This window comes from Streptomyces malaysiense, from assembly GCF_000980885.2.
Lineage (GTDB): Bacteria > Actinomycetota > Actinomycetes > Streptomycetales > Streptomycetaceae > Streptomyces > Streptomyces malaysiense.
In genome coordinates this window covers 170,801-227,623 of record NZ_LBDA02000007.1, presented here as the reverse complement: position 1 = coordinate 227,623, position 56,823 = coordinate 170,801, and the positions used below count along the sequence as shown (strand labels likewise).

General features: G+C 73.2%; 51 protein-coding genes and 1 pseudogene (1 of these 52 running past the window's edge). 34 read left to right on the top strand and 18 right to left on the bottom strand.

Annotated features, from left to right (window positions below):
• The 4 genes from pheT to VT52_RS04720 all read left to right on the top strand — a co-directional run.
• Positions 1 to 1,012, top strand: the 3' end of a protein-coding gene (gene pheT / locus VT52_RS04735; protein ID WP_046423586.1) for a phenylalanine--tRNA ligase subunit beta. Its footprint begins 1,505 nt before the window's first position; only the last 1,012 of its 2,517 coding nucleotides appear in the window; its start codon lies off the left edge, out of view; the stop codon is at positions 1,010 to 1,012.
• Between the two features lie 247 nt (positions 1,013 to 1,259).
• Positions 1,260 to 2,309, top strand: a complete 1,050-nt coding sequence (locus VT52_RS04730) for a PP2C family protein-serine/threonine phosphatase (protein WP_046423585.1) — start codon at positions 1,260 to 1,262, stop codon at positions 2,307 to 2,309.
• 195 nt (positions 2,310 to 2,504) lie between these two features.
• A complete protein-coding gene (locus VT52_RS04725; protein ID WP_046423584.1) occupies positions 2,505 to 3,845 on the top strand; it encodes an NsdA family TPR-like regulatory protein in 1,341 nt (446 codons plus the stop codon).
• A 65-nt stretch (positions 3,846 to 3,910) separates the two neighbouring features.
• Positions 3,911 to 4,447 carry an NUDIX hydrolase gene (locus VT52_RS04720; protein WP_046423581.1) on the top strand — a complete coding sequence of 179 codons (537 nt, stop codon included), beginning with the start codon at positions 3,911 to 3,913 and terminating at the stop codon, positions 4,445 to 4,447.
• Here VT52_RS04720 and VT52_RS04715 read toward each other — a convergent pair.
• Positions 4,444 to 4,704 carry a hypothetical protein gene (locus tag VT52_RS04715; RefSeq protein WP_046423579.1) on the bottom strand — a complete coding sequence of 87 codons (261 nt, stop codon included), beginning with the start codon at positions 4,702 to 4,704 and terminating at the stop codon, positions 4,444 to 4,446. The genes VT52_RS04720 and VT52_RS04715 overlap by 4 nt on opposite strands.
• Before the next feature lie 195 nt (positions 4,705 to 4,899).
• Positions 4,900 to 5,760: a 3-hydroxybutyryl-CoA dehydrogenase gene (locus VT52_RS04710; RefSeq protein ID WP_046423577.1), complete on the bottom strand. Its 861-nt coding sequence runs from the start codon at positions 5,758 to 5,760 to the stop codon at positions 4,900 to 4,902.
• A 170-nt stretch (positions 5,761 to 5,930) separates the two neighbouring features.
• Between VT52_RS04710 and VT52_RS04705 the strand changes: the two genes are divergently transcribed.
• The gene (locus VT52_RS04705; protein WP_046423576.1) at positions 5,931 to 7,241 is read left to right on the top strand and encodes a glycoside hydrolase family 10-like protein; all 1,311 of its coding nucleotides are present in this window, start codon (positions 5,931 to 5,933) and stop codon (positions 7,239 to 7,241) included.
• A 17-nt stretch (positions 7,242 to 7,258) separates the two neighbouring features.
• Here VT52_RS04705 and VT52_RS04700 read toward each other — a convergent pair whose 3' ends face one another.
• Both VT52_RS04700 and VT52_RS04695 read right to left on the bottom strand, forming a co-directional pair.
• Positions 7,259 to 7,456 (bottom strand): DUF1918 domain-containing protein, encoded by a 198-nt coding sequence (locus tag VT52_RS04700; protein ID WP_046423604.1) that lies wholly within the window; start codon positions 7,454 to 7,456, stop codon positions 7,259 to 7,261.
• Between the two features lie 20 nt (positions 7,457 to 7,476).
• Positions 7,477 to 8,391, bottom strand: coding sequence for a DMT family transporter (locus VT52_RS04695; RefSeq protein ID WP_079174828.1), 915 nt, complete (start codon positions 8,389 to 8,391; stop codon positions 7,477 to 7,479).
• On the opposite strand from VT52_RS04695, the gene VT52_RS04690 reads away from it, so the two are divergent.
• From VT52_RS04690 to VT52_RS04670, 5 genes are all read left to right on the top strand, one after another.
• Positions 8,390 to 9,823, top strand: a complete 1,434-nt coding sequence (locus tag VT52_RS04690) for an aminotransferase-like domain-containing protein (RefSeq protein WP_206306433.1) — start codon at positions 8,390 to 8,392, stop codon at positions 9,821 to 9,823. The two genes, VT52_RS04695 and VT52_RS04690, sit on opposite strands and share 2 nt — an antisense overlap.
• A gap of 255 nt (positions 9,824 to 10,078) precedes the next feature.
• Positions 10,079 to 10,672, top strand: a complete 594-nt coding sequence (locus tag VT52_RS04685; protein ID WP_046423572.1) for a histidine phosphatase family protein — start codon at positions 10,079 to 10,081, stop codon at positions 10,670 to 10,672.
• Between the two features lie 218 nt (positions 10,673 to 10,890).
• Positions 10,891 to 13,458: a YfhO family protein gene (locus VT52_RS04680; protein ID WP_046423570.1), complete on the top strand. Its 2,568-nt coding sequence runs from the start codon at positions 10,891 to 10,893 to the stop codon at positions 13,456 to 13,458.
• Between the two features lie 44 nt (positions 13,459 to 13,502).
• On the top strand, positions 13,503 to 14,453 hold the full coding sequence (locus VT52_RS04675; protein WP_046423568.1) for a glycosyltransferase family 2 protein: 951 nt from the start codon (positions 13,503 to 13,505) through the stop codon (positions 14,451 to 14,453).
• A complete protein-coding gene (locus tag VT52_RS04670; RefSeq protein ID WP_046423566.1) occupies positions 14,450 to 14,836 on the top strand; it encodes a GtrA family protein in 387 nt (128 codons plus the stop codon). The genes VT52_RS04675 and VT52_RS04670 overlap by 4 nt, the downstream gene beginning before the upstream one ends.
• Positions 14,837 to 14,859: 23 nt before the next feature.
• Here the strand turns inward: VT52_RS04670 and VT52_RS04665 are convergent, their stop codons facing one another.
• Both VT52_RS04665 and VT52_RS04660 read right to left on the bottom strand, forming a co-directional pair.
• On the bottom strand, positions 14,860 to 15,600 hold the full coding sequence (locus VT52_RS04665) for a VOC family protein (protein ID WP_046423564.1): 741 nt from the start codon (positions 15,598 to 15,600) through the stop codon (positions 14,860 to 14,862).
• 66 nt (positions 15,601 to 15,666) lie between these two features.
• A complete protein-coding gene (locus VT52_RS04660) occupies positions 15,667 to 16,347 on the bottom strand; it encodes a DUF4232 domain-containing protein (RefSeq protein WP_046423562.1) in 681 nt (226 codons plus the stop codon).
• Positions 16,348 to 16,570: 223 nt separating this feature from the next.
• Between VT52_RS04660 and argC the strand changes: the two genes are divergently transcribed.
• From argC to VT52_RS04625, 7 genes are all read left to right on the top strand, one after another.
• Complete coding sequence (argC, locus tag VT52_RS04655) at positions 16,571 to 17,599, top strand: N-acetyl-gamma-glutamyl-phosphate reductase (RefSeq protein ID WP_046423560.1); 1,029 nt, start codon at positions 16,571 to 16,573, stop codon at positions 17,597 to 17,599.
• Positions 17,596 to 18,747: a bifunctional glutamate N-acetyltransferase/amino-acid acetyltransferase ArgJ gene (gene argJ, locus VT52_RS04650; protein ID WP_046423559.1), complete on the top strand. Its 1,152-nt coding sequence runs from the start codon at positions 17,596 to 17,598 to the stop codon at positions 18,745 to 18,747. Before argC ends, argJ begins: the two co-directional genes overlap by 4 nt.
• Entirely contained in the window at positions 18,744 to 19,652 is a 909-nt protein-coding gene (gene argB, locus VT52_RS04645; protein ID WP_046423558.1) for an acetylglutamate kinase, read from the top strand. Before argJ ends, argB begins: the two co-directional genes overlap by 4 nt.
• The gene (locus VT52_RS04640) at positions 19,649 to 20,857 is read left to right on the top strand and encodes an acetylornithine transaminase (protein ID WP_079174827.1); all 1,209 of its coding nucleotides are present in this window, start codon (positions 19,649 to 19,651) and stop codon (positions 20,855 to 20,857) included. Before argB ends, VT52_RS04640 begins: the two co-directional genes overlap by 4 nt.
• Before the next feature lie 7 nt (positions 20,858 to 20,864).
• On the top strand, positions 20,865 to 21,410 hold the full coding sequence (locus tag VT52_RS04635) for an arginine repressor (protein ID WP_046423557.1): 546 nt from the start codon (positions 20,865 to 20,867) through the stop codon (positions 21,408 to 21,410).
• Between the two features lie 142 nt (positions 21,411 to 21,552).
• Positions 21,553 to 22,140: an RNA polymerase sigma factor gene (locus VT52_RS04630; RefSeq protein WP_046423556.1), complete on the top strand. Its 588-nt coding sequence runs from the start codon at positions 21,553 to 21,555 to the stop codon at positions 22,138 to 22,140.
• Positions 22,130 to 22,915, top strand: coding sequence for a zf-HC2 domain-containing protein (locus VT52_RS04625; protein WP_046423555.1), 786 nt, complete (start codon positions 22,130 to 22,132; stop codon positions 22,913 to 22,915). Before VT52_RS04630 ends, VT52_RS04625 begins: the two co-directional genes overlap by 11 nt.
• Positions 22,916 to 22,939: 24 nt before the next feature.
• On the opposite strand, the gene VT52_RS04620 is transcribed toward VT52_RS04625, so the two are convergent.
• The 5 genes from VT52_RS04620 to VT52_RS04600 all read right to left on the bottom strand — a co-directional run bounded on the left by VT52_RS04620 (position 22,940) and on the right by VT52_RS04600 (position 27,792).
• Positions 22,940 to 24,784, bottom strand: a complete 1,845-nt coding sequence (locus VT52_RS04620) for an ABC transporter ATP-binding protein (RefSeq protein WP_046423554.1) — start codon at positions 24,782 to 24,784, stop codon at positions 22,940 to 22,942.
• Between the two features lie 75 nt (positions 24,785 to 24,859).
• Entirely contained in the window at positions 24,860 to 25,054 is a 195-nt protein-coding gene (locus tag VT52_RS04615) for a hypothetical protein (RefSeq protein WP_046423552.1), read from the bottom strand.
• 96 nt (positions 25,055 to 25,150) lie between these two features.
• Positions 25,151 to 25,891: an FAD:protein FMN transferase gene (locus VT52_RS04610; protein WP_079174832.1), complete on the bottom strand. Its 741-nt coding sequence runs from the start codon at positions 25,889 to 25,891 to the stop codon at positions 25,151 to 25,153.
• Between the two features lie 25 nt (positions 25,892 to 25,916).
• Positions 25,917 to 26,426 (bottom strand): FMN-binding protein, encoded by a 510-nt coding sequence (locus VT52_RS04605; protein ID WP_046423548.1) that lies wholly within the window; start codon positions 26,424 to 26,426, stop codon positions 25,917 to 25,919.
• A 10-nt stretch (positions 26,427 to 26,436) separates the two neighbouring features.
• On the bottom strand, positions 26,437 to 27,792 hold the full coding sequence (locus tag VT52_RS04600; protein WP_046423546.1) for a ferredoxin reductase family protein: 1,356 nt from the start codon (positions 27,790 to 27,792) through the stop codon (positions 26,437 to 26,439).
• A 249-nt stretch (positions 27,793 to 28,041) separates the two neighbouring features.
• On the opposite strand from VT52_RS04600, the gene VT52_RS04595 reads away from it, so the two are divergent.
• Together VT52_RS04595 and VT52_RS04590 are read left to right on the top strand one after the other, a co-directional pair.
• Complete coding sequence (locus VT52_RS04595) at positions 28,042 to 28,788, top strand: response regulator transcription factor (RefSeq protein ID WP_046423544.1); 747 nt, start codon at positions 28,042 to 28,044, stop codon at positions 28,786 to 28,788.
• Positions 28,785 to 30,260: a sensor histidine kinase gene (locus VT52_RS04590; RefSeq protein ID WP_079174826.1), complete on the top strand. Its 1,476-nt coding sequence runs from the start codon at positions 28,785 to 28,787 to the stop codon at positions 30,258 to 30,260. The genes VT52_RS04595 and VT52_RS04590 overlap by 4 nt, the downstream gene beginning before the upstream one ends.
• A 32-nt stretch (positions 30,261 to 30,292) precedes the next feature.
• On the opposite strand, the gene VT52_RS04585 is transcribed toward VT52_RS04590, so the two are convergent.
• Together VT52_RS04585 and VT52_RS04580 are read right to left on the bottom strand one after the other, a co-directional pair.
• Positions 30,293 to 31,006, bottom strand: coding sequence for a L,D-transpeptidase family protein (locus VT52_RS04585; RefSeq protein ID WP_046423542.1), 714 nt, complete (start codon positions 31,004 to 31,006; stop codon positions 30,293 to 30,295).
• Between the two features lie 2 nt (positions 31,007 to 31,008).
• Positions 31,009 to 31,346: pseudogene (locus tag VT52_RS04580) on the bottom strand (pyridoxamine 5'-phosphate oxidase family protein); the annotation flags it as partial.
• Positions 31,347 to 31,474: 128 nt separating this feature from the next.
• On the opposite strand from VT52_RS04580, the gene VT52_RS04575 reads away from it, so the two are divergent.
• The 5 genes from VT52_RS04575 to VT52_RS04555 all read left to right on the top strand — a co-directional run bounded on the left by VT52_RS04575 (position 31,475) and on the right by VT52_RS04555 (position 37,603).
• Positions 31,475 to 32,677 carry an argininosuccinate synthase gene (locus VT52_RS04575; protein ID WP_046423540.1) on the top strand — a complete coding sequence of 401 codons (1,203 nt, stop codon included), beginning with the start codon at positions 31,475 to 31,477 and terminating at the stop codon, positions 32,675 to 32,677.
• Between the two features lie 118 nt (positions 32,678 to 32,795).
• On the top strand, positions 32,796 to 34,223 hold the full coding sequence (gene argH, locus VT52_RS04570) for an argininosuccinate lyase (protein ID WP_046423538.1): 1,428 nt from the start codon (positions 32,796 to 32,798) through the stop codon (positions 34,221 to 34,223).
• A 178-nt stretch (positions 34,224 to 34,401) separates the two neighbouring features.
• Positions 34,402 to 35,373, top strand: coding sequence for an aldo/keto reductase (locus tag VT52_RS04565; RefSeq protein WP_046423537.1), 972 nt, complete (start codon positions 34,402 to 34,404; stop codon positions 35,371 to 35,373).
• 158 nt (positions 35,374 to 35,531) lie between these two features.
• A complete protein-coding gene (locus VT52_RS04560) occupies positions 35,532 to 36,083 on the top strand; it encodes a TetR/AcrR family transcriptional regulator (RefSeq protein ID WP_046423536.1) in 552 nt (183 codons plus the stop codon).
• On the top strand, positions 36,080 to 37,603 hold the full coding sequence (locus tag VT52_RS04555) for an MFS transporter (RefSeq protein ID WP_046423535.1): 1,524 nt from the start codon (positions 36,080 to 36,082) through the stop codon (positions 37,601 to 37,603). The genes VT52_RS04560 and VT52_RS04555 overlap by 4 nt, the downstream gene beginning before the upstream one ends.
• A gap of 22 nt (positions 37,604 to 37,625) precedes the next feature.
• Here VT52_RS04555 and VT52_RS04550 read toward each other — a convergent pair whose 3' ends face one another.
• Positions 37,626 to 39,293: a multicopper oxidase family protein gene (locus VT52_RS04550; RefSeq protein WP_046423534.1), complete on the bottom strand. Its 1,668-nt coding sequence runs from the start codon at positions 39,291 to 39,293 to the stop codon at positions 37,626 to 37,628.
• Between the two features lie 147 nt (positions 39,294 to 39,440).
• Positions 39,441 to 40,061 (bottom strand): lysophospholipid acyltransferase family protein, encoded by a 621-nt coding sequence (locus VT52_RS04545; RefSeq protein WP_420856257.1) that lies wholly within the window; start codon positions 40,059 to 40,061, stop codon positions 39,441 to 39,443.
• Between the two features lie 428 nt (positions 40,062 to 40,489).
• Between VT52_RS04545 and VT52_RS04540 the strand changes: the two genes are divergently transcribed.
• Positions 40,490 to 41,671, top strand: coding sequence for a glycerophosphodiester phosphodiesterase (locus tag VT52_RS04540; protein ID WP_046423533.1), 1,182 nt, complete (start codon positions 40,490 to 40,492; stop codon positions 41,669 to 41,671).
• A gap of 180 nt (positions 41,672 to 41,851) precedes the next feature.
• Positions 41,852 to 42,349 carry a GNAT family N-acetyltransferase gene (locus VT52_RS04535; protein ID WP_046423532.1) on the top strand — a complete coding sequence of 166 codons (498 nt, stop codon included), beginning with the start codon at positions 41,852 to 41,854 and terminating at the stop codon, positions 42,347 to 42,349.
• A 12-nt stretch (positions 42,350 to 42,361) separates the two neighbouring features.
• Here the strand turns inward: VT52_RS04535 and VT52_RS04530 are convergent, their stop codons facing one another.
• On the bottom strand, positions 42,362 to 42,793 hold the full coding sequence (locus tag VT52_RS04530) for a hypothetical protein (RefSeq protein WP_046423529.1): 432 nt from the start codon (positions 42,791 to 42,793) through the stop codon (positions 42,362 to 42,364).
• 2 nt (positions 42,794 to 42,795) lie between these two features.
• Complete coding sequence (locus VT52_RS04525) at positions 42,796 to 43,155, bottom strand: hypothetical protein (protein WP_046423528.1); 360 nt, start codon at positions 43,153 to 43,155, stop codon at positions 42,796 to 42,798.
• Between the two features lie 635 nt (positions 43,156 to 43,790).
• On the opposite strand from VT52_RS04525, the gene VT52_RS04520 reads away from it, so the two are divergent.
• The 8 genes from VT52_RS04520 (at position 43,791) to VT52_RS04485 (ending at position 55,267) form a co-directional block, all read left to right on the top strand.
• Positions 43,791 to 44,825, top strand: a complete 1,035-nt coding sequence (locus tag VT52_RS04520; protein WP_046423527.1) for a methionine ABC transporter ATP-binding protein — start codon at positions 43,791 to 43,793, stop codon at positions 44,823 to 44,825.
• Positions 44,822 to 45,568, top strand: a complete 747-nt coding sequence (locus VT52_RS04515) for a methionine ABC transporter permease (RefSeq protein WP_046423526.1) — start codon at positions 44,822 to 44,824, stop codon at positions 45,566 to 45,568. The genes VT52_RS04520 and VT52_RS04515 overlap by 4 nt, the downstream gene beginning before the upstream one ends.
• Before the next feature lie 167 nt (positions 45,569 to 45,735).
• Entirely contained in the window at positions 45,736 to 46,566 is an 831-nt protein-coding gene (locus tag VT52_RS04510; protein ID WP_046423525.1) for a MetQ/NlpA family ABC transporter substrate-binding protein, read from the top strand.
• Positions 46,567 to 46,733: 167 nt separating this feature from the next.
• On the top strand, positions 46,734 to 47,372 hold the full coding sequence (locus VT52_RS04505; RefSeq protein ID WP_046423524.1) for a GNAT family N-acetyltransferase: 639 nt from the start codon (positions 46,734 to 46,736) through the stop codon (positions 47,370 to 47,372).
• A 113-nt stretch (positions 47,373 to 47,485) separates the two neighbouring features.
• Entirely contained in the window at positions 47,486 to 48,709 is a 1,224-nt protein-coding gene (gene cbiE, locus VT52_RS04500) for a precorrin-6y C5,15-methyltransferase (decarboxylating) subunit CbiE (RefSeq protein WP_046423522.1), read from the top strand.
• A 335-nt stretch (positions 48,710 to 49,044) separates the two neighbouring features.
• Positions 49,045 to 52,974 (top strand): nicotinate-nucleotide--dimethylbenzimidazole phosphoribosyltransferase, encoded by a 3,930-nt coding sequence (gene cobT, locus VT52_RS04495; RefSeq protein WP_046423521.1) that lies wholly within the window; start codon positions 49,045 to 49,047, stop codon positions 52,972 to 52,974.
• 153 nt (positions 52,975 to 53,127) lie between these two features.
• A complete protein-coding gene (cobA, locus tag VT52_RS04490; protein WP_046429175.1) occupies positions 53,128 to 54,375 on the top strand; it encodes a uroporphyrinogen-III C-methyltransferase in 1,248 nt (415 codons plus the stop codon).
• 73 nt (positions 54,376 to 54,448) lie between these two features.
• Positions 54,449 to 55,267 (top strand): TrmH family RNA methyltransferase, encoded by an 819-nt coding sequence (locus VT52_RS04485; RefSeq protein ID WP_046429178.1) that lies wholly within the window; start codon positions 54,449 to 54,451, stop codon positions 55,265 to 55,267.
• Here the strand turns inward: VT52_RS04485 and VT52_RS04480 are convergent.
• Positions 55,234 to 56,688 carry a serine/threonine-protein kinase gene (locus VT52_RS04480; RefSeq protein WP_079174824.1) on the bottom strand — a complete coding sequence of 485 codons (1,455 nt, stop codon included), beginning with the start codon at positions 56,686 to 56,688 and terminating at the stop codon, positions 55,234 to 55,236. The two genes, VT52_RS04485 and VT52_RS04480, sit on opposite strands and share 34 nt — an antisense overlap.
• Positions 56,689 to 56,823: the final 135 nt, after the last annotated feature.

The window sequence follows — 56,823 nt, the reverse complement described above, 5'->3', positions numbered from 1 at the left end:
CCGCCAGCGGCTGCACCGCCGCATCGGCCGCGCGCTGGCCGGCGCCGGCTACGTCGAGGCGCTGAACTACCCGTTCCTCGGCGAGCAGGTCTTCGACCAGCTCGGCCTGGACGCGGACGACCCGGCCCGCCGGGTCGTCAAGCTGGTCAACCCGCTCAGCGACGAGGAGCCCGCGCTCCGTACGACGCTGCTGCCGGGCCTGCTGGGCGCGCTGCGGCGCAACACCGGCCGCGGCGGGCACGACCTGGCCCTGTTCGAGACCGGTCTGGTCTTCCACCCGCGCGAGGAGCGCCAGGCCGCCGGGCACCTGCCGGTGGACCGGCGTCCCACCGAGGAGGAGATCGCGGCGCTGAACGCCGCGCTGCCCGAGCAGCCGCGGCACGCCGCCGTCGTCCTCACGGGCGCCCGTGAGCAGGCCGGCTGGTGGGGCAAGGGCCGTCCGGCCGACTGGGCCGACGCCGTCGAGGCCGCGCGCACCGTGGCCCGTGAGGCCGGTGCCGAACTCGTCGTGCGCAAGGGCCGGTACGGCCCCTGGCACCCGGGCCGCTGCGCCGAGTTGCTCGTCGTGGCGGACGGCGCCGAGCGGGTCGTGGGTCACGCGGGCGAGCTGCACCCCCGCGTCGTCAAGGCGCTGGGCCTGCCCGAGCGCACCTGCGCGATGGAGCTGGACCTGGACGCCCTGGAGGAGGCCGGCGACGGCGTCCCGATGGCGCCGGGCATCTCCTCCTTCCCGGTCGCCACGCAGGACGTCGCCCTCGTGGTCGACAAGCCGGTGCCGGCGGCCGAGGTCGAGGCCGCGCTGCGCGCCGGTGCCGGTGAACTGCTGGAGGCCATCCGGCTGTTCGACGTCTACGAGAACGCCGAGCAGCTGGGCGAGGGCCGTAAGTCGCTGGCGTACGCGCTGCGCTTCCGCGCCCCCGACCGGACGCTGACGGTGGACGAGGCGTCGGCGGCCCGGGACGCGGCCGTCGCCCTGGCCGGCGAGCGCACCGGAGCCGTGCTGCGCGGCTGACCGTCGTAACGCGGGGCGCGCCCGGCCACGGACCTCCGTGGCCGGGCGCGCCCGTGTCCGGCCACCCGCGTCGTCGGGCATGGCGTGCGCTGGTGCATAAATGCACTCCCACCTGCGCTTTCTCACTCGTTCGAGTGGTCATCGGAGGTGATCCAGTCCTCCCGGGCCATGGCGTCGACAGAATCGGACCGGCCTTTCGGGGTCGGTCCGTCCGCTCTGTCAGGGACTCTCCATGGGGGACAGAGGCATGATCCGCATCAAGGCACGGGCACCCACCGCACGAGGCGCCGTGCTTCCCACTCTCTGGGGCGCGCTCGCCGTCGCCTACAAGTTCGGCTGCCCGCTCGCCACACAGGAGCGGCTCGGCGCCCGCATCGCCGCCAGCGTCGTGTTCTTCGGCGTGGGCATCGGACTGCTGGTCCATGTGCGGCGCGCCCTGCTGCGGGAGCTACGGCTGGCCCGGCGGGCGGCGCGGGTGGCGCAGGGCGTCGTACTGCGGCCGCCGCCCCCGCGGCTCGACGGACTCGGCGTCGCCGCCGCCCAGTTGTCCGCGGACCGGGGCGCGAGCGTCGGGGGCGATCTGTACGAGGTCATCGCCACCGAGCACGGGGTGCGGGTGGTGATGGGGGACGTACGCGGGCACGGTCTGGACGCCCTCGGTACCGTCGCCGCCCTCCTCGGCAGCTTCCGCGAGGCCGCCCACGACGAGGCCCGGCTCGACGGCGTGCTGCGCAGACTGGAGCGGGCGCTCGCCCGGCATCTGCGGGAACGGGCCCGCGCCGAACACCCCTCGACCGGCGGTACCGCGGACCCCGACCACCCCGTGGCCGAGGAGTTCGTCACCGTCCTGCTGCTGGAGATCGGCCGGGACGGCGCGCTCGGCGCCCTCAACTGCGGGCACCCCTGGCCCTACCGGCTCACCGGCACCGCCGTCGAACCCCTGACCCGCGCCGAACCGCTGCCCCCGCTGGGCCCGTTCCCGCTCCCGGCCGACCTCGCCCCGCACCGCTGCCGGCCGTTGCTGCCCGCCGAGTCGCTGGTGCTGTTCACCGACGGCGCGGAGGACGCCCGGGACGCCAGGGGCCGGTTCTTCGCCCTGCCCGACGCGCTGCGCACCGCCGTACGGGACCAACCGGCCTCGCCCCAGCGGGTGCTGCGGACCCTCTTCACCGCGCTGCTGCGGCACACCGGTGGCACCCCCACCGACGACGTGGCCCTGCTGGTGCTGCGCAACGAGCGGGGACCGGCGGCGAAGGCGCGGGAGCCGGCCCGGCCGGCCACCACCACGCACGGCTGATGGTTCCCGCCAGACCACCGCTGTCGGAGGGGGAGCCGGTGGCCTGGCGGGCCTCCCGAGGAGGACCACCAGTGAACCGGCCCGGCCACGCTCCGCGACAGCGCGCGCACGCCCCGGATGCGGGCATTCGGTTCACACCCCGTGTGAAGGCACAGCCACTACGCTGACGGAACCAGGTACTCGGGGGTCGACTCCATGCAGCCCAACACTCTCCTTGACGCCATCCTGGACGAGGCGGGGATCTCGCACGCCGGTCTCGCCGCCCATGTGAACCAGGCAGGGCGCCGACGGAGCCTCGCGCTCCGCTACGAACACACCGCCGTGGCGCGGTGGTTGAAGGGCCAGCGGCCGCGCGGCCAGGTGCCCGACCTGATCTGCGAGGTACTGGCCGCCCGGCTGCACCGCCCCGTCACCCTGGACGACATCGGCCTCGGCGTGCCCGGCCGTCCCGGCACCGCGTCCGCCGGCACCCTGTCCGGCTTCGTGGAGCGGGCCACCGCCCTGTGGCGCTCCGACGAACAGCAGCGCCCCCATGTACTGGGCGCCCCGGCCGTCACGGGCACCCCCGCCGTGATGCCGGTATGGGAGTGGGAGAACCCGCCGGAGGACACCGATGTCTCCCGGGGCGGCAGACACCGGGTCACGGCGGCCGACATCGAGACGCTGCGCGCGGCCCGCGCCCACTACGAGCAGATGTACCGCAAGGCCGGCGGCATCGCGACCCGCACCCGCATCGTCGGCTTCCTCAACGCCGAGGCGGCACCCCTGCTGCGCGGCAGCTACACCGACGCCACCGGCCGCCAACTGCACCGCGCCACCGGCGGGTTGGTGGCCGTCGCCGGGATCTGCGCGTACGACTCGGACGCGCACGGACTCGCCCAGCGCTACTTCCACCAGGCGCTGCGGCTGGCGAAGGCCAGCGGCGACCGGGGACTCGGCGCCTACGTCATAGCGCTGCTGGTCAACCAGTCCCTGTTCATGCGGGAGTTCCGGCAGGCGGTGGCCTTCGCGGAGGCCGCGCTGCGCGCCGCGGGACGGCACATCACCCCCGCGCTCGCCTCCGACCTGTACGCGATGCAGGCCAAGGCGTACGCGCATCTGGGCGACGCGGGCAGTGCCCTCGCCTGCATCCGGCGCGCGGAGAGCGCCGCCGAACGCATCCGGCGCGGCCATGAACCCGACGAGACCGGCTATGTGCAGCCCGGTCTGGTCAATGTGCAGGTCGCCGAGGCGCTGCTCAGCCTGGGTGAACTCGCCGCCGCCCGGGAGCACGCGGCGGCCGCCGTGGACAACCCCGCCCACGACCGGGGCCGGGTGCACCGGCTGGCCATGCTCAGCACCATCGAACTGCGCCAGGGCAACGCGGAGAAGGCCGTGGTCACCGCCGTGCAGATGGCCGAGCAGGCGCGCGGCATGGAGTCCCAGCGGCTGCGCGACCGGCTGCGCGCGGTGCGCGAACACCTGGCGCGCTGTGGCTCGCCCGGCACCACCGAGGCCGCCGAACTCATCGACGGGGCGCTGCGCGTGCCCCTGTAGACGCCCTGTGGGCGCATGGCCACTGCTGCGATATTGCCACCTACCCCCCGAAAGGTGGCAGAACCATGCAGTGGACGAAACAGAACGAGCAAAAGGTGTATGAAAACCGCTGGTTCAGCGTCAATCTCGCAGATGTCGAGCTGCCCGACGGCCGGCATCTGGACCACTTCCTCATCCGGATGCGTCCGGTGGCCGTCGCCACGGTCGTCAACGAGGCCAACGAGGTCCTGCTGCTCTGGCGGCACCGCTTCATCACCGACAGCTGGGGCTGGGAACTGCCCGCGGGTGTCGTCGAGGACGGCGAGGACATCGCGGGCGCGGCCGCCCGGGAACTGGAGGAGGAGACCGGCTGGCGGCCGGGGCCCCTGCACCACCTGATGACGGTGGAGCCGTCCAACGGACTCACCGACGCCCGGCACCACATCTACTGGTCCGACCGGGGCGAGTACCTCGGGCACCCCGTGGACGACTTCGAGTCGGACCGCCGGGAGTGGGTGCCCCTCAAGCTCGTCCCCGATCTGATCGCCCGTGGAGAGGTCCCGGCCGCCAACATGGCGGCCGCGTTGCTGCTGCTGCACCACCTCAGGCTCGCCGAGGGCTAATGGGCGCGCAGCGCTCCCCAGATGGTCACCACGAGCGCGCCGAGCGCGGTCAGCGCGGCGAGCGAGGGCAGCGGCCAGCGCGCGTGTTCCAGCGAGACCATGCGGGAGTTCAGCTCGTCCAGCTCCTTGGCGGTCTCCTCGGTGCGATGGCCGAGCAGTGCGAGTCCGCCCTCGACCCGGGCGTAGGCCACGTCCAGTCGGCGCCGTAACTCTGCGAGTTCTCCATGGACCACGGGATGCTCCGGATCGCCGGTCAAGGGTCCACTCCTTTCCGTAGTCGAACGGGGGGTTCCGCGCCCCCTTGCATGCGCATGAAGAGTGAACTCGCCTGGTGGTCGCGTGGGGAGCGTGTGCGACGGGCGTCCGCGGGCCCGGCGCGCACACGGTGTGCGAAATGGATGTGCCCGGCACCGAATCCGGTGCCGGGCACGTCTTTTCGTAGCTGAGCGTGATCAGCCGTAGGTGTAGAACCCCGAGCCGGTCTTGCGGCCGAGCCGGCCCGCCTCGACCATGCGCTGGAGCAGCGGGGGAGCGGCGTACAGCGGCTCCTTGTACTCGGCGTACATCGAGTTGGCGATGGAGACGATGGTGTCCAGGCCGATCAGGTCGGACAGCTTCAGCGGGCCCATCGGGTGGGCGCAGCCCATCTCCATGCCGTTGTCGATGTCCTCGCGGCTGGCGATGCCCGACTCGAACATCCGGATCGCGGAGAGCAGGTACGGCACGAGCAGCGCGTTCACCACGAAGCCGGAGCGGTCCTGGGCGCGGATCGCGTGCTTGCCGAGCGTCTTCTCGGCGAAGACCTGGGCGCGGCTGATGGTGCCCTCGCTGGTGGTGAGCGCGGGGATCAGCTCGACCAGCATCTGCACCGGGGCCGGGTTGAAGAAGTGGATGCCCACGACATGGTCCGGGCGCGAGGTGGCGACCGCGAGCTTCACCAGCGGGATGGAGGAGGTGTTGGAGGCCAGGATCGCGTCCGGCCGGGTCACCACCTGGTCGAGGACCTGGAAGATCTCCGTCTTGACGGCCTCGCTCTCCACGACCGCCTCGATCACGAGGTCCCGGTCGGCGAACTCGCCGAGGTCCGTGGTGAAGCTGAGCCGAGCCTGGGTGGCGTCCCGCTCCTCCTCGGAGATCTTGCCGCGCTCGGCCGCCTTGGACAGGGAGTTGTACAGCCGGGTACGGCCGATCTCCAGGGCCTCGCCGGTGGTCTCGGCGACCTTCACGTCCAGGCCCGCGCGGGCGCACACCTCGGCGATGCCCGCGCCCATCTGGCCGCAGCCCACGACTCCGACGCGCTCGATGTCGGTCACATCGTCCCCTTCGCTTCTCCGGCTTGCTGGCAGACCTCCGGGTTTCGGCGCCTGCTCCGATCGTGCACGTTACCGCGAAGTATCGATGATCGATCGTCTGGGTGCGGGCATTCTTGGCCACGGAGACCATCCGTGACCGAGCGGATCCGGAACGTGGAGGAAAGTGACCGATGGGACCCATCTCACGCCGGGCTTTCACCCTGTCCGCGCTCTCGGCGCTGACCACCGCCGGATGCGGTGCGGCGACCGGGCCGCATCCGGCGCCCGAGGCGCGGACGGCCTCCCCGGCAGGACACGGGACGGCCGGTGCCGAGGGCGCCACCGGTGCTCCCGGCACCCGCGCGGCCACCGAGATGCGGGGCGTGTGGATGGCGACCGTCGAGAACCGGGACTGGCCCTCGCGCCCCGGCCTGACCGCCGCCGCGCAGGAGAAGGAGCTGATCGCGCATTTCGACCGGGCGGTGCGCGAGCGGCTGAACACGGTGCTGCTCCAGGTGCGGCCCACCGCCGACGCCCTGTGGCCCTCGCCGTACGAGCCGTGGTCCCGGTACCTCACCGGCACCCAGGGCCGCGACCCCGGCTGGGACCCGCTGGGCACCGCCGTGCGCGAGGCGCACGCCCGGGGGCTCCAGCTGCACGCCTGGTTCAACCCGTACCGGATCGCGAACCACACCGACCCGGGCCTCCTCGCCGCCACCCACCCGGCGCGGGTCCACCCCGACTGGGCGGTGCCGTACGGGGGCAAGCTCTACTACAACCCCGGCCTGCCCGACGTGCGCGCCTTCGTCCAGCGGGCGATGCTCGACGCGGTCGCCCGCTACCCCGTCGACGCGGTCCACTTCGACGACTACTTCTACCCCTATCCCGAGGACGGGGAGACCTTCGCGGACGACGACGCCTACGAGCGCCACCGCGGAGCGTTCACCAGCCGGGCCGACTGGCGCAGGGACAACATCGACCGGCTGGTCAAGGAGATGGCGGCGGGCATCGAGCGGGTCCGGCCCGGCACCCGGTTCGGGATCAGCCCCTTCGGGGTGTGGCGCAACGCGTCGACCGACCCGCTCGGCTCCGACACGGACGCGGGCGCCCAGACGTACGACGACCTGTACGCCGACACCCGTACCTGGGTCCGGGAGAACTGGATCGACTACGTGGCGCCCCAGCTGTACTGGGAGATCGGCGCCGACGGCGCGGACTACGCGACCCTGCTGGACTGGTGGGCGCGGGTCGCCGAGGGCACCGGGACGCGGCTCTACATCGGCGAGGCCCTCTACCGGGCCGGGGCGGCCGGCGCCGACGGCCGGCCGGCGGCCTGGCAGGACCCGGCGGAGCTGTCCCGGCACCTCACCCTCGCCGCCCGCCGTCCGCAGGTGGGCGGGCACATCTTCTTCGCCGCCCAGGACGTGGCGAGCGATCCGATCGGGGCGATGCGCCGCGTGGTCGCGGACCACTACGCGCGGCCGGCCAGCCCGCCCCGGTGACCCGGTGAACCGCCGGGCTACCGCTGCCGGTCCTCCTTGTGCTTGACCTGGCAGTCGGGCCCCGGCGACATGATGGCCTCGTGCCCGTCGGTGAAACGGACCCGGTAGGGCGGACTGCCTTCCTGACCCATCACTTCGACGACTTCGGACTCCTGGTCGTGTTGGCCGACCACCCTGCCGTGCTGGACAAGCCGGTCGCCCTTGGATGCGCGCATCTGCAGGCCCTCCTCAACGATCACGACCGCTGGGTGACGGCGATGCACACGAGCACGGCGACGGCGGTAAGGGGAGCGGCCGCCGTGTAGTGCTCGCCCAGCAACAACGCCGACCACACCAGTGTGAGCAGGGGCTGAGCCAACTGCAACTGGCTCGCCCTGGGGACCCCGATGGCCGCCATCCCCCGGTACCAGACGACCAGCCCGAGGAACTGCGACCCCAGGGCCACCCACAGCAGTCCGGCGATGCCGTGCGCGGTCACCCGGAACGGCTCGTACGACAGCGCCAGCGCGGCGGCCGGCAGCGTGAGCGGCAGGCACAGCACCAGTGCCCAGCCGATGACCTGCCAGCCGGGCATCACCCGGGCCAGCAGCCCGCCCTCGGTGTACCCGGCGGCGCACACCAGCAGGGCCGCGAACAGACAGCCGTCGGCCGCGGTGAGCGCGCCCCCGCTCTGCACGGCCGTGAACGCCAGCACCGCCAGCGCGCCGGCCACCGCCGCGAGCCAGAACCGGCGCGAGGGACGATGGCCGGTGCGCAGCGCCGAGCAGACGGCCGTGGTCAGCGGCAGCAGGCCCACCACGACGGCCGCGTGCGCGGTGCTGGAGGTGCGCAGCGCGAGCGTGGTCAGCGTGGGGAAGCCGAGCACCACACCGAGCGCGACGACGGCGAGTCCGCGCAGCTCGCGCCGCTCGGGCGGCCGCACCCGCAGGGCCAGCAGGGCGCCGCCCGCGACCAGTGCGGCCAGGACGCTGCGCACGGTCACCAGCGTCCAGGGGCCGAAGCCCTCCAGGCCCCAGGCGGTGGCCGGGAAGGTGAGGGAGAAGGCGGCGACGCCGAGGGCGGCGAGTGCGGTGCCCAGCGTCCGGCGCTCCGGTCGGGGAGCGGTGACCGCTATCGGGCCGGATCCAGTAGCGCTACTCTGTGTCTTCATGCAAGAGCGTAGCAGTGTGAGTGAACTGGCGGAACAGCTGCGAAGGGAGTTGGATCGCTACTCACTAGGTGGAAAGCTGCCGTCCAGCCGGGCTCTGGTCGAGCGGTTCCGGGTGAGCCCGGTGACCGTCTCGCGGGCGCTCGCCCGGCTGGCCGCCGAGGGGCTGGTCGTCACCCGGCCCGGCGCGGGCGCCTTCCGGGCCCGGCCGCGCACCCCCGAGGCGCCGGCCGGGGACACCTCCTGGCAGGAGGTCGCGCTGAGCGCCGACGGCGCCGCCGACCTCGTACCGCGCACGGTGGACGCCACCGGGGTCACCGTCTCGCTCGCCGCCCCGCCGCCCGGGGTGCTGGAGTTCAACGGCGGCTATCCGCATCCCTCGCTCCAGCCCGAGCGGGCCATGGCGGCGGCGCTCGCCCGCGCGGGGCGGCGGCCCGGCGCCTGGGGGCGGCCGCCGCTGGAGGGGCTGCCGGAGCTGCGCGAGTGGTTCGCGCGCGAGATCGGCGGCGCGGTCACCGCGGCCGAGGTGCTGATCGCGGCGGGCGGCCAGTCCGCGCTGTCCACCGCCCTGCGCGCGCTCGCCCCGCCCGGCGCCCCGGTGCTGGTCGAGTCGCCCACCTACCCCGGCATGCTGGCCCTCGCCCGCGCGGGCGGGCTGCGCCCGGTCCCGGTGCCGGTGGACCGCGACGGCGTACGGCCCGAACTGCTCGCGGACGCCTTCCGGGCCACCGGCGCCCGGGTGTTCGTCTGCCAGCCCCTCTTCCAGAACCCGACCGGCGCGGTCCTCGCCCCCGGCCGGCGTGCCGAGGTGCTGGGCATCGCCCGCGCGGCCGGCGCCTTCGTCGTGGAGGACGACTTCGTACGCCGCCTCGTGCACGCCGACGCCGGCCCGCTGCCCCGCCCGCTGGCCGCCGACGACCCCGACGGCGTGGTGGTGCACGTCGGCTCGCTGACCAAGGCGACCTCGCCCAGCTTCCGGGTGAGCGCGCTCGCCGCGCACGGCCCGGTCCTCGAACGGCTGCGCGCCATCCAGGTGGTGGACTCCTTCTTCGTGTCCCGCCCGCTCCAGGAGGCCGCTCTCGAACTCGTCGGCTCACCGGCCTGGCCCCGCCATCTGCGTTCCCTGTCAGCGGAGTTGAAAGAGCGCCGGGACGCCATGACGAGCGCGCTCGCGCTGCGGCTGCCCGAACTCGCCCTGACGTACGTCCCGTCCGGTGGCTACCACCTGTGGGCGCGGCTGCCCGACGGCACCGACGACGACGCGTTCGGCGCCGCCGCCCTGCGCGCGGGCGTGGCCCTCACCCCGGGCCGCCCCTATTTCAGTGCCGAGCCCCCGGCGCCCCACGTCCGGCTGAGCTTCGCGGCGGTCGCGGGCCTCGGGGAGATCACGGAGGGGGTACGGCGGCTGCGCGCGGCCTGCGACGAGGTGCTGTAGGGGGCGGTACGGCGGGTCACCGGGCGCCGTGGGGGCGCCGGGGGGGCGATCGATCAACTCCGGGGTCCACGACACGACACCGCCTCCGGCGCGCAGGTCGCCTACGCGCACTGGGTCCGCGAGAGGCTGGGCTCACGCCGCTGGAACACCCCGGGACATGAATGATCCGCCGCTTCGGACGAGCGGCGGCTCGGCGCCGGCATCTCACAGGTGGAAAGCCTTGACCAGCGCCCCGGACGGCCCCACCATCACCGCATGCCACTGAGGGTGACGTTCGTCGCCGCCGCGCGCAGCGCGCCGCTGCTCGCGGAGCGGTTCGAGGACGACCGGCCGCTGGACCAGGCCGACTGGGACGAGGTGCGGCGCGCCGCTGGCGAGCTGCTGCCGCTGGCCGCCGCCGAACTGCGCTACTGCTCCCCGACCCGGCGCAGCCGTGCCACCGGCGACGCCCTCGGCTTCGCCCCGCTGGCCCAGCTCGCGCTGCGCGACTGCGACATGGGGCGCTGGCGCGGGCTGACGCTCGGCGAGGCGATGGCCCGGGAACCGGCGGCGGTGGACGCCTGGCTCGCCGACCCCCGGGCCACCCCGCACGGCGGTGAGTCCCTGCTCGCCTTCATCTCCCGGGTCGGCGGCTGGCTCGACACCCGCCCGGCCGACGACGGCGTCCGCGTCGTCGCGGTCGCCGAGCCCGCGGTGATCCGCGCCGCCCTCGTCTACGCCCTGAAGGCCCCGCCGGCCACCTACTGGAACCTCGGCATCCGCCCGCTGTCGACCGCCACCCTCCTGGGCGGCGGGGGTCACTGGAACCTTCGCTTCGAGAGCCCGGCGGTGCGGGCGAACCGGCCCTGAACGGCACGCTTTTCGCAGGTAGTGGAACGTCACCTGGAAAACACCGGTGAACAACGTTCAGGAAAGGTCGTGTTTCCCGGCCGGACATCAAATCCATGAATTCCAGATGTTGTTCGGTGTAAAACGCATCAACTCCTCCCGGAAGCACAACCGATCGGAATGCTGTCCCGTCTAGGTTGGCGAAATCCAAGGTGAATTCACTGGGGGTCTGCCGACCGATGGACCAATCGACCGTGCCGGGCGCGGGACGCCGGGCCGCCGCGGCGCTCGCCGCCCTGGTGGCGGCCGTGGCGCTGTGCGCCGGTGATCTGCTGGCCGGCGACCGGCCCTTCGGCCCCCGCACCCGCAGCGTCAATGACCTGGGCAATCAGTACGTGCCCCTGCACGCCCACCTCTGGGACCTGCTGCACGACAGGGCGGACGGCGGACTGCTGGTCAACTGGCAGTCCGGGTACGGTGCCGGCTTCCTGCCGGACTTCGGCACCTACCTCGCCAGCCCGTTCGCGCCGCTCGTCGCGCTCTTCCCGCGCGACCGGATCGACCTCGCGGTGTACGTGATCACCGTCCTGAAGATCGCGAGCGCCGCGGCCGCCATGGCCTGGCTGCTGCTCCGGCTGCGGCCCGGCCGCTGGTGGGCGGCGGCACTGCTCGGGGTGTCGTACGCGCTGTGCGGCTGGACGCTCGCCGCGGACCACAACACGATGTGGCTCGACGGGCTGATCGCGCTGCCACTGCTCTGCCTGGCCGGCGAGTGGGCCCTCGCCGGACGGCGCCGGGTCCTCGGGGTGCTGATCGTGACGCTCGCCTGGACCGCCGACTTCTACACCGCCTACATGGCCACCCTCGGCGCCGGACTCGTGCTGCTGGTATGGCTGCTGCTCGCCGCCCCACCGCGCCGGCAGGCCCTGGCCGCCGCCGGCCGCGCCGTACTCGCCGTCGCCCTCGGCACGGGCCTCGCCGCCCCGCTGCTCGCGGTCGTCTACCGCGGCACCGAGCACGCCTACCCGGGCCGCCTCGCGCGCTTCCACCCGGTGCCGGCCGAGAACCTGCTGGCCCGGCTGTTGCCGGCGACGTACGACTTCAGCTCCCCGGCGCTCTACGTCGGCACCACCACCCTGCTCCTCGCCCTCGCCCTGCCCTTCCACCGGGCCGTCCCCGGCCGCGTCCGCGCCGGCTGGAGCGCGCTGGTGCTCGTGGTGGCCCTCTCCCTGCAATGGGCGCCCACCAGCCTGGCCTGGCACGCCTTCGCGATCCCGCAGGGCAGCTCCTACCGGCAGAGCTTCGTGCTGTGCGGGCTGCTGGTCATCGCCGCCTGGCACGCGCTGTCGTACGGCCCGCCGGGGCTGCCCGCCCTCGGGGCGGCCGCTGCCCTGTTCGCTCTGGTCGCCGTCGTCGCGAGCGGCACGGATCTGGTCCACGCGCACACCTGGCCCGTGCTGCTACTCGGCGCCGCCGGGGCCCTCACCGGGCTCGTCCTGCTGCGCCGCGCCGGGGAGCGGGGACGGCTCGCGCTCCTGGCCGCGCTCGTGCTGCTCGGCGCGCAGGCGGGGGAGAGCGCCGCCAGTGCCGCCGTGGCGAGCGGGCTGCGCCTCAAGCACCTGGACGACTACGCGCCCTGGGGCGAGCGGCAGCGGCTCCAGGCCGCCGCGATCGCCCGCGCCGACGGCTGGCCCCGCTACCGCACCGACCCCGGCCGTGAACAGACCGTCGCCAACGACCCGTTGGCGGTCGGCGGACAGGGCGCCGCCTACTACAGCAGCCTCACCTCCGACGTCCTCACCCGCACCCTCACCGCCCTGGGCGGCGGCTGGACCTCGGGCGGCCGGGGCGTGCAGAGCCTCGACAACGCCGTCACGGACGTGCTCTTCTCCGTCGGCGCCCGGGTGCACAGCCCGCCCGACCCGCACCGGACCCACCTGCCCGAGGACACCGCCGCGCCGACCGTCACCCGGCGGGACGTGCCGCCCCTGGTGACCGTGCGGTCCGACCCCGACGAGGCGGCCTTCGGCCCGTCGCCGTACCGCAACCAGGAACTGCTGCTCGGCAGCCGCGTCTACACCGTGCCCCGCGTCACCGTGCGGGGCGACGACGGAACACCCGCGCCCGGCCGCCGGGTCGGCTCCGGGAACGCGCTGACCGGGCCGACGGTCGGCGCCCGCTGCCCGGCGGGCACCCAGGTGTACCTGGCCGCCCCGCACTTCTCCGGCACCGCACGGCTCGCCCGGGGCGCGGACGGCACCGCCCGGTTCCACTACGACCGCGGACGCGCCCTCGCCGCCATGGAGCCGCTCGGCCGCGTCCCCGCCTCCGGGCGGGTACGGATCGATCTGGTCCCGGACCGGCCCGGCCGCATCCCGTCCGGCGCCGTCGGCTGCCTGGACACCGCCCGTCTGGCCACCGCCGCCGCCCGTCTCAGGGCCACCGGCGCCACCTCGGTCACCGTCTCCGACGGCACCGTGCGTGCCCGACTCCCCTCGGGGAGCAGGGGAATCGCCGTCCTCGCCGTCCCCCGCACCGCCGGCTGGCGCTGCGCCGCGGGGGACGGCCCGGCCCGCCCCGCCCGGCAGTACCACGGACTGATCGCCGTCCCCCTGGACGGCACCGGGACCAACCTCACCTGCACCTTCCACCCACCCGGCCTCCGGCTGGGCACGGCCGTCGGCCTCGCCTCGCTCGCAACGCTCCTCCTGCTCACCGCGGTGGCCGCCGTCCGCCGCCGACGCGTCCCGACACCCGCCCCGACCGCACCGCCGGCACCGCGCGAGCGCGTGACCGCCGCGCCCTGACCGAGATCCGACCGCGCCCGACCGCGCCCCTGGGGACATCCGCCATGCTGATATCGATCGTCACGCCCTGCTACGACGAGGAAGCCGTCCTGGAACGCTTCCACGAAGCCGTCCAGAAGGTCTCCGACGAACTGCTGCCGCTCGGCCACGACATGGAGTTCGTGTACGTCGACGACGGCAGCCGCGACCGTACCCTCTCCGTCCTCGAACGCCTCGCCGCCCGCGACCAGCGGGTGCGCTACGTCTCGTTCAGCCGCAACTTCGGCAAGGAGGCCGCCCTGCTGGCCGGGCTGCGGCACGCCGGCGGCGACTGTGTCGTGGTCATGGACGCCGACCTCCAGCACCCGCCCGAGCTGATCGCCCGCATGGTCCGGCTGCGCGAACAGGGCTACGACCAGGTCATCGCCCGCCGCACCCGCATCGGCGACCGCCTCACCCGCACCCTCGCCGCCCGTCTCTACTACCGTCTCGTCAACCGCCTGGTCGACGTCGAACTCATGGACGGAGTGGGGGACTTCAGGCTGCTGTCCCGCCGGGTGGTGGACGCGGTGCTCGGGCTGACCGAGTACAACCGCTTCTCCAAGGGCCTGTTCGCCTGGGTCGGCTTCCCCAGCACCACCTTCGCGTACGAGAACGCCGTGCGCGAGGCCGGCCGCAGCTCCTGGAACCTGCGAGGACTGCTCGAATACGGCCTGGACGGCGTCCTGTCCTTCAACAACCGTCCGCTGCGCGCCGCCCTCTGGCTCGGCGTCAGCCTGCTGCTGTGCGCCGGTCTCTACACCGCCTGGATCGTGATCGCCGCGCTGCTGCACGGGGTGCGGACGCCCGGATATGTCACCATCATCACCGCGGTCACGGCCCTCGCCGGTGTCCAGATGGTCATGCTGGGAGTGATCGGGGAGTACACCGGCCGCATCTACTACGAGGTGAAGGGCCGCCCGCACTTCCTGGTGAAGGCGACCAACGTGGAACGGACGAAGGACCTCATTCCTTGATAGCGCGACAGATCATCACCTTCGCCGTGGTCGGCGTGCTCAACACGGCCGTCTACTACGGCCTCTACCTGCTCTTCCTCACCTGGCTGCCCTATCTCGCGGCGCATGTTCTGGCATTCGCGCTGAGCATGGTCGGTTCCTTTTTCCTCAACGCGCGGTTCACCTACCGAATCCGTCCGACGTGGCGGAAATTCCTGCTGTTCCCGCTGACCAACGCCGCGAATTTCGTGATCACCACGGTGGGCGTGTACGTGATCGTGGACGTCCTGCGCGCCGGCAGCCGCCTCGCCCCGCTGCTCGCCTCGGCGGCGGCGATCCCGATCACCTTCGTGGTGTCCCGCTGGATCATGCTGCCGGGGGCGTCCCCGCGGGCGGCGGACTGACCGCGGGTGGACGAAGACGCGGGTCAGGACGGGGCGAGCACGCAGAACTCGTGGCCCTCCGGGTCCGTCAGACAGGTCCACGGGACGTCGCCCTGGCCGAGGTCGAGACCGGTGGCGCCGAGGGACTGCAGCCGGGCCACCTCCGCCTCCTTCTCGTCACCGGGGCGGGGGAGCAGGTCGAGGTGGACGCGGTCCGGCGCGGTCCTCCCGTCGGGCGTGCGGAGGAATTCGAGGTAGGGGCCGGTGTCCTCGGGGGAGCGGAGCACCGCGAGGCCGTCGGTCACCTCGCGCGCCGTCCAGTCCGTCGCCGCGCCCCAGAACCGGGCCATGGCGCGCGGATCCGCGCAGTCGACCACCACCGCGGCGATCGGCCCGGTGTCCCGGTAGACCTCGCGGGGCTCCAGCACGCAGAACTCATTGCCCTCCGGGTCGGCGAGGCACCGCCAGGGGACATCGCCCTGCCCCACGTCGACGGGCGTCGCGCCGAGTTCCGTCAGACGTGCGACCAGCTCCGACTGGTGGTCCGGGGAGGTGGTGGCGAGATCGAGGTGCGTACGGTTCTTCACCCCCGGCTTGGCTTCCGGGACGGGCACGACGTCGATGCCGAGGAGTACCGGGTCCGGCCAGAGGAGACCGCCGCCGGGCCCGACATAGGTGGTCACGCCCGGGTGGTACGCCCGCCACCCGAGCGCCGCGGCCCAGAACCCGCCCACGGCCCGGGGGTCGAGGGCCTTGATGTTCACCTGGACGGGTCGCAGTGCCATGCCGGCGATCCTATGCGGCCCCGTCCGACGGCGTCCGGCGTCGGACGGGGCGGCCGGCCGCCACTCCTACTCGGTCGTGTGCGTCGGGTAGACCTGGACGTCGGTGTAGGCGCCCTTGACCGCCCCCGCGCCCGCGGGCCACTTCAGGCTCACCGTGTGGGTCTCGTTCGGGGGCGTCACCAGGATGCCGGTCGGGGACGTGAGGCTCTTGCCGCTGCTGTCGATGTCGTAGGCGAGGTCGAAGACGGCCGCGTCGCCGGGCTTCAGGACGGTGACCCGCGGCTGGGCGTGGCCCCGCTCGATGGGGCTGGAGGTGTGGTCGGCGTCCTTGATGTCGACGCCCGGGAAGCCCGTCGCCGAGCAGGTGGCGGAACCCCGGTTGACCATGGTGATGTCGATCCTGCCGGAGGTCTTGTCGGGCGCGGCGTTCGTGGCGTCGATGGCCAGGTCCGCCGTCCTGCAGAACGTGATCTTGCCTCCGGTCGCCGTCCCGCCGCCGGACTTGCCGCCGGAGCCGGAGGACGACGCCGGCCGACCGGCCCCCGAGCCGCCCTGCGCCTGCGAGCCGTCGCCGGAGGGCGGGGAAGTCGAGGACGCGGCCGGGGAGGAGTCCGTGGGCGCGGAGGGGGCCGAGGACGAGGAGCCCTTGGAGGACGTGCCCTTCCCGGAGTCGTTGCCGCAGGCGGTGAGCGAGAGGGTGGCGGCGATACCGACGGCGGCGAGTGCGGTGATACGAGCGGTCTTCACGGTGTTTCCCCCAGAAACGGCGCAATGCGCGTGGTCGGAGATATTTGTATCCCGCAGCCAGCTACAGGCGGTTCTCCGCGCTGTCCGCGTTCTGTCACGGACCCGGAGCGGCCCTCGGCCCGGCCCGGAGCGGGGGCCGCTCCGGGCGCCCTCGCTCTCCCGCATACTCATTGCATAAACGTGCATTGATGCGTATAGTCATGCCATCCAGAGGAGGGTGGACATGGCGGTACGTGCGGCGGTTGCCGGGGCGAGCGGGTACGCGGGCGGAGAGGTCCTGCGGCTGCTCCTCGCGCACCCCGAGGTCGAGATCGGGGCCCTGACCGGGAACTCCAACGCCGGGCAGCGACTCGGGACGCTCCAGCCGCACCTGTGGCCGCTGGCCGGGCGGGTGCTGGCCGAGACCACGGCCGACAGTCTCGCGGGGCACGACGTGGTCTTCCTCGCGCTGCCCCACGGGCAGTCCGCCGCCGTCGCCGAACAGCTCGGCCCGGACGTGCTCGTGATCGACATGGGCGCCGACTTCCGGCTGAGGGACGCGGCCGACTGGGAGAAGTTCTACGGCTCCGCGCACGCCGGCACCTGGCCCTACGGCCTGCCCGAGCTGCCCGGTGCCCGCACCGCGCTCACCGGGACCAGGCGGATCGCCGTACCCGGCTGCTACCCCACCGCCGCGACCCTCGCCCTCCTCCCGGCCTACGCGGCACGGATCGTCGAGCCCGAGGCCGTGATCGTCGCCGCCTCCGGCACCTCCGGCGCGGGCAAGGCGCCCAAGCCGCACCTGCTGGGCAGCGAGGTCATGGGCAGCATGTCGCCGTACGGCGTCGGCGGCGGTCACCGGCACACCCCCGAGATGATGCAGAACCTCGGCGCGGTCGCGGGGCGGCCGGTCACCGTCTCCTTCACCCCGACCCTCGCCCCGATGCCCCGCGGCATCCTCGCCACGTGCAGCGCGAAGGCCGTCGCCGGAGTGAGTGCCCAGGCCGTGCGCGCCGCCTACGAGAAGGCGTACGCCGACGAGCCCTTCGTCCACCTGCTGCCCGAGGGCCAGTGGCCCGCGACGGCCGCCGTGCACGGTTCCAACGCCGTCCAGGTGCAGGTCGCGTACGACGAGGCCGCGGGCCGCGTCATCGCGATCAGCGCCATCGACAACCTGACCAAGGGCACCGCCGGCGGTGCCGTCCAGAGCATGAACCTCGCCCTGGGTCTCGCCGAGACCACCGGGCTTTCCACGATCGGAGTCGCACCGTGAGCGTCACGGCAGCCAAGGGATTCCGGGCGGCCGGTATCGCCGCCGGGATCAAGCAGAACGGCAACCCCGACCTGGCCCTCGTGGTCAACGACGGGCCCCGCCGTGCCGCCGCCGGCGTCTTCACCGCCAACCGTGTCAAGGCCGCGCCGGTCCTGTGGTCCGAGCAGGTCGTCAAGAGCGGCCAGGTCTCCGCCGTGGTCCTCAACTCCGGCGGCGCCAACGCCTGTACGGGACCCAAGGGCTTCCAGGACACCCACGCGACGGCCGAGAAGGCGGGTGAGGCCCTCGGCCGCGGCGCCATCGAGGTCGCCGTCTGCTCCACCGGCCTCATCGGCGTCCTGCTGCCGATGGACAAGCTGCTCCCCGGCATCGGCACCGCCGCCGCCCAGCTGTCCGAGCACGGCGGCGAGAAGGCCGCCATCGCCATCAAGACCACCGACACCGTGCACAAGACCTCGGTCGCCACCGGGGCCGGCTGGACGGTCGGCGGCATGGCCAAGGGCGCCGGCATGCTCGCCCCCGGCCTCGCCACCATGCTGGTCGTCATCACCACCGACGCGGACGTGGACGACGCCACCCTGGACAAGGCCCTGCGTGCCGCCACCAGGGTCACCTTCGACCGCGTCGACTCCGACGGCTGCATGTCCACCAACGACACCGTGCTGCTGCTCTCCTCCGGCGCCTCCGGCGTCACCCCTGGGTACGACGCCTTCGCCGAGGCCGTACGGCAGGTCTGCGACGACCTCGGCCGTCAGCTCATCGGCGACGCCGAGGGCGCCAGCAAGGACATCAGGGTCGAGGTCGTGGGCGCGGCCAGCGAGGCGGACGCCGTCGAGGTCGGCCGCTCCATCGCCCGCAACAACCTCCTCAAGTGCGCCATCCACGGCGAGGACCCCAACTGGGGCCGTGTCCTGTCCGCGATCGGCACCACGGGCGCCGCCTTCGAGCCGGACCAGCTCAACGTCGCCATCAACGGTGTCTGGGTGTGCAGGAACGGCTCCGTCGGCGAGGACCGCGACCTGGTCGACATGCGTTACCGCGAGGTCCACATCGTGGCCGACCTCGCCGCGGGCACCGAGACCGCGACGATCTGGACCAACGACCTGACCGCCGACTACGTCCACGAGAACAGCGCCTACTCCTCATGACCACGACCCGTAAGCACACGGCCCTGCCCAAGGCGCAGACCCTCATCGAGGCGCTGCCCTGGCTGACCCGGCACCACGGAAAGATCGTCGTCATCAAGTTCGGCGGCAACGCCATGGTGGACGAGGAACTGAAGGCCGCCTTCGCCCAGGACGTCGTCTTCCTGCGGCACGCCGGACTCAGGCCGGTCGTGGTGCACGGCGGCGGCCCCCAGATCAGCGCCGCCCTCGACCGGCACGGCATCGTGAGCGAGTTCAAGGCGGGCCTGCGGGTCACCACCGCGGACGCCATGGACGTCGTACGGATGGTGCTCGCCGGACAGGTGCAGCGCGAGCTGGTCGGCCTGCTCAACCAGCACGGCCCGCTCGCCGTCGGTCTCACCGGCGAGGACGCGCACACCATCACCGCCACCAAGCACCTGCCCCGGATCGACGGGGAGCCGGTCGACATCGGGCGGGTCGGCGAGATCACCGCGATCGACACCGGCGCCATCGAGGCCCTGCTCGCCGACGGCCGCATCCCGGTCGTCTCCTCCATCGCCCGCAGTCAGGACGACGGTCATGTCTACAACGTCAATGCTGATACGGCGGCTGCGGCACTCGCTGCGGCCCTTGGCGCCGAAACTCTCATGGTCCTCACCGATGTCGAGGGCCTCTACGAGGACTGGCCGCACTCCGACGAGGTGATCAGCCGCCTCACCGCGACCCAACTGGAGAAGCTGCTCCCGGAGTTGAGCTCCGGCATGGTGCCCAAGATGCAGGGCTGCCTGCACGCGGTGCGCGGCGGCGTGCACACCGCCCGCGTCATCGACGGCCGGGTGCAGCACTCCATCCTGCTGGAGATCTTCACCGACGAGGGCATCGGCACCATGGTCGTGCCCGACGAGCCCGAAGGGGACGCACAGTGACGGGGCACCAGAGCGGCAACCAGGACCTGGCCCAGCGCTGGCAGGGCGCGCTCATGAACAACTACGGCACCCCCCGCCTGCCGTTGGTGCGCGGCGCGGGCGCCACCGTGTGGGACGCCGAGGGCCGCGCGTACACCGACTTCGTCGGCGGCATCGCCACCAACGCGCTCGGCCACGCCCACCCGGCGGTCGTGGACGCCGTCAGCAGGCAGATCGCCTCCCTGGGCCATGTCTCCAACCTGTTCATGGCCGAGCCGCCCGTCGCGCTCGCCGAACGGCTGCTCCAGCTCTTCGGCCGCGAGGGCCGGGTGTTCTTCTGCAACTCCGGCGCCGAGGCCAACGAGGCCGCCTTCAAGATCGGGCGGCTCACCGGGCGCACCCATGTCGTCGCCACCGAGGGCGGATTCCACGGCCGTACGATGGGCGCCCTCGCGCTCACCGGGCAGCCCGCCAAGCAGGACCCCTTCCGGCCGCTGCCCGGCGATGTCACCCACGTCCCCTACGGCGACGCCCAGGCCCTGGCCGCGGCCGTCACCGAGCAGACCGCCCTGGTGATCGTCGAGCCGATCCAGGGCGAGAACGGCGTCGTCGTGCCCCCGGCCGGCTATCTCAAGGCCGCTCGTGCCATCACCGCCGCCACCGGCGCACTGCTGGTCCTGGACGAGGTGCAGACCGGCGTCGGCCGCACCGGCACCTGGTTCGCCTACCAGGCCCATGAGGGCGTGCTGCCCGACGTGGTCACCCTCGCCAAGCAACTCGGCGGCGGACTGCCGCTCGGCGCCACCGTCGCCTTCGGCCGCGCCGCCGAACTGCTCCGGCCCGGCCAGCACGGTACGACCTTCGGTGGCAACCCGGTCGCCTGCGCCGCGGGCCTCGCCGTCATCGGCGCCATCGAGGACGAGGGACTGCTGGAGAACGTGAAGCGGCAGGGCGAGCGGCTGCGCGCGGGCATCGAGGCCCTGGGCCACCCGCTGGTCGACCATGTCCGGGGCGCGGGCCTGCTCCTGGGTATCGTGCTCACCGGGCCGCGCGCGCACCAGGTGCAGCAGGCGGCCCAGGAGGCCGGGTTCCTGGTGAACGCCCCCGCCCCCGACGTCGTACGGCTCATGCCCCCGCTGAACCTGCGCGACGACGAGGCGGGCGCCTTGCTCCAGGCGCTGCCCGGCATCCTCGACGCCAGCGGGGACGGACGATCCGGAGAATGAGACGACGATGAGCCAGGCGCAGGAGCAGGAGCAGCAGACAGGTGCCGGGCCCGCCGTGCCGCAGACGCGCACCGCGCGGCACCGCCGGATCGTGGACATCCTCAACCGGGAGCCGGTGCGCTCGCAGAGCCAGCTGGCCAAGCTGCTCGCCGACGACGGGCTCACCGTCACCCAGGCGACGCTGAGCCGGGACCTCGACGAGCTGAACGCGGTCAAGATCCGCAACAACGACGGCGACCTCATCTACGCCGTGCCCAGCGAGGGCGGCTTCCGCACCCCGCGCGCCCCGCTCGGCGAGTCCGCCAAGGAGGAGCGGATGCGGCGCCTGTCCCAGGAGCTGCTGATCTCCGCGGAGGCCTCGGCCAACCTGGTCGTGCTGCGCACCCCGCCCGGGGCCGCCCAGTTCCTCGCCTCGGCCATCGACCAGGCCGAACTCCACGACATCCTCGGCACCATCGCGGGCGACGACACGCTGCTGCTGATCAGCCGCGAGCCGACCGGTGGCCAGGCCCTCGCGGACCATCTGCTCAAGCTCGCGCAGAACGGCCACTGAGCCGCGCGCCGACCGGCATGCGGGTCGCCGCCCCGCGGCGGACAATGGGCAGGTCATCCTCCGCGACGGCGGACCGGGGGCGCCCGGGACGGCAGCGCCCCGGCGGCCAATCCCCCGGGGGCCGTCGGCCGTATAAAGAGGTGTGTCGGGTTTGCGGTTCCCAGTGGGGCGCCTCCCGGACGAGGCTCTGCTGTCCGGGCTGGCCACCGGAGACCAGGAGCTGGCCGTCGTCTTCGTACGACGTTTCCAGCACCGGGTCTTCGGTGTCGCCATGGCCGTCACCCGGGACCGTCAGCTCGCCGAGGACGTCGCCCAGCAGACGTTCGAACGCGCGTGGCGGCACGCGCAGATCTACGACTCGCGCCGTGGATCGGTCACCACCTGGCTGACCACCATCGCGCACAACCTGGCCATCGACGCCGTACGCGCCCGGCGCACCGAGCCGGTGGCCCCCGAGGACCTCGACGCCCTCCTCGGCACCGTCACCGAGACCCCCGAGCGCTGGGCGCTGGCCGACGAGGCCTCCGCCCGGCTGCGGGCCGCCGTCTCCCGGCTGCCCCGCGAACAGGCACGGGCCCTGATGATGGCCGGCATCTACGGAATGACCGCCCAGCAGGTCGCCGACGCGGAACAGATCCCGCTGGGCACCGCCAAGACCCGCATCAGAGCGGCGATGGGCAAACTGCGCACCACACTGTCGGCTCCGGATCGAGGCGGTCATGTCCAGTGACGCGAACTGCGAGAAGCTGCGCGATATCGGCGCCGAGCTGGCGCTGGACGTGCTGCCCGGACGCGAGCGCGCGGACGCGATCGCCCATCTGGACAGCTGCGCGGACTGCCGGGAGTTCGTCCGCCAGCTCACTCTGGTCGGCGACCGGCTGATCGGCCTGCTGCCCTGCCAGGAGCCCCCGCTGGGCTTCGAGAGCCGGGTGGCCCGCAGCCTCGCCCAGCAGGCGGCCGCGGACGGGCGCACCGCCACCCGCGCCCCGGCGTTCCCCGTCCTGCGCGGGCGCGCGCGCCGGGCCCGCATCCGGCTCGGGGCGGCCGCGGCCGGCCTCGCGGTGGTCGCCGGGTTCGCCGGCTGGGGCATCGGCACCGCCGTGCAGACGGTCACCGCCGCGCCCCCGCGCACCATGGAGTCCGAGCCCATGCTGGTCGGCGACATGACCGCGGACTCGACCGCCGGGTCGCCCATCGGTGAGGTCTACGCCCACCCCGGCAGCCCCGGCTGGATCTTCGTGACCGTCGACCTCGCCGGGCACGGCAGCGCGTACAGCGGCCGGGTCAGCTGCGTGCTGGAGCGTTCCGACGGTACGACCGTGCGCGTGGGCGACTTCACCGTACGCAACGGGCAGGGCCACTGGGGAGCCCAGACGCCCGTAGACGCGAACTCGATCTCCGGTGCCAGGCTGACCTCCGCCGACGGCACGGTCCTCGCCCGCGCCCACCTGCAGACCGGGCACGTGCTGACCCGGGACACGCATGCGCCGTCCCAGCAGACATGAGGACGGCCACGCGGGCGGCGACGGTCACGACAGCACGGTGCCCGTGTTCAGCCGGTGCAGCCGGGCGTACGTCCCGTCGCGCACCAGCAGATCGCCGTGCGCGCCGTCCTCCACGACCCGGCCCCGGTCGAGCACCACGATCCGGGTGGCGTCGCGCACGGTGAGCAGGTTGTGCGAGATGACGATGGTGGTCCGCCCGGCCATCAGCCGGCGCAGCGGCTCCATGATCCGCCGGCCGGCGCCCGCGTCGAGCCCGGTGGTCGGCTCGTCGAGCAGCAGCACGGGCGCGTCCCTGATCATCGCGCGGGCGATCGCGAGACGCTGGCACTGGCCGCCGGACAGGGTCCGGCCGTGCTGGCCGACGACGGTGTCGTAGCCGTCCGGGAGCCGCTCGACGAACTCGTGCGCGTCCGCCGCGCGCGCCGCCGCGACGATCTCCGCCTCGGACGCCTCCGGGCGGCCGTAGGCGATGTTCTCCCGCACCGTGCCGTGGAAGACCAGGGTCTCCTGGAGCACCACCGCGACGCTCTCGCGCACATCGGCGAGGCGCAGTTCGCGCAGATCGGTGCCGTCGAGCCGGACCGCGCCCCGGTCGGGGTCGTAGAACCGCAGCTGGAGCCTGGCGGCGGTGGACTTGCCCGCGCCGCTCGCCCCGACCAGCGCCAGCGTCTCGCCCGGCGCCACCTGGAACGACACGTCCGCGAGGGCCCAGGGGGTGGTGCCGGGGTAGCGGAACCAGACGCGGTCGAACTCCACCGCCCCGCGCGCCCGGCCGAGGGGGCGGGCGCCGGCGCGCTCGGTGACCTGCGGCCGCTGGTCCAGCAGTTCGATGATCCGCTCGGCCGAGGCGGCGGCGGAGTAGAAGGTGGTGCCGAGCCCGGACAGACCGTGCACGGGGCTGTACATCTTGCCGATCAGGGCGAGGAAGACCAGCAGCCCGCCCAGCGTCAGCTGGCCCTGGGAGAGCTTCCAGGTGCCGAGGCCCAGCACCGCGAGTCCGCCCGCCACCTCGATGATCTCCACGAGGGGTGCGTACAGGGACCGGATCCGCGTCGAGGCCATCACCGCCCGGAACCGGCCCACGCTCTCCCGCTCGAACCGGCGCGCCTCCCAGCCCTGCCGGTTGTAGGCCTGCACGAGCGCGACATTGCCGAGCACCTCCTCGGCGATCGCGCTGAGCGAGCCGGTGCGCCGTCTGCGCTCCCGGGAGGCGTCCTTGATCAGCCGCGAGAAGTGCCGGGCGGCGCCCCAGAACAGCGGCACGATGACCAGTGCGAGCAGGGTCAGGTCCCAGCTCAGGTAGAACAGCAGGCCGACGAACACGGCCAGTTGGAGCACGTAGTACAGGGCGTCCGCCACGCCGGACAGCAGGAAGGTCTCGACCGCGTCCACGTCCCCTGTGACGCGGGAGAGCACGTCGCCGAGCCGGCGGCGTTCGAAGAAGCCGAGGGACAGGCCCTGCAGATGCCGGAAGACGTCGCCGCGCAGGGAGAGCAGGAAGCGTTCGCCGACCCAGGTGGACATCATCTCGTCGGCGAAGCCGAGGACGCCGGAGCACAGCATCAGCCCCAGGTAGGCCGGGGCGAGCCACAGAAAGGGGCGCAGGTCCCGGGGAACCAGCACCTGGTCCACGACGCCCTTGAACAGCCACAGCTCCGCGGCGTCGATGACCGGTCCGGTCAGGCTGAGCAGCAGCAGCGGGGCGAGCCAGCGCCGGTTGCCGCGGGTGTAGGGCCAGAACCGGCGGAAGACCGCGCGCGGGGAGACCACGGGCGCGGCCGCGACGATGTCGCCGGATGCCTCGGGGGTGCCGGAGGAGGGACCGTCCGGGTCTCCCCAGGACAGCAGACGCCGCAGGACTTGCGCCATGGGATGCGTTCCTCGCGCAGCGGCCGGGCGGACCGGGTCCTCCGGGCCCCGGTCCGCTCAGCCTGTGGGAGTCGGTCAGTAGCCGCCGTGGCCGCCGCGGCCGCCGCGGCCGTGGCCACCGCGTCCGCCGTCGCGACCGTGGCGGTCACCGTGACGGTTCCCGTGGTCGTGACGGTCGAAGGCCTCGAAGCGGTCGTTGTCGTGGCCGCGGCCGTGACCACGACCGTCGCCGCAGCCACCCTTGGGCAGCAGACTGCTGAAGATAGCCATAGCGTTCCTCCTGGAAAATTCGCTGCACCCTGGGTACGTCCGAGGACCGGACTCGGATGGCTTCTCAGCGAGAAAATTTCCCTTTCAACCCATTTTTCACGCTATGTACGCCGCCAGTCCCTCGGTGTGGAGCACCTCGCCGTCCGCCGTGAGCAGCAGTCCCTCGGTGCCGGGCAGCGACTCCAGCCATTTCAGCCCCGCCGCCGCCCCCCGGGCGAACGCGGCCGTGGCCCAGCAGTCCGCCCAGGTCAGTCGGGGTGCCACCACGGTCACCGCCACCAGGTCCGTGACCGCGGGCCGCCCCGTGTGCGGGTCGACGACATGGGCGCCCCGCTCGGCCGTGCCCGATGTGGCCACGGCCAGGTCCTCCGCCCCCGCCGCCGACACCACCGCGGTGAGCCCGCCCGGCCGCAGGGGATCCGCGATCCCCACCCGCCAGGGCCGCCCCGGCTCCGGCACGCCCAGCGACTGCACGTCACCGCCGCCGCCGACGCTGACCCCGGTCACCCCCGCCACCGCGGCCAGCCGCCGGGCCGCCCGCTCCACCGACCACCCCTTGACGATCCCGGTGGGATCCGGCACCCCCCGGTAGCGCGCGCTGAACCATCCCTCGCTCACCCGCTCCGCCTCGGCCGCCAGCGCCAGCACCCGCGCGACCTCCGGCGGGCACTGCTCCACGGTCAGCTCACCCCGGGCCAGCCGGGAGACCTCGCTGTCCGCGCGATAGGTGCTGAACACCGCGTCCACCTCGTGCAGCCGAGCCACCGCCTCCCGGAGTGCCGCCCGCACCGCCCCGCTCTCCCCGCCCCGCACGTCGAAGGAGAAGACGGTCCCCATGACCTCCTCCGCGTGCCGCACGCCCTCACCCATGGACCTGGTCCAGGGCGGACTGGAGGGACTGCCGGTAGCCGGTGCTGGTGTACGTCGCGCCCGAGACCATGTCGATCTGCGCGCTCTGCGCGGCCAGCGCCTCGCGCCGCAGCTGGGGCAGCGCGTAGCTGTTGATCTCCTGGTCGCGCGGGTTCTCCGTGGGGTACTGGAGAGCCGTCACCTCGGTGAGCCTGCCGCCCTTGACGGTCACCCGTACCTGCACCGGGCCCCAGCGGGTCTGCACGGTCTCGCCGGTGGCGGTCTTCGCCGCACCGCCGGTCGCCGGGGCACCGCCGGGCGCCGAGGAGTCCCCCGGTGCCGGGGAGGCGCCGGACGAGGCGGGCGCGCTCGCGCCGCCCCGGGGTGCCTGTGCCGAAGCGCCCAGGGCGAGGCTCGGGCTGGTGTGCGGCTTCAGGGACAGCAGCAGCACCACGGCGGAGACCGTCGTGGCGCTCGCCAGCACCACGCGGCGCAGCGGGCGGTTCTTCCTCAGTGCGTGCATGACCTCTGCCTCACAGCTCGAACGACTCGTGGTGGATGCGGCGGTCCGGCGAACCCGCCGCGCGCAGGGCCTCGTACACGTCCTGGGCGAACCCGTGGGGCCCGCAGATGTAGACGTCACGGGCCGGCAGATCGGGGAAGCGCGCCCGCAGCGACTCCGCGGTGATCCGGGGCCGCTCGCCGTGCGGACCGTTCAGCGCGTACAGCACCGTGGCGCCGCGCCACCGCGCTATCTCCTCCAGTTCGCCGCCCAGCGCCAGGTCCTGCGCCGAGCGCGCCCGGTACAGCAGCGTGACCTCGCCGGGCAGCGTCTCGAACAGGGCCCGCAGCGGGGTGATGCCGACGCCGGCCGCGATCAGCAGGGACCGCCCGCCGGTGGCCCGGTCGGCGGTCAGGGCGCCGTAGGGGCCCTCCACCCACACCCGGGTGCCGGGCCGGAGCGTGGAAATCGCCGTGCTGTGGTCGCCCAGGGCCTTCACCGTGATCCGCAGCAGGTCCGGGCGCGGCGGCGCCGACAGGGAGTACGGCGTGGACGTCCAGGCCATGCCCTGGGCGAGGAACCGCCACCGGAAGAACTGCCCCGGCCGCGCCCCCAGCAGGTCGAGGTCCCGCCCGCGCACCACGACCGAGAACACCCCCGGCGCCTCCTGGTGCACCGACTCCACCCGCAGCCGGTGGCGCCGGTTGAGCCGGATCGGCGCGAGGAAGCGGTACCGGACCACGAGCGCCGCGACCCCGAGGTACAGCACGTACCAGGCGGCGTTGGCCACCGGCCGGCCGTTGAACTGTTCGCCCAGCGACACCTGGTGGAAGAAGGCCAGGAACACGGCCGCGTACGTGAGCAGGTGGACGTAGTACCAGAACTCGTGCCGGATGCGCCGCCGGGCCGCCCGCGCCGAGGTGACGCCGACCGCGAACAGGATCAGCGTGCCCGCGGTGGCCTTCAGCATGTCCGGGTAGTCCAGCACCACGGTGACCGTCTCGTGCCACAGCGACGCCCGGTCCTGCGCGGCGTAGCCGGCCAGGATCAGCGCGATGTGCCCCACCAGCAGGCACACCGTGTACCGCCCGGCCATCGCGTGCCAGCGGGCCACCCGGTCCGAGCCCACCCGGTTCTCCAGTGCCGGCACCCGCGCCATCAGGCCGACCAGCACCGCGCAGGCGTATCCGCACAGCAGCCCGGCGAGCCGTCCCGCGCCGGTCAGCCAGCCCGCCGCGCCGACCACGGAGGCGGTGTCCGCCCACCACAGCGCGACCGTGGCCGCCGCCCCCGCCCACAGCACCGCCAGCAGCGGCCCCGCGGGGGAGCGCCGCGCGGTCGTCCGCCGCCGGGTAGGCGCCGCCCGTCCCATGTCCACCGCTGTCATCAGTGCCGTTCCCTTCGTCGGCCGACCGGGTCGCCGCCCGGCGGAGCCACTGTGCGGGACCCAGCTCTGAGGCACCTCTGAGAAGGGGCCCGCGGCCGGTTCTCTGAGGGCTTTCTCACAGAGGTCTCAGAGAGTTCTCACAAACCGCCCTGACCAGGCAGTACGGCACCCGGCCGAGCGCACTCAGAGGAAACTCAGAGCCGCCGCGGCGACCAGCCGCCGCGCCCACCCGCGATGCTGGGAGGCGCGATGAACACGACCCGTTCCGGCCGACCGGCCCTCACCCGCCCTGACGGCACCGCCCTGCGCGTCCTCGTGGTGGACGACGACCCGGACCTCTCCGAGGTGCTCACCGGCGCCCTGCGCTACGAGGGCTGGCAGGTGCGTGCCGCCGCCGACGGCGCCGCCGCCCTCGCCGCCGCGCGCGAGCTGAGGCCCGACGCCGTCGTGCTGGACGTGATGCTGCCCGACATGGACGGCTTCACCGTGCTGCGCCGGCTGCACGAGACCCAGCCCGAGGTGTGCGTGCTCTTCCTCACCGCGCGGGACGCGGTCGAGGACCGGATCGCCGGGCTCACCGCGGGCGGCGACGACTACGTCACCAAGCCCTTCAGCCTGGAGGAGGTCGTGGCCCGGCTGCGCGGACTGCTGCGCCGCGCCGGCATGGCCCGCCGTCCGGAGCCGGAGGAGGACCCCGGGCTGGTCGTCGGCGACCTGGTGATGGACGAGGACGCCCGCGAGGTGACCCGGGCCGGCGAGCTGATCGAACTCTCGCCGACCGAGTTCGAGCTCCTGCGCTTCCTGATGCGCAACCCCCGGCGCGTCCTCAGCAAGGCGCAGATCCTCGACCGGGTGTGGTCCTACGACTTCGGCGGCCGTGCCCATGTGGTCGAGCTGTACATCTCCTACCTGCGCAAGAAGATCGACGCCGGCCGGGAGCCCATGATCCACACGGTGCGCGGGGCCGGGTACGTACTGAAACCGGTGACCGGGTGAGGCCCGGTCGCCTGCTCGCCCGGCTGCCCCGCTTCCGCACCCTGCGGGCCCGGCTCACCTTCGGCCTGGTGGTGCTGCTCGCGGTGAGCTGCGCCGCGGTCGGGGTGGCCGCCGTGGTCGAGCTGAACGGCTTCCTCACCCAGCGCCTGGACGAGCAGCTCGCCCAGGTCGGTACCCGGTTCCCGGAGAGCCTGGAGCACCACGGCCAGCTGCCCGACGACCACGACGGGGACGAGACGGCCGACACCCGCCGGATGGCCACCGGCACCTTCGGTGCCTGCCTGCGGCGCGGCGTCGTCACGGACAGGGGCCTCATCCGCTCCGGCGACCTCTCCGTCGACCTGAACATCGCTCTGAGCGCGCGGGACGCCGAACGCCTCGCCCGGATCCCGGACGACGGCCGCCCGCACACCGTCGAACTCTCCGCCCTGGGCCACTACCGGGTCGTCGCCACTCCCGGCCGCGACGGCGACGTGCTGATGGCGGGGCTCCCGCTGAAGCCCGTCGAGGCGGCCGTGCACCGCCTGGAGGTGGTCGCCGGGATCGTCTTCGGCCTCGCCCTCGTGACGGCCGGGGTGAGCGGCGCCCTCTGGGTCCGCTGGTCCCTGCGGCCCCTCGGCCGGGTCACCGCCACCGCCACCCGGGTCGGCGAACTCCCGCTCGCCAACGGCGTGGTGGCACTGCCCCCGCGCGCGCCCGTCGCCGACCCGCACAGCGAGGTCGGCCAGGTCGCCACGGCCCTCAACGGCATGCTCGGCCACGTCGAGGACGCGCTCACCAAACGGCACGCCAGCGAGGAGCGGCTGCGCCGGTTCGCCGCCGACGCCAGCCATGAGCTGCGCACCCCGGTCGCCTCGGTGCGGGGCCACGCCGAACTGGGCCTGCTGCACCCGGGCCCGGTGCCGCCGGAGGTCACCCGGGCGCTGGAGCGCATCGCCGCCGAGTCCTCGCGGATGGGCCTGATGGTGGACGACCTGCTGCTGCTCGCCCGCCTTGACGCGGGGCGCCCGCTGGAGCGCGGCCCGGTCGACCTGACCCGGCTGGTCCTGGACGCGGTCACCGACGCACGCGCCGCCGGTCCCGGCCACGGCTGGGTCCTGGACCTCCCGGAGGACCCGGTCACGGTCACCGGCGACGCCCACCGCCTCCACCAGGTGCTGGCCAACCTGCTGGCCAACGCGCGTCTGCACACACCGGCCGGCACCAAGGTCACCGTCACCCTGGACCCCCGGCCGGGCGCCGTGCTCCTCTCCGTCCACGACGACGGCCCCGGCATCCCCGAGGACCTGCGCTCCGGCGTCTTCGAACGCTTCACCCGAGCCGACCACCGCCGCCACGGCGACACGACCGCCACGGGGGCCGGACTGGGACTGTCGATCGTGGCGGCGGTGGCGGAGGCGCACGGCGGGACGGTGGCGGTGCAGAGCGCGCCGGGGTCCACGACGTTCACGGTGCAGTTGCCGGCCGGGTGAGGGCCAGGTGAGCGGGCCGGGGCGCGGCGGCCTCAGTACCGGCTGACACCGGTGGCGCCGCCGGACGTCCCGATGACGATGTGCGGCGACTGTCCGGGCGCCACCCACTGGAGGATCCGCCGCATGGAGTCCTCCGGCACCGACACACAACCGGCTGTCGCCCCGGCCCCGTTGACGTGCAGGAAGATCCCGGCCCCCCGGCCCCGCACCGGCCGGTGGTAGTTGAACCCCACGACGAGCCCGTACGCGTACTGCCCGCCGTACGCGCTCAGGTGCTCCGCCTCCGAGGCCCGGCAGTCGCCCGGCAGCGGATCCGTCCAGCGGTTGTACGACGAGGAGGCGTTGTCCTGGCACCACCAGGAGCTCTCCTTCACCGCCCGGTACGAGATCCTCGTGCCGGCCGGCGCCGCCTCGACCCCGAATCCGAACGGAAGGTCGTACAACCCGGTCGGCGTCGTGTCCGTCCCCTGTGTGCGCGAGTCCCCCTCGGTCAGCCCTTTCGCCCCGAACCGCGCCGGCGCGGAACCGGCCCGCGTCCAGGTGCCGCCGCGCAGGTCCCACCAGGTGACCGTGCCCGTCGTGGAGGTGGTGCCGGGCGCCTGCGCGATGATCAGCTGGGTGCCGCCGCCGGTGTCCGCCAGCCGCGCGGGCAGTGGAGCCGGTACCGGCCCGCGCGGCGCGGGCGCGGCCCCGAGCAGGCCGAGCACGGAGACGGACACGAGGCTGGCGACGACACCGGGGCGCATGCTCAGACGCTAGACGGGGGCAGCGGCAACGGCAGTCCGGGCAGTCCGTCCAGGCTCCTGGCGATGTGCTCCTTCCCGGTGAAGCAGTCGTTCAAGAGGCGTCGTCCTCCCGCGCGAAACGCCGCTCGTGCAGATCGCGGTCCTCCTCGTACGCCGTGCGGGGGACGGGGTACCCGCAGGTGTCCCGGATCAGCTCGGCGTGCACGACGATGACCGCGCGCAGCCCGTGCGAGCGCGCGTCGGCGCCGGGGAAGCGGGCGAGCAGGCCGGGCGGGCGCGGGTCGTCGCGGAAGACCGGCTCGCCCCGGCCGTGCACCCGCACGGCGTTCGGCGGGCCCTCGACGGACCGTCCCCGGAACTCCGCCGGCTGTCCCGGGATATCCGTGTCACCCGGAGGGGTGATTGACGAATCATGCGGAACCCTGCATACTCATGCATGTCAGCGAATGCACTGTGAGGAGAAAACCCGTGACCGAGCGCGTCGTACTCGCCTACTCAGGCGGTCTGGACACCTCCGTCGCCATCGGCTGGATCGCCGAGGAGACGGGCGCCGAGGTCATCGCCGTCGCGGTCGACGTCGGCCAGGGCGGCGAGGACCTGGACGTCATCCGCAAGCGCGCCCTCGCGTGCGGTGCGGTCGAGGCCGAGGTCGCCGACGCCAAGGACGAGTTCGCCGACGAGTACTGCCTCCCGGCGATCAAGGCCAACGCCCTGTACATGGACCGCTACCCGCTGGTCTCCGCCCTCTCCCGGCCGACGATCGTCAAGCACCTCGTCGCCGCCGCCCAGAAGCACGGGGCCACCACGGTCGCCCACGGCTGCACCGGCAAGGGCAACGACCAGGTCCGCTTCGAGGCCGGCATCGTCGCCCTCGCCCCCGACCTGAAGTGCATCGCCCCGGTCCGCGACTACGCGATGACCCGGGACAAGGCGATCGCCTTCTGCGAGGCCAAGCGGCTCCCGATCGCCACCACCAAGAAGTCCCCCTACTCCATCGACCAGAACGTCTTCGGACGCGCCGTCGAGACGGGCTTCCTGGAGGACATCTGGAACGCCCCGATCGAGGACATCTACGAGTACACCTCCAACCCCGCCGTCGCGCGCGAGGCCGACGAGGTCGTCATCAGCTTCAAGCAGGGCGTCCCGGTCGCCATCGACGGCAAGCCGGTGACCGTCCTGCAGGCCATCCAGCAGCTCAACGAGCGCGCGGGCGGCCAGGGCATCGGCCGGATCGACATGGTCGAGGACCGCCTGGTCGGCATCAAGTCCCGCGAGGTCTACGAGGCCCCCGGCGCGATCGCCCTGATCACCGCCCACCAGGAGCTGGAGAACGTCACGGTCGAGCGCGAGCTGGCCCGCTACAAGCGCCAGGTCGAGCAGCGCTGGGGCGAATTGGTCTACGACGGCCAGTGGTTCTCCCCGCTCAAGCGCGCCCTGGAGGGCTTCATCGACGAGGCCAACCAGCAGGTCGACGGCGACATCCGGATGACCCTGCACGGCGGCCGCGCGGTCGTCACCGGCCGGCGCTCCGAGTCGTCCCTGTACGACTTCAACCTCGCCACCTACGACACCGGTGACACCTTCGACCAGGCGGCGGCCAAGGGCTTCATCGACATCTACAGCCTGTCGTCGAAGATCGCCGCGCGGCGTGATCTCGCGGGCCGGGCCTGACGCGGCTCCGCTCCGACCCCTTACGGGTCCCCCTCGCACGCATCCGCCTGACAGCCGCCTCCCCACCTGCAAGGGTGGGGAGGCGGTGGCACAGAGACATCTTCCGAGGAGCAACGCAGTGAGCAGCAACAGCGGTGACGTACGGCTCTGGGGCGGCCGTTTCGCCGACGGTCCCGCCGAGGCCCTGGCCAAGCTGTCCGCGTCCGTCCACTTCGACTGGCGGCTCGCGCCCTACGACATCGCCGGCTCGCGCGCCCATGCCCGCGTGCTGCACAAGGCCGGACTCCTCACCGAGGACGAGCTGGCCCGCATGATCGCCGGGCTCGACCGGCTGGAGGCGGACGTCGCCGACGGCTCCTTCACCGGCACCATCGCCGACGAGGACGTGCACACCGCCCTGGAGCGCGGTCTGCTGGAGCGCCTCGGCCGGGACCTCGGCGGCAAGCTCCGCGCCGGCCGGTCCCGCAACGACCAGGTGGCCACCCTCTTCCGGATGTACCTCAGGGACCACGCCCGGATCATCGGCGGCCTGATCGCCGATCTCCAGGAGGCCCTGATCGGCCTGGCCGAGGCCCACCCGGACGTGGCGATGCCCGGCCGTACCCACCTCCAGCACGCCCAGCCGGTGCTCTTCGCCCACCATGTCCTCGCCCACGTCCAGTCCCTGTCCCGGGACGCGGAGAGGCTGCGCCAGTGGGACGAGCGCACGGCGGTGTCGCCGTACGGCTCGGGCGCCCTCGCGGGCTCCTCGCTCGGTCTGGACCCGGAGGCGGTGGCCGCCGACCTCGGGTTCGAGCGCGGCAGCGCCGCCAACTCCATCGACGGCACGGCCTCCCGGGACTTCGTCGCTGAGTTCGCCTTCATCACCGCCATGATCGGCGTGAACCTCTCCCGGATCGCCGAGGAGATCATCATCTGGAACACGAAGGAGTTCTCCTTCGTCACCCTCCACGACGCGTTCTCCACCGGCTCCTCGATCATGCCGCAGAAGAAGAACCCGGACATCGCGGAGCTGGCCCGGGGCAAGTCCGGCCGCCTGATCGGCAATCTGACCGGTCTGCTGGCCACACTCAAGGCGCTGCCCCTCGCCTACAACCGCGACCTCCAGGAGGACAAGGAGCCGGTCTTCGACTCCTGTGATCAGCTGGAGATCCTGCTGCCCGCCTTCACCGGCATGATGGCCACCCTCACCGTCCACCGTGAGCGCATGGAGGAACTGGCCCCGGCCGGCTTCTCCCTCGCCACCGACATCGCCGAGTGGCTGGTGCGCCAGGGCGTTCCCTTCCGGGTGGCCCACGAGGTCGCGGGGGAGTGCGTCAAGGCCGCGGAGGCCGAGGGCAAGGAGCTGGACGAGCTGACGGACGAGCAGTTCGCCAAGATCTCCGCCCACCTCACCCCCGAGGTCCGCACCGTCCTGAACGTCCCCGGCGCCCTGGCCTCCCGGGGCGGGCGCGGCGGCACGGCCCCGAGCGCGGTGGCGGTGCAGCTGGCCGAGGTGAAGGCGGACGTGGCGGCGCAGCAGGAATGGGCGCGGGCCGTGAAGTAGCGGTGCGGCAGGGGCACCGGGCGGCGGCGCGTGCGGCCGCCCCCGCGCGGGCGCGAGCGGCGACGGCCCACCCGCGGCCGCGCGACAACCGCGCGCCCCGGGCTCCTGGGCGATTCGCGGGGCCTCGCGGGTTACGTTGGTCGGAAGCCGAACCGGAGCCGACCCAACGGAGCCCGCGATGCCCTTCGCCCGTCTGGCGACCGCCACCACCCCGACCTGTCACATCGGCCTCGGTCTCGCCGCCGTCGGTCGCCCCGGCTACATCAACCTCGGCCGGGACGGCGACCTCGGCGAGGACCGCAGCGTCGAGGCGCTGCGCACCCGCACCCATGAACTCCTCGACGCCGCCTACGCGCAGGGGGTCCGCTACTTCGACGTCGCCCGCTCCTACGGCCGTTCGGAGGAGTTCCTCGCCCAGTGGCTGGCGGCCAACCCCGGCGCCGACGACGTGGTCGTCGGCAGCAAGTGGGGCTACACCTACACCGCCGACTGGTCCACCGACGCCGAGCGGCACGAGGTCAAGGACCACACGGCGGCGACGTACGAGCGTCAGCGCGCCGAGACCGACGCCCTGCTCGGCGACCGGCTCGACCTCTACCAGATCCACTCGCTCACCCCGGACAGCCCGGCCCTCACCGACAAGGAACTCCACGCGAGGCTCGCGGAGGCCGCGGCCGGGGGACTGACCATCGGGTTCTCCACCAGCGGCCCCCGGCAGGCGGACACCGTCCGCGCCGCCCTCGCGGTGACGGTCGACGGCGAGCCCCTCTTCCGCACCGTCCAGTCGACGTACAACATCCTGGAGCACTCGGCCGCCCCCGCCCTCGCCGAGGCCCATGACGCCGGCCTGACCGTGATCGTCAAGGAGGGCATGGCCAACGGCCGGCTCGCCGGTCCGAACGCCCCCGAGGCCCTGAGGTCGATCGCCGCCGAGGAGGGACTCGGCTGCGACGCCGTCGCCCTCGCCTGGATCCTGCGCCGGCCCTGGGTGGGCGTCGTCCTCTCCGGCGCCGCGACCCTGACCCAGCTCTCCTCCAATCTGCACGCCCCCGCCGTCGACCTGGACGCGGACCGGATGACCCGCCTCGCCACGCTCACCGAGGAGCCGCGCGCCTACTGGGAGCGACGCGCGCAGCTGCCCTGGCACTGAGCGAAAACGCCCACCGGTCGAGAGCCTTCACCGGTCGAGAGCCCTCACCGGTCGAGAGCCCCCCGGCCGAGGGTCGCGCCGACCCCTCTGACCAGCGACGATGAGTCGCGCATGGCCATAATGAGACAAGAATGTCTCACATGGGTTATCCTTGTTTCATGGCCCTGGACCGAGACCACGTACTGCGCAGCGCCGCCGCCCTGCTGACCCGTAAGTCCACCGCGACCATGGACGAGGTCGCCAAGGCCGCCGGGATCAGCCGGGCGACGCTGCACCGGCACTTCGCCGGACGCGACGCGCTCGTCCGGGCGCTGGAGGCGCTCGGTATCGCCGAGTGCGAGGCGGCGCTGGACCGGGCCCGCCCGGAGCAGGGGTCCGCGACCGACGCCGTACGCCGGCTGGTCCGTGAGATCCAGCCGGCCGCGGGACTGCTCGCCTTCCTGTACGGCGAGAGCCAGCTGTGGGAGGGCGACCGGCAGAACGACGGCTGGCAGCGCCTGGACAGCCGGATCGGCGCCCTGTTCCAGCGCGGACAGCAGGACGGCGAGTTCCGCATCGACCTGACCCCGGTCTGGCTCACCGAGGCGCTGTACGGCCTGACCGCGTCCTGCGCCTGGGCCACCCTGGACGGCCGCGTGGCCGCCCGCGACTTCCCGACCATGGTCGCCGAGCTGCTGCTCGGCGGCGCTCTACGGAGAGAGGAATCATGACCAGCACCGTGCGGCCGGCGAGCGTGACGGAGGCGGAGAAGCGTCCGGGCCGCTGGCTCGCGCTCTGCGTCCTCGTCCTGGCCGTGCTGCTGGTGGCCGTCGACGCCACCGTCCTCGGCCTGGCGACCCCCTACATCAGCGAGGACCTGCACCCCTCCGGCACCCAGCTGCTGTGGATCGGTGACGTCTACTCCTTCGTCATCGCCGGCCTGCTGGTCTCCATGGGCAGTCTCGGCGACCGCATCGGCCGCAAGCGGATCCTGCTCTGCGGCGCCACCGCGTTCGGCGCGATCTCCGTGCTCAACGCCTATGCCACGACACCGGAGTTGATGATCCTGGCGCGGGCACTGCTCGGTGTCGCGGGCGCGACCCTGATGCCGGCCACCCTCGCCCTGATCCGCAACCTCTTCCACGACCCGCGCGAGCGCAGTCTCGCCGTCGGCATCTGGGGCGCGACGGCCTCGGCCGGTACGGCGGTCGGCCCCATCGTCGGCGGCTTCCTGCTGGAGCACTTCTGGTGGGGCTCGGTCTTCCTGATCAACCTGCCGGTGATGGCGGTCCTCGTCCTGGTCGGCATCCGCACCCTGCCCGAGTCCCGCAACCCGAACCCGGGCCCCTGGGACCTGGCCAGCGTGCTGCTGTCGCTCCTCGGCATGATCGGCCTGGTCTACGCCGTCAAGGAGGCGGCCACCCACGGCTTCTCCTGGCCCACGCTCGGCGCGGGTCTGCTGGGCGCGGGCGCGCTGTACGGCTTCGTGCGCCGTCAGCTGACCATGCCGGCCCCGCTGCTGGACATGCGGCTGTTCCGGCACCGCGGCTTCAGCGGCGCGGTGCTCGCCGACCTGCTGACCGTGCTCGGCATGTCCGGGCTGGTCTTCTTCCTCTCGCAGTACCTCCAACTCGTCCAGGGCCGCCACCCGTTCGAGGCGGGCCTCGCCGAACTGCCCGCCGCCGTCGGCGCGGTGGTGGCCGGACTGGTCGCGGGCAGCGCCGCCCGGCGCTTCTCGGTCCGCTCGGTGGTCTCGGCCGGCCTCGCCGCGGTCGGCCTGTCCCTGGCCGCGCTGACCTGTCTCGGCCAGGGCACGGGCTACCCGGTGCTCGGCGCCGCCCTGCTGGTGGTGGGCGTCGGCGCGGGCCTGTCCTTCACGGTCACGGCCGACGTCATCCTGTCCAGTGTCCCCAAGGACCAGGCAGGTGCCGCCTCCGCGGTCTCCGAGACGGCCTACGAACTGGGCGCCGCCCTCGGCATCGCCCTCCTCGGCTCCATCGTGACCGCCGTCTACAGCGGCTTCCGGGGACCGGCCGGCACCCCGCCGGGCGCGCACGACTCGCTGGGCGCGGCCGTGGAGGCGTCGGCCGGCCTGCCGCCGCGGACGGCCGAGTCCCTCCTGGACGCGGCCCGTGACGCGTTCGTCCACGGCCTCCACCTGGCCTCGGGCGCGGGCGCGGCGGTCCTGCTGGGCACGGCGGTCGCGGCATGGTTCCTGCTGAGGGGGCAGCGGCTGGAGAACGCCGGGTGAGCACCTCCCACCCGGCGGCCGCTCACCGCTTGTAGCCGAGCACCGTCATCATCCCGCTCTCCGAGTGGTACTGGTTGTGGCAGTGCAGCATCCACAGTCCGGGATTGTCCGCGTCGAACTCCAACACCAGCTTGCGGTGCGGCAGCACCAGGGCCGTGTCCTTGCGCGCGCCCACCGCGTCCAGCCCCGTCATCGCGAAGGTGTGCCCGTGCAGGTGCATCGGGTGCCACATGTCCGTCGCGTTGATGAGGGTCAGCCGCACCCGCTCCCCGGCGTGGATCTCGTGCCGCTGGCGGACGTCGTACGGCTTGTGGTCGAAGCCCCAGTCGAACTTCCGCATGCTGCCGGTGATCTTGATGCGCATCTGGCGGTCGGGGTGCCGCTCGGGCAGGGCCACCGAGTCGGCCGGCACCAGCCGCCGCGCGGGGACGCACTCGCCGTCCAGTTCCCGGGGGCGGACGTCCGGGGCGGGAAGGCTCTTCCCCTTGTCGGTGCGCAGGACCGCGAGCGCGCCGCCCTTCTTCCCCTCGGCGAGCGCCACGAGCGGGAAACAGCCGTCCTTGGCGGTCACCAGCACGTCGTACCGCTCGGACATCCCGAGGAGCAGGGCGTCGGTCTTCGTGTGCCGCACGGGGTAGCCGTCGGTGTGCGTGACCGTCATGGCGTGGCCGCCGAGCGAGACCCGGAAAGCCGTCTCCGAACCCGCGTTGACGAAGCGCACCCGGATGCGCTCGCCGGGACGGCAGCGGAACTCCTGGGGCTGGTGCGGCAGCCGCCCGTTGGCGAGGTAGTACGGATAGTCGACGCTGCCGCCCTCGCCGTGGAGCATGCGGCTGTGGGAGTCGTGCAGCACCCGGTTCGGGCCGCCCCCGGCCTTCGCGGGCGACGACGACTTCGCCTTTGCCGACCGGCTCGGGCTCGGGGAGGGGCTCCCGCTCGCGTGCGGGTGCTCCGGGCCCATGCCCATGCCGGCCATCCCGGAGCCGCCCGGCTTGAGCTGTTCGAGCACGCTGTCGGGGGTGGAGCCGTCCACGCCGTCCAGCCAGTCGTCCAGGACGACGATCCACTCCTTGTCGTAGGCGAGGGTCTCCTTGGGATCGTCCACGACGAGCGGCGCGTACAGCGCGCGGTCGGGCTGCATCCCGACATGGGAGTGGAGCAGATACGTGCCGGGGTGCTTCACGGTGAACCGGTAGCGGAAGTCCGTGCCGGCCGCGATCGGCCGCTGCGTCAGGTCCGGGACGCCGTCCATGTCGCAGCGCAGCCGCACCCCGTGGGAGTGCAGCGTGGTGGTGGTCGGCAGCCGGTTGGCGAACGTCATGTCCAGGACGTCGCCCGCGGTCACCCGGACCAGCGGCCCCGGCACCGTGTCGTTGTACGCCCAGGTGCGCACCGAGCGCCCGCCCAGGTCGAGCTTGGACTCCGCGGCGGTGAAGTGGTAGCTGCGGACGCGGCCCGCCCCGCGCTTCCGCTCGGCGGCGAGCACCTCCGGGTCCGACGGGTTGACGTACCCCTTGGGACCCGCCGGCACGAAGTTCCCCTCGATGCCCGCCCCGAGGGGACCGGTGTCCGGGTGGTGCGGACCGGAGCGGGTCTCGGGCCCCGAACCGGAGCCGCACGCCGCCAGGAGACCCGCGCCGACGGCTGCGATCGGGACACGGAGGAGGGTTCGCCGCGAAGGTGTATCCATGTCTGCATGAGACATGTTCTGTGGATCATGCGCTCGGGGGCGTAGGCCGAATGCCCCTGCCCCAGGGCAGATTCACACCGGCAGACGGACGAAAGCGGGCCGCCCCGGTACCACCGGAACGGCCCGCGGCCATCTGCTGCGCCGGACTCAGGCGGCCTTCGCCTTGGTGGCGTACATGTCGACGTACTCCTGCCCGGACAGCCGCATGACCTCGGCCATCACGGAGTCGGTGACCGCGCGCAGCACATAGCGGTCGCGGTCCATGCCGTCGTAGCGGGAGAACTCCATCGCCGGGCCGAACCGGACGGTGACCTTGCCGGGCCGCGGGATGCCGTTGCCGCCGGGCTGGAGCTTGTCGGTGCCGATCATGGCGAACGGCACCACCGGCGCGCCGGTCATCAGGGTCAGCCGGGCGATGCCCGTACGCCCCCGGTACAGGCGGCCGTCGGGGGAGCGGGTGCCCTCCGGGTAGATCCCGAAGACCTTGCCCTCCTCCAGGATCCGCCGGCCCGTCATCAGCGCGGCCACACCGCCGTTCGCCCCGTCCCGGTCCACCGGGATCATGCCGACCCCGGTGAAGAACCACGCCATCAGCCGGCCCTTGAAGCCCTTGCCGGTGACGTACTCGTCCTTGCCGATGAAGAACACCTGACGCTTCGTGACGATCGGAAGCACGATCGAGTCGATGAAGGTGAGGTGGTTTCCGGCCAGAATCACCGGCCCGTCCCCGGGGATGTTCTCCACGCCCTCCACCTGTGGGCGGAACATCAGGCGCATGATCGGTCCGAGCACTGCCTTGATGAGGCGGAAGCGGGACAACGGGTCCTCCGATGTCAGGGAGCGGTATGAATCTGTGGGTCACGGTCTGTGCAGGTGAGGACATTACTCGCGGCTCCGCCGGGAACGCACATCGGGGACGGGCCGTTCACCGAGGTCTTACGAAGTGTTGACATGGGTTTACCTGCGGTGACGTGCGGCGGACGGCGTGTGACGCCCTTGTGCCGATGTGACGGACATCGCTCCCTCCGTCCCCGTACGCGACAGCCCGTCACCTGCCCGCACACACGGGCCATACGCAGGCACCCGCGAGTTCGACGCGAAGCCGCCCTTCTGTCATATGCGCGCCCCTACGATCTCCCGGACTGATGAGCATCGGACCGATGAGCGAAGAAGACAGAAGACGGCAGGAGGCCGCCATGGGAACCGAGCGTACGAACGAGACGCAGCCACAACCGCAGGCCACGGGACGGCGGGCGCTGCTCGGCGCCGCGATGCTGGGCGCGGGCGGCGCGGTCCTCGGACTGTCCGGCACCGCACGGGCCGCCGAGGGTCCCGCGGCGAAGCGCACCGCGCGCGGGCTCAAGGGGCTGCCGGTGCCGACCATCGTCGGCCACCGCGGTGCCAGCGGCTACCGCCCCGAGCACACCTTCGGCTCCTACGAGCTGGCCCTCGACCTCGGCGCCGACATCGTGGAGGCCGGCGACCTGTGCCCCACGAAGGACGGCCACCTGGTCTGCCGTCACGAACCGGAGATCGGCGGCACCACCGATGTCGCGGACCACCCCGAGTTCGCCGGCCGCAGGACCACCAAGGTGCTCGACGGCGTCCCCACCACCGGCTGGTTCACCGAGGACTTCACCCTCGCCGAGCTGAAGACGCTGCGCGCGATCGAGCGCATCCCGGCCAACCGGCCGCACAACACCCTCTACGACGGCCGCTGGGAGATCCCCACCTTCGAGGAGGTCCTGCACTGGCAGGACGAGCAGACCCGCAAGCGCGGCAAGCAGGTCTGGATCTATCCCGAGACCAAGCACCCCACCTACTTCCGCAAGCTGGGCCTCGCCCTGGAGGAGCGGGTGGCCAAGCTGCTGCGCAGGCACGGCAAGGACACCCGCAACTCCCCGGTGATCCTGCAGTCGTTCGAGCCCACCAGCATCCAGAAGCTGAACCAACTGGTCGACAACCCGCTCGTGGTGCTGCTGTCCACGGCCGACAGCCGCCCCTGGGACTTCGTGGAGGCGGGCGACCCGCGCACGGTCGCCGACCTGATCACCCCCAAGGGCCTGCGGGAGATCGCCGGTTACGCACAGGGCATCGGCCCCACCCTGGACCTGGTCATCCCCAAGAAGGCGGACGGCTCCCTCGCCGAGCCCTCCACCCTGGTCTCCGACGCGCACCGGGTGGGCCTGATCCTGCACCCCTACACGATGCGCAACGAGAACCCCTTCCTGCCCACCGAGTTCCGCGAGGGCGGCGCGGCCGACGGCTACGGCGACCCCTTCGGTGCCTTCAGGACGTACTTCGCGACCGGCATCGACGGCGTCTTCACCGACAACGCCGACACCGGCGTCCTGGCCCGCGCCGACTTCCTGGGCTGACCCGCGCGCCTCCCCGCGCGCCGGCCCGCGGTCTCCCGGAAAGCCCCGGTCCGCCGGGGGCCACGGGGAGTCGGCTATGTCACAGGCGGTCCCCGCACGGCGAAGGTTGCCTCCCGCCGAGCGCGGGGATAGGAGTGTGGGGGAACCACAGGTGATCAGGTGAGCGGGAGGCGTGCGCACATGGGCATGAGCGTGACCATCTCGGTGGCGACCGGACAGGACGCGGAGGAGATCTTCCGCCTCCAGTACCTGTGCTTCCAGAGCGAGGCGCAGCTGTACGGCAACTACCGCATCGACCCGCTCGTCGAGACCCTCGACGCCGTCCGCCGCGAGATCGGCGTCGACTGCGTCTTCGTCGCCCGGCTCGGCGACGAGGTGATCGGCGCCGTGCGCGGCAGGATCGCCGAGGACGGCTCCGCCGCCATCGCCCGCCTCTGCGTGCACCCCCGCCTCCAGGGCCACGGGATCGGCGCCCGCCTGCTGCGCGCCGCGGAGGCCGAGCTGGCCCAGAAGCGCGGTGCCACCCTCTTCCGCCTGCAGACCGGCCACCGCAGCGAGGGCAACCTCCGCCTCTACCGCCGCGTCGGCTACGAGCCGGTGGGCAGGGCGAGGGGAACGGACGGGGTCGAACTGATCGTGCTGGAGAAGCCGGCGGTCACCTATGTGGCCACGGCCTGACCGGCGGACCGCCTACGCGGCACGGGCGGCGGTCTCCCGCGAGCGCGCCTTGCGCAGCCAGTACATCGCGGAAACGGGCAGCAGCACGGGGATGAACACGTAGCCCATCCCGTAGTCGGACCACACGGTGGAGTCGGGGAACGCCGAGGGATCGAGCAGCGTCCACGTGCCCACGAGCAGCACACCCGCCAACTCGGCCCCGCAGCAGACCAGCGCCGCCCGCCGTGCCGTCTCCCCGCCGCGCACCAGCGTGTACGTGATGAACGCGTACACCAGGCCGGCGACCGCGGACAGCGCGTACGCCAGCGGCGCCCGCTCGAAGTCCGTCGCGATCTGGTACACGGAACGGGACACCGCGCCGACCACCATCACGCCGTAGAACCACACGAGCAGCATTCCCGGCCCGCTGATCAACCGGGCCGGCTTCTCCTCGGCCGTCGTCATCCTCAGCCTCCCCAGATGTCGAAGAGCCGGACCTGGAGCACGGCCAGCACCACGCCGCCCGCCGCGGCCGTCACCGAACCCCACCGGGTCCGCTCGGCCAGCGACATGAACCCCGCGGCCGGCACACACGCGAACGCGCCCAGCAGATACGCCACGAAGATCGTGGTCCCCTGCTCCGGCTTCCCGCCCCGCGCCAGCTGCACGATCCCGATCACCAACTGGATCACGGCCAGCAACGACACCACGGCCATGCCGATGAAGTGCCAGTCCTTCGTCGGCTGGTCACGATAGGCGGCCCAGCCGCACCACGCGGCGAGCAGCAGCGCGGCGACCCCGGTCACCAGCGTCAGGACAGTGAGCATGCGGTGACCTTATTACGGCGGAATCGGGCCGACGGCGCCGACCCCGCCGTACGCCGCGGTCGCCCGGCCTCCCGCGGGCCCGCCCCGGAGCCCGGTCCGCAGACCGCCGGGCGGGCTCGCCCGCGTACCGTGGCGTTGGCCACAGTCCGCCGGCCGGGGAGCCCGGCAGGGATCTCGCCGCGGACGATCTCGCGGCCTTGCGCGCACTGGTCACCGGCCGGGGAGCGGAGATCCCCGGCCGCGCCCCGGGGTGTCCGCCGCCGTCCACTATGCGGACAGCGGTCACCGCTCCCCGGCGGGCTTCTGCTTTACTGGGCCGCATGACCACGACGAACAGCCGCATCCCTGCGACCGGGGCGACCATGACGCCCGGTGCTGTTTGTGTGTGTCCGTGTCGAATGTGCGCCTTCTAGAGGGCCCCCGCACCACCTGAGCCTCGCGCCCCGAAGCGAGAGCCGCGGCCCGTCCCGCGCCCGCACCCCGGGCGTGCGCGACCCGAGGGCCGCCGCGCGCACACGCCGTTCTCCCCGCTTCACCGCCACCCGGGAACCGTGCCGCGTACCCCCATGAACGCACGCAACGCACCCGTGTCCGGGCACACCCGCGCCCGCGCACTCGACAGTGACGGAAATCCTGTGATCACCACATCGGGCCTGACCAAGGTCTACCGCTCCCGCGGCCGCGAGGTCACCGCCCTCGACGGCGTCGATCTCCATGTCCGCGAAGGCGAGGTCTACGGCGTCATCGGCCAGTCCGGCGCCGGCAAGTCCTCGCTCATCCGCTGCGTCAACCTGCTGGAACGCCCCAGCTCCGGCACCGTGACCGTCGCCGGGCAGGACCTCACGGCGCTGGCCGGCCGCGGTCCGCGCGCCGGCCGGGAACTGCGTCAGGCGCGCAGCCGGATCGGCATGGTCTTCCAGCACTTCAACCTGCTGTCCTCGCGAACCGTGCAGGACAACGTCGAGCTGCCGCTGGAGATCCTCGGCACGTCCGGGAAGGAACGTTCCCGCAAGGCGCTCGAACTGCTCGACCTGGTCGGCCTCGCCGACAAGGCCAAGAGCTACCCCACCCAGCTCTCCGGGGGGCAGAAGCAGCGCGTGGGCATCGCCCGCGCGCTGGCCGGCGACCCCAAGGTGCTGCTCTCCGACGAGGCCACCAGCGCACTCGACCCGGAGACCACCCGCTCCATCCTCCAGCTGCTGCGCGACCTGAACCGGCAGCTCGGCCTCACCGTCCTGCTCATCACCCACGAGATGGACGTGGTCAAGTCGATCTGCGACTCCGCCGCCCTGATGGAGAAGGGCCGGATCGTGGAGTCCGGCACGGTCAGCGAACTGCTGGCGACCCCCGGCTCCCAGCTGGCCGCCGCGCTGTTCCCGGTGAGCGGCGAGCGCACCGGCACGGACCGCACCGTCGTCGACGTCACCTTCCACGGCGAGGCCGCGACCCAGCCGGTCATCTCCCAGCTGTCGCGCACCTACAACATCGACATCTCGATCCTCGGCGCCGCCATCGACACCGTCGGCGGTCTCCAGATCGGCCGGATGCGCATCGAACTGCCCGGCCGCTACGAGGACAACGTGGTGCCCATCGGCTTCCTGCGCGAGCGGGGACTCCAGATCGACGTCGTGGGCCAGGAGGCCGCACTGGTGAAGGAAGGTGCCAAGTGACCTGGTCCGAGATGCAGCCCCTGCTGTCCGACGCGTGTTCCCAGACGTTCGACATGGTGCTCTGGTCCACCCTGATCGCCGTCGTCGTGGGCCTTCCGCTCGGTCTCCTCCTCGTCCTCACGGACCGCGGGGGGCTGCTGCAGAACGTCGTCGCCAACAAGGTGATCGGCCAGGTCGTGAACGTCGGCCGCTCGCTGCCGTTCATCATCCTGATGGTCGCCCTGATGAGCTTCACCCGCTGGGTCACCGGGACGACGATCGGCACCGCCGCCGCGGTCGTACCGCTCGCCATCGGCGGTATCCCGTTCTTCGCCCGCCTGGTCGAGACGGCCGTGCGCGAGGTGGACGGCGGGCTCGTGGAGGCCGTGCAGTCCATGGGCGGCAACACCTGGACCGTCGTCCGCAAGGTGCTGGTCCCCGAGTCCCTGCCCTCCTTGATCGCCAGCACCACCACCACCGTCATCGCCCTCATCGGCTACTCCGCCATGGCCGGCACGGTCGGCGGCGGCGGCCTCGGCGACCTCGCCGTCCGCTACGGCTACCAGCGCTTCGAGACCGAGCTGATGTGGATCACCGTCGGGATCCTCGCCGTCGTCATTTCCCTCATCCAGTTCGCCGGCGACTTCGCCGCCCGCGCCCTGCACCGCCGCGGCGGCCGTTCCGGCCCCGCGCCCAGGCTGCGGCTGCTGAAGGCCAAGGAGGCCAAGGGACCGGACCCGGCAGAGGTCACCGAGGCCGCGTAAGCACCGGCCGGGACGCGTGGAGACGACTCCGCCGGACGGCCGGCCCCACGGTTCACCGTCGTCCGTCCCGCACCGGCCCCCCCCGCACCGGACCACCACCCCTCGACGAGGCGCTTCGCGCCGCACCCCGATCCGGGGCAGCACCACCACAAGGAAAGGCACTTTTCGTGCGTAACACCGCCAAGCTCACCACCGCCGTCCTCGCCGCCGGGGCCCTCGCCTTCGGGCTGACCGCCTGCGGCTCCGGCAACTCCTCCGCCTCCCACGACTACAGCGGCCCGCTGGTCGTCGCCGCCAGCCCGGTCCCGCACGCCGAGATCCTGAACTTCGTCGAGAAGAACCTCGCGAAGAAGGCCGGGCTCGACCTCCAGGTCAAGGAGTTCACCGACTACATCACGCCGAACACGGCGACCGAGGACGGCTCGGTGGACGCCAACTACTTCCAGAACCAGCCGTACCTGGACGACTTCAACAAGAAGCGCGGCACCCACATCGTGCCCGTGGTCACGGTGCACCTGGAGCCGCTCGGCCTGTACTCGCACAAGGTCAAGAAGGCGGACGAGCTGGGGAGCGGTGCGACCGTCGCGGTCCCCAACGACGCCGTCAACGAGGGCCGCGCACTGAAGCTGCTCGCCGACAACGGGCTCATCACCCTCAAGTCCGGTGCCGGCAACGACGCCACCCCCGAGGACATCGCCGAGAACCCGAAGCACCTCCGGTTCAAGGAGGTGGAGGCGGCCCAGACCCCGCGCTCCCTGGACGACGTGGACGCGGCGGTCGTCAACGGCAACTACGCCATCTCCGCGGGCCTCAAGCCCGCCAAGGACGCCCTCGTCCTGGAGTCCGCGAAGAACAACCCCTACGGCAACTTCCTCGCGGTGAAGAAGGGCAACGAGAACGACCCCCGGGTCAAGAAGCTCGCCAAGCTCCTCACCTCGCCCGAGGTCAGGAAGTTCATCGAGGACAAGTACCAGGGCTCGGTCATCCCCTCCTTCTGATCCGGCCACCGCGCGCACCGCGTCGCGACCCACGGGGTCCACTCCCTCACCGGGTGTGGACCCCGTTGTGCGTTTCAGTGGTTTCATGCTGCATGCTGGGCAGTTCAGCGGGCCCGTTTCACGGCCCCGCTGTCACTCGAGTTCTTCCGAAGGTTACGGAGCGGCGCATGACGAGCACCTTCCCCAACATCTCCATCAGCACGGAGCGGTTGGTGCTGCGCCCCCTCGACGAGGACGACGTGTCCGCCATGGCCGAGATGATGAACGACGAGCAGGTCGCCGCCTGGACCGACGTGCCCCAGCCGTTCACCGAGGCCGGCGCCCGGCACTGGATCACGGAGCACGCGCCCGCGGAACGCGCCGCGGGCCGCGGTCTCGACCTCGCCGTCACCGAGTTCCTCACCCAGCGCCTGGTCGGCATCGTCCGGCTGACCAGGACGAACTGGAACATCCGCGCCACCGAGCTGTCGTACATCGTCGCGCCCTGGGCCCGCGGCGAGGGCTACGCCTCCGAGGCCGCGCTCGCCACCGCCCGCTGGCTCTTCGGCGACCAGCGCTTCGAGCGCGTCGAACTGCGGACCGCCGCCGACAACACCGCCTCCCAGCAGGTCGCCCAGAAGATCGGCTGCATCAGCGAGGGCGTGCTGCGCAACGCCTGCATAGTCCATGTGCGCACCGAGGACGGCGGCTGGGCCGATCTGCGCACCGACTTCATCGTGTGGAGCCTGCTGCCGGAGGACCTGGAGGGCGCCGACGAGCAGCTCGCCGACACCAGCGGGTTCACGTCGTACGCCGACTGGAACTGATCCCCGCCGCCGCGGCCCGTCGCCCGCGACGCCGCGCGACCGGGTAGCCTCACCAAGCCCGCCTTCGGGCTCTGCACCCCTGACGACCTGCGAAAACCTGGAGATGGACGACGATGGCCGACCGGGTCACGGTGATCGGCTGGGACGGCTCGCCGCTGACCGACGCGGCACGCTCCGCCCTCGGCGCCGCCACCCTCGTGGCAGGCGCGGCCCACCACCTGGCACTGCCCGAGGTCCCGCCCGCCGCCGAACGCATCCGTCTCGGCAGCGTCTCGCTCGCGGCCCGCCGCATCGCCGGCCACCGGGGCACCGCGGTCGTGCTCGCCGACGGCGACCCCGGCTTCTTCGGCGTCGTACGCACCCTGCGCGCACCGGAGTTCGGCCTGGAGGTGGAGGTCGTCCCGGGCGTCTCCTCCGTCGCCGCCGCCTTCGCCCGAGCCGGCATGCCCTGGGACGACGCCCAGGTCGTCGTCGCCCACCCGCGCACCCTGCGCCGGGCCGTGAACGTCTGCCGCGCCCACACCAAGGTGGCCGTGCTCACCGCACCGGGCGCCGGCCCCGCCGAACTCGGCCTCCTCCTCGCGGGCGTCCACCGCACCTTCGTCATCTGCGAGGAACTGGGCACCGAACGCGAACAGGTCTCCGTCGTCACCTCCGACAAGGCCCCCGACCACACCTGGCGCGACCCGAACGTCGTCATCGTCATCGGCGGCCCGGTGGGCGCGACCGGGGACGGCGGCTGGATCGCCGGCCGCGACCCGGGCACCGGCCCGCGCGGCTGGGTCCAGCCCGACGAGGCGTACGGCGACGGCGTCGCGCTCGGCGAGGGCGAGACCGAGCTGCTGCGCGCCGCCCAACTCGCCCGCCTCGGGCCCCGGGTCGGCGACCTCGTCTGGGACATCGGCTGCGGCTCCGGCGCGTTCGCCGTGGAGGCGGCGCGCGCCGGCGCCGCCGTCATCGCCGTCGACCGTGAACCGGCCGCCTGCGCCCGCGCCGACGGCGCCGCCCGCCGTTACGGAGTCCAGCTCCAAGTGGTACGCGGCAGCGCCCCGCACGTCCTGGAGGACCTGCCCGAGCCCGATGTGGTCCGGGTCGGCGGCGGGGGAGCGGCCGTGGTCTCGGCGGTCGCCGACCGCCGCCCGCAGCGCATCGTCGCCCACGCCGCGACCCGCGACGCGGCCGAACTCGTCGGCCGCGACCTGACCGAGCACGGATACCGGGTCGAGTGCGCCCTGCTCCAGTCCGTCGAACTCGACACCCGCGCCTGGCGGGAGACCGAGCGGAACGTCGCGTTCCTGCTCAGCGGGGTGCTGTCCGATCGCCCCGTGATCCGGTAGTCGTACCGCGCGCGGTAGGCTGGCCGATCGTTGTACCGCACCGGTGGCCCGGAACTTCGTTCGCCAATGTCCGGAACGCACGCCCGTCTTGGGCCGGGCGCGGTACAGCGAACCCGTGGACGCGCAACGTGGCGTAGTCCACAGCGGCCTGTCGCGGATCATGCTGTCGCGACGGCGCAACGACCGGGACAATGCCACTGAATGGCTTTGTCGCCTTTTCCGGCGGGTCGTTCGTGCCGCTGGGCACGGACGCTCGTTCTTCACTATGGGCGGTCGGTGTGCCGTTCCGGGTGAGCTGGTCGTAGGAGCACTAACCGATTGGGCGAGGGGTACGCATGACCGACACCGGCCAGGTCCCGGGCGAGGGACAGCCGGAGAGCGCAGGCATGGTGGAGCAGCCGGGCGTCACCGCGCACGGCGGCGCGTACACCTATCTCTCCGAGGCCCCCGCCGAGGACGAAGACCTGCTGCTGCCGGGCGCCCAGGGCGCATGGGGCAACGAGGTGCCGCCGCCCGCCCCCGAGCCGGTGGTCGAGACGCTGCACGAGGCCTCCGGCCGCGACACGGGTTCCGTGGACCTGAGCGGCGTCCGCCTCCCGTCCGCGCAGGAGACGTCCGTGCCGCGCCGCCCCCTGCACCTCGGCCCGCTCATCCCCGACACCTCCGCCGGCCCGGTCCGCACCCTCGCCGACCGCGGCCCCGAGTACCTCGACGCCCAGCCCCTCCGGGACATGGGCCCGCAGACCGCGGCCCCCTGGGGCGCGGCCGCGGCGGGTACGGCCGTGGCGGCGCCGGGCGCCGGCCAGGTACCGGGAGCGGCGGAGGCCGCCCCGGCCGCGGTCCAGGCGCCGGGCGTGGCGGAGGCCGGACAGGCCGCCGTCCAGGTGATCGGTGTGCCGGTTGCCGCCGCCGAGGCCGTGCCGGTCGCCGTCGAGGTGCCGGAGCAGGCCGCCGAGCAGGCCGCCGAGGCGCCGGGCACGGCTTTGGACGCTGTCGCCGCTCCCGAGGCGCCGGTCGCCGCGGCCGAGCCGGTCGTCGCGGAGGCGCCCCGGGCGCCGGTCGCCGAGGCGGAACCGGTCGCCGAGCGGGTGCCGGACGCGGAAACGGTTGATCCGGCGCCGGTGGGGACGCCGGACGCCGATGGCGCGGCCGCCGGGCAGGCGGCCGCCCCCGAGCAGGTCGTACCGGGCCAGGACGGTCCGCGGCCCGTCGACGGTCAGGGACCGGACGTCTCCCGGCAGCCGGTGGCCGCCGGCGCGGTGGCGCCGGCCGAGGAGAGCGTGCCGGTCGCCGTGGAGCCCGTGCCGACGCCGGACGTCCAGGCCGCCGAGGCCGCCGGAGCGGCCGCTGTCGTGCAACAGGTCCAGCTGGTCCAGCAGGTTCCCCAGACACCGGTCGCCGAGGCACCGGTCGCCGAGGCATCGGTCGCCGCGGAGGCAGTGCCGGAGGCCGGTGCGCCCGTGCGGGCCGAGGAGCGGGTTCCCGGTGCCGCCGTGCCGGCCGCCGAGGCCGCTCAGCCGGTCGTCGCCGAACCCGTCGCCGTCGAACCCGTCCAGGTGCCCCAGCCTGCCGAGGCCGTCGCCGCCCCTGCCCCGGACGCCCACCAGGTCCCCGGTGCCGTGGCTCCCGCCGTCGAGGCAGCCCGGCCGGTCGAGCCGGTCACGGCCGAGCCCGTCGCGGTCGCCGAGGCCGTCGAAGCGGGCGAGGCCGTACAGGCCGCCGAGCCGGTCGAACCCGTCGTCGCCGAACCCGTCGTCGAGCCCGTCGCCGCCGAGGCGGCCCTGACTGCCGAGCCCGTGGCCGTCCCGGTCGCTCCGGCCCAGCCGGCCGAGGCCGTCGCCGCCCCCGCCCCGGAGGCCCCCCAGGTCCAGGTCCCCCAGCCGGTGGAACCCGTCGGCCAGGACGCGCCGGCCGTACCCGGCGTCCCGCAGCAGCCCGCCGCGCCGCCGGAGCCCCAGGCCGAGGCGCAGGCGCTGCCGCCGGCTCAGGACCCGGCGGTCCAGGCGGCTCCCGTCGCCGCGCGGGTGCCGGCCGGTGACCCCGCCGCACCCGTCCCCCAGCAGCCTGTCGAAGCCGCCCCGGCCCCGGTCGCCGCCGAAGCCGCGCAGCCGCAGCCCGCCGACGTGGCCGCGACTGCCGAAGCCGCGCAGCCGCAGGCCGCACCGGCCCCCGTCGCCCCCGCGCAGCCGCAGCCCGCCCCGCCCGCCGAGGACCCGGCCCAGCAGGGCTCCGAGCCGGTGGACGCCCCCGTGCGGCCCGCTCCCGCAGAGCAGTCGCCCGAGGTTCCCCCGGAGCCGGCTCCCGGGCCGCCGCTCGGAGAGTTCGTGCCGGTGGAGGGACAGGTGCCGAGCGCGCCGCATCTCGCGCCGACCCCGCCACACCCCCTCGTCCCGCCCGCGCAGGGTCCCGCGCCGCAGGCCGCCGTGCCCGCGCCCCGGGAGGCCGAGGCCGTGGCGCACACCGAGACCGCGGAGCCCGCCGCCGAGCGGGCCGAGAGCCCGGCCGAGGCGGCGCCCGCGCCGCAGGCCGCCGGCCCCGCCGCCCCGGGCTACGACGACGCCGAGCGAGAGGCCGTGCTCAAGGTGATGCGGGAGCGCCGCGACATCCGCAACGGCTTCCGTAACGACCCCATCCCGCACGAGGTGCTGCTCCGCGTCCTGGAGGCCGCGCACACCGCGCCCTCCGTCGGTCACTCGCAGCCCTGGGACTTCGTCGTCATCCGGTCCGCCGACACCCGGCGCACCATGCACGAACTGGCCGTCCGCCAGCGCGAGGCGTACGCGAAGTCGCTGCCCAAGGGCCGGGCGAAGCAGTTCAAGGAACTGAAGATCGAGGCCATCCTCGACACCCCGGTGAACATCGTCGTCACCGCCGACCCCACCCGCGGCGGCCGGCACACCCTGGGCCGGTACACCCAGCCCCAGATGGCGCCGTACTCCGCCGCCCTCGCCGTCGAGAACCTCTGGCTCGCCGCCCGCGCCGAGGGCCTGGGCGTGGGCTGGGTCAGCTTCTTCGAGGAGCGCGAGATGGTGCGGGCCCTCGGCCTGCCCGAGCACCTGGAGGTCATCGCCTACCTGTGCGTCGGGTACGTCGACGAATTCCCGGACGAGCCCGAGCTGATGCAGGCGGGCTGGTCCAAGCGGCGCCCCCTGTCCTGGGTGGTGCACGAAGAGACGTACGGCCGCCGCGCCCTGCCCGGAGAGGAACCCCACGACCTGCTTGCCGAGACCGTCGCCCAGATCCGCCCGCTCGACGCCAAGGCCCTCGGTGAGGCCTGGGAGCGCCAGAAGCGCATGACCAAGCCGGCCGGCGCGCTCGGCATGCTGGAGATCATCTCCGCGCAGCTGTCGGGCCTGTCCCGGCAGTGCCCGCCGCCGATCCCGGAGCCCGCGGCCGTCGCCATCTTCGCGGGCGACCACGGCGTGCACGCCCAGGGTGTCACCCCCTGGCCGCAGGAGGTCACCGGCCAGATGGTGGCCAACTTCCTGGGCGGGGGCGCGGTCTGCAACGCCTTCGCCGCCCAGGTCGGCGCCGAGGTGTGCGTCGTGGACGTCGGCGTGGCCGCCGACCTGCCCGCCACCCCGGGCCTGCTGCCCCGCAAGATCCGCGGCGGCACGTCCGACATGACGGCGGGGCCCGCGATGAGCCGCGAGGAGGCCAAGGCCGCCATCGAGGTCGGCATCGAGACCGCGCGCGACCTGGTCGCGGCCGGGAACAAGGCGCTGCTCACCGGTGAGATGGGCATCGCCAACACCACCGCGTCCGCCGCGCTGATCTCCGTCTTCACCGGCACCGACCCGGCCGAGGTCACCGGTCGCGGCACCGGCATCAACGACGAGACGCTGGCCCGCAAGACCGAGGTGGTCCGGCGCGCCCTGGAGCTCCACCAGCCGGACCCGGCCGACCCCATCGGCGTCCTCGCGGCCCTCGGCGGCTTCGAGCACGCGGCGATGGTCGGCCTGCTGCTCGGCGGCGCGTCCCTGCGCACGCCGGTCATCCTGGACGGTGTCAGCGCCGGTGCCGCGGCCCTGGTGGCCCGTGCCATCGCCCCCGAGGTCCTCGCGGCCTGCATCGCCGGTCACCGCAGTGCCGAGCCGGGCCATGTCGCGGCACTCAACAAGCTCGGCCTGCGCCCCCTGGTCGACCTCGACCTCCGCCTCGGCGAGGGCACCGGTGCCCTGCTCGCCCTGCCGCTGGTGCAGAGCGCGGCGAGGGCGATGCACGAGGTGGCCACGTTCGACTCGGCGGGAGTCACCGAGAAGTAGGTGCCGCGGCACCGTGCTTCGGGCGCGGCCCGGTGGGTGGTCGCGCCCACCCACCGGGCCGCCCCCGCCCACCTCCCGGACACCTGTCCCGCCGACGCCTCCGTCCACGTAAAATCCGCACGTCAGGGCCACCACAACGCCCCCGGAGGAGCCATGGCCGAACACCCCGCCTACCCCGTAGGTCTCCGCCTCTCCGGCCGCCGTGTGGTCGTCCTCGGCGCCGGACAGGTCGCCCAGCGCCGCCTGCCCGCCCTGATCGCGGCCGGCGCGGACATCGTCCTGGTCTCCCCCGGGGCGACCCCCTCGGTCGAGGCGATGGCGGACGCGGGTGAGATCACCTGGCACCGGCGGCGGTACGAGGACGGCGACCTCGCCGACGCCTGGTACGCCCTCATCGCCACCAGCGACCCCGCCGCCAACACCGCCGCCTCCGCCGAGGCCGAGCGGAACCGCGTCTGGTGCGTCCGCTCCGACGACGCGGACCAGGCCACCGCCTGGACTCCCGCCACCGGCACCAGCGAGGGCGTCACGGTCGCCGTCCTCACCACGGACGCCCGCGGGCGTGATCCCCGGCACACCGCCGCCATCCGCGACGCGGTCGTCGAGGGCCTGCGCGACGGCACCCTCGTCGCCCCCCACCACCGCACCCGCACCCCCGGCGTCTCCCTGGTCGGCGGCGGTCCCGGCGACCCCGATCTGATCACGGTCCGCGGCCGCCGGCTGCTCGCCGAGGCGGACGTCGTCATCGCCGACCGGCTCGGACCGCGCGACCTGCTCGCGGAACTGCCCCCGCACGTCGAGGTGATCGACGCGGCGAAGATCCCGTACGGCCGTTACATGGCTCAGGAGGCCATCAACGACGCGCTGATCGAGCACGCCAAGCAGGGCAAGTCGGTCGTACGGCTCAAGGGCGGCGACCCCTTCGTCTTCGGCCGGGGCATGGAGGAGGTCCAGGCGCTCGCCGAGGCCGGCATCCCCTGCACCGTCGTCCCCGGTATCTCCAGCTCCATCTCGGTGCCGGGCGCGGCCGGCATCCCGGTCACCCACCGGGGCGTCGCCCACGAGTTCACGGTCGTCAGCGGCCATGTCGCCCCCGACGACGCGCGTTCGCTGGTCGACTGGCCGTCGCTGGCCAGGCTCACCGGCACCCTGGTGATCCTGATGGGCGTCGACAAGATCGGGAAGATCGCCGAGACGCTCGTCGCGCACGGCCGGTCCCCCGAGACCCCGGTCGCCCTGGTGCAGGAGGGCACGACCGCGGCGCAGCGCCGGGTCGACGCCACCCTCGCCACGGTCGCCGAGACCGTACGCGCCGAGGACGTGCGGCCCCCGGCGGTCATAGTGATCGGCGAGGTCGTGGCCGAGGGTCCCGCGCAGGCGGTCTGGCCGAATACCCCCTGATCGCATGTAACCTCGGGTAACGCACCCGTACCCAGCCGTTGGCACCACACCCAGGACAAGGCAGTATCACCCTGTGGCCGATCTCATCACCGTCGAGGACCCCGACGACCCGCGCCTGTGCGACTACACGGATCTGACCGACGTCGAGCTGCGCCGCAAGCGCGAGCCCGCCGAGGGCCTGTTCATCGCCGAGGGCGAGAAGGTCATCCGCCGGGCCAAGGAAGCCGGCTACGAGATGCGCTCCATGCTGCTCTCGGCCAAGTGGATCGACGTCATGCGGGACGTCATCGACGAACTCCCCGCGCCCGTCTACGCCGTGAGCCCCGAACTCGCCGAACGCGTCACCGGCTACCACGTGCACCGCGGCGCCCTCGCCTCCATGCAGCGCAAGCCCCTGCCGACCGCCGCCGGACTGCTCGGCTCCGCTCGCCGCGTGGTGGTCATGGAGTCGGTCAACGACCACACCAACATCGGCGCCATCTTCCGCTCCGCGGCCGCCCTCGGCATGGACGCGGTCCTGCTCTCGCCCGACTGCGCCGACCCGCTGTACCGGCGCAGCGTCAAGGTGTCGATGGGCGCGGTGTTCTCGGTGCCCTACGCCCGCCTGGAGAACTGGCCCAAGGGCCTGGAGCAGGTCCGCGAGGCCGGCTTCACCCTGCTCGCCCTCACCCCGGACGAGAAGGCCCGCAGCCTGGACGAGGCCGCTCCACACACGATGGACAGGGTCGCGCTGATGCTGGGCGCCGAAGGCGGCGGCCTGTCCACGCAGGCCCTGGTCGCCGCCGACGAATGGGTCCGCATCCCGATGTCCCACGGCGTCGACTCACTCAACGTGGGCGCGGCGGCCGCGGTCGCCTTCTACGCGGTGGCGACGGGACGACCGCGGTCCTGAACGGAACCCTCCCGCGCTCCGGCGCCGCGGTGCGCGGGGAAGGACCCGTAGGGGTCGTCGTACGGCCGTTCGTCGTCAGCCGCCCGTGAGCCGCCGGCCGGCGTCCGCTGGGACTGCCGTACGCCGTTCCCCGTACTCCCGCCGGACCCGTCGCCCAGACCCCGGGCCGGGCCCTGGCAGCCCTGGGCCAGGGCGATGCCGAGGGCCACGAGCAGGGTCACCACGAAGAACACGGTCAGCCGCTGACGCAGCAGGCGGGGGTTGGCCGGGCGCAGACCGGTCTTCGTGGAGCGCGGCGCCGGGCGCCGCGCGCCGCCGCGGGTGCCGGGACGGCTGCCTCCGGTGGAACGCGGGCCACCGCCCCGCTGCTCGGGGGCGGGCCGCGCCGCACCCGGACGGGAGGGGGTGCCGCCACCGCGGGAACCGCCCCGCGAGGGCACCCCGCCCCGGGGGGCCGCGCCGCGCGGCAACGGTGTGCCGGGAGCCTGGCGGCGCGCGGCGCGCTGCGGGTCGGGGTAGGTGTCGACGAGCCGCCCGGTGGGCCGGTCCGCCTCCGCCGCGCGCGGGGAGGGCGGCCGTACCTCGGTCAGCCCCTGGGCCTCGCGGGCCGCGATCTCCTTGAGCCGCAGCGACAGTTGGAGGGTGCTGGGCCGGTCCTCGGGGTTCTTGGCGAGACAGGCCCGGATCAGCGGGGCGAGCGCGTCGGGCACCCCGTGCAGATGGGGCTCCTCGTGCACCACCCGGTACAGCATCACCTCCGAACTGCCGTGTCCGAAGGGGGAGTCGCCGGTCGAGGCGTAGGCGAGGGTCGCGCCCAGCGAGAAGACGTCGGTGGCCGGGGTGACGGCCGCGCCGCGCACCTGCTCGGGGGCGAGGAAGCCGGGGGAGCCCACGGCGGTGCCCACGTGGGTGAGGGTGGAGGCGCCGGTGGACCAGGCGATGCCGAAGTCGATGATCCGCGGCCCCTTGGGGGACAGCAGGATGTTGGAGGGCTTCAGGTCCCGGTGGACCACCCCCGCCTCGTGCACCGCGACCAGGCCCTCGGACAGCGCCGCGCCGATCGCCGCCGCGTCGGCCGCGAGGAGCGCGCCCTCGTCGGCGACCCGGTCGTGAAGCGAGGGCCCGGGGACGTACTGGGTGGCGAACCAGGGACGGTCGGCCTCCAGGTCGGCGGCCACCAGCCGGGCCGTGCAACCGCCCCGGATGCGACGGGCCGCGGAGACCTCGCGGGCGAACCGCGAGCGGAACTCCTGGTCCTCGGCCAGATCGGGCCGGATCACCTTCAGCGCGACCCGCTGGCCCTTCCTGTCGGAGCCGAGGTAGACCACGCCCATCCCGCCCGCGCCGAGCCGTCGGTGAAGCCTGAACGAGCCGACGACGCGCGGGTCCTCGCGCCTCAGGCGCATCATCGCCATGTTCATCCCCGCTGCCCGGTCCCTCTGACGTGGCACAGCTTACGTTTCCCGGGCCGCCCGCGCGCAGAGGCCGCGCCCTCTCGGCGCGACGGATTGTGCGCGCCGCGCCGGTGAGGTGAGACGCGGTCAGGGCCACCGCCG

Bases quoted from the DNA above. Each gene is read 5' to 3' on its own strand.
- VT52_RS04730 (WP_046423585.1), top strand. From the start codon at position 1,260: ATGATCCGCATCAAGGCACGGGCACCCACCGCACGAGGCGCCGTGCTT.
- VT52_RS04725 (WP_046423584.1), top strand. From the start codon at position 2,505: ATGCAGCCCAACACTCTCCTTGACGCCATCCTGGACGAGGCGGGGATC.
- VT52_RS04720 (WP_046423581.1), top strand. From the start codon at position 3,911: ATGCAGTGGACGAAACAGAACGAGCAAAAGGTGTATGAAAACCGCTGG.
- VT52_RS04705 (WP_046423576.1), top strand. From the start codon at position 5,931: ATGGGACCCATCTCACGCCGGGCTTTCACCCTGTCCGCGCTCTCGGCG.
- VT52_RS04700 (WP_046423604.1), bottom strand. From the start codon at position 7,456: ATGCGCGCATCCAAGGGCGACCGGCTTGTCCAGCACGGCAGGGTGGTC.
- VT52_RS04690 (WP_206306433.1), top strand. From the start codon at position 8,390: ATGCAAGAGCGTAGCAGTGTGAGTGAACTGGCGGAACAGCTGCGAAGG.
- VT52_RS04695 (WP_079174828.1), bottom strand. From the start codon at position 8,391: ATGAAGACACAGAGTAGCGCTACTGGATCCGGCCCGATAGCGGTCACC.
- VT52_RS04685 (WP_046423572.1), top strand. From the start codon at position 10,079: ATGCCACTGAGGGTGACGTTCGTCGCCGCCGCGCGCAGCGCGCCGCTG.
- VT52_RS04680 (WP_046423570.1), top strand. From the start codon at position 10,891: ATGGACCAATCGACCGTGCCGGGCGCGGGACGCCGGGCCGCCGCGGCG.
- VT52_RS04675 (WP_046423568.1), top strand. From the start codon at position 13,503: ATGCTGATATCGATCGTCACGCCCTGCTACGACGAGGAAGCCGTCCTG.
- VT52_RS04665 (WP_046423564.1), bottom strand. From the start codon at position 15,600: ATGGCACTGCGACCCGTCCAGGTGAACATCAAGGCCCTCGACCCCCGG.
- argC (WP_046423560.1), top strand. From the start codon at position 16,571: ATGGCGGTACGTGCGGCGGTTGCCGGGGCGAGCGGGTACGCGGGCGGA.
- argB (WP_046423558.1), top strand. From the start codon at position 18,744: ATGACCACGACCCGTAAGCACACGGCCCTGCCCAAGGCGCAGACCCTC.
- VT52_RS04635 (WP_046423557.1), top strand. From the start codon at position 20,865: ATGAGCCAGGCGCAGGAGCAGGAGCAGCAGACAGGTGCCGGGCCCGCC.
- VT52_RS04625 (WP_046423555.1), top strand. From the start codon at position 22,130: ATGTCCAGTGACGCGAACTGCGAGAAGCTGCGCGATATCGGCGCCGAG.
- VT52_RS04620 (WP_046423554.1), bottom strand. From the start codon at position 24,784: ATGGCGCAAGTCCTGCGGCGTCTGCTGTCCTGGGGAGACCCGGACGGT.
- VT52_RS04615 (WP_046423552.1), bottom strand. From the start codon at position 25,054: ATGGCTATCTTCAGCAGTCTGCTGCCCAAGGGTGGCTGCGGCGACGGT.
- VT52_RS04610 (WP_079174832.1), bottom strand. From the start codon at position 25,891: ATGGGGACCGTCTTCTCCTTCGACGTGCGGGGCGGGGAGAGCGGGGCG.
- VT52_RS04605 (WP_046423548.1), bottom strand. From the start codon at position 26,426: ATGCACGCACTGAGGAAGAACCGCCCGCTGCGCCGCGTGGTGCTGGCG.
- VT52_RS04600 (WP_046423546.1), bottom strand. From the start codon at position 27,792: ATGACAGCGGTGGACATGGGACGGGCGGCGCCTACCCGGCGGCGGACG.
- VT52_RS04595 (WP_046423544.1), top strand. From the start codon at position 28,042: ATGAACACGACCCGTTCCGGCCGACCGGCCCTCACCCGCCCTGACGGC.
- VT52_RS04585 (WP_046423542.1), bottom strand. From the start codon at position 31,006: ATGCGCCCCGGTGTCGTCGCCAGCCTCGTGTCCGTCTCCGTGCTCGGC.
- VT52_RS04565 (WP_046423537.1), top strand. From the start codon at position 34,402: ATGCCCTTCGCCCGTCTGGCGACCGCCACCACCCCGACCTGTCACATC.
- VT52_RS04560 (WP_046423536.1), top strand. From the start codon at position 35,532: ATGGCCCTGGACCGAGACCACGTACTGCGCAGCGCCGCCGCCCTGCTG.
- VT52_RS04555 (WP_046423535.1), top strand. From the start codon at position 36,080: ATGACCAGCACCGTGCGGCCGGCGAGCGTGACGGAGGCGGAGAAGCGT.
- VT52_RS04550 (WP_046423534.1), bottom strand. From the start codon at position 39,293: ATGGATACACCTTCGCGGCGAACCCTCCTCCGTGTCCCGATCGCAGCC.
- VT52_RS04545 (WP_420856257.1), bottom strand. From the start codon at position 40,061: ATGTTCCGCCCACAGGTGGAGGGCGTGGAGAACATCCCCGGGGACGGG.
- VT52_RS04540 (WP_046423533.1), top strand. From the start codon at position 40,490: ATGGGAACCGAGCGTACGAACGAGACGCAGCCACAACCGCAGGCCACG.
- VT52_RS04535 (WP_046423532.1), top strand. From the start codon at position 41,852: ATGGGCATGAGCGTGACCATCTCGGTGGCGACCGGACAGGACGCGGAG.
- VT52_RS04530 (WP_046423529.1), bottom strand. From the start codon at position 42,793: ATGACGACGGCCGAGGAGAAGCCGGCCCGGTTGATCAGCGGGCCGGGA.
- VT52_RS04525 (WP_046423528.1), bottom strand. From the start codon at position 43,155: ATGCTCACTGTCCTGACGCTGGTGACCGGGGTCGCCGCGCTGCTGCTC.
- VT52_RS04505 (WP_046423524.1), top strand. From the start codon at position 46,734: ATGACGAGCACCTTCCCCAACATCTCCATCAGCACGGAGCGGTTGGTG.
- cbiE (WP_046423522.1), top strand. From the start codon at position 47,486: ATGGCCGACCGGGTCACGGTGATCGGCTGGGACGGCTCGCCGCTGACC.
- cobT (WP_046423521.1), top strand. From the start codon at position 49,045: ATGACCGACACCGGCCAGGTCCCGGGCGAGGGACAGCCGGAGAGCGCA.
- cobA (WP_046429175.1), top strand. From the start codon at position 53,128: ATGGCCGAACACCCCGCCTACCCCGTAGGTCTCCGCCTCTCCGGCCGC.
- VT52_RS04480 (WP_079174824.1), bottom strand. From the start codon at position 56,688: ATGAACATGGCGATGATGCGCCTGAGGCGCGAGGACCCGCGCGTCGTC.